The organism is Rhodococcus sp. NKCM2511 (assembly GCF_014905595.1).
Classification (GTDB): domain Bacteria; phylum Actinomycetota; class Actinomycetes; order Mycobacteriales; family Mycobacteriaceae; genus Rhodococcoides; species Rhodococcoides fascians.
Genome location: NZ_BNHJ02000005.1, coordinates 173015 through 216917, shown reverse-complemented (window position 1 = coordinate 216917; position 43903 = coordinate 173015). Strand labels below are relative to the sequence as shown.

The following is a 43903-nucleotide window of genomic DNA, read 5'->3' as shown; positions in this document are numbered from 1 at the left end:
AGCTAAGCCCTCCAGCGCCGATGGTACTGCACTCGACAGGGTGTGGGAGAGTAGGACACCGCCGAACACAACATCCCGAAATGCCCCTGACCACCCGTGGTCAGGGGCATTTTGCATTCGAAACCAACACTCACACAACTCAATCGAAAGAACGCGTGCGCATTGTGTACCGCGCTGGATTCGTGTGGCACAGTCGTGTTCGATGAAACTTCCCGTCGACGGACAGCGCGTCCACAAGGTTCTGCTCGATTTCGATCTGACCATCGAATTCGACAGCGGTGCCACAGTCGCGTTCAGTGAAGTCGTTGTCGATGATCTCGTCGTCGACGAAGACAATCAATTCGAGGGACTCAGGGCGTTCGCCGTGTTACTCGGTCTGGTCTGCGATGATGCCGACTTCGACGAATCCGGAGTTCTCCGTCTGACTTTCGACGGACGGACGCGAGTTGTGGCTCATCCACGACCCGAGGTCGAGTCGTGGGAATTCTGTGCGGCCGACGGGTCGACCGTGCTGTGTGGTGCCGGGGCCACCGTCGAATCGTGGCCGGCACCGCCGCACCGGAGCGACGAAGTATCCATTCGGGAGGGTCTGCCCTCGATCGGTGCGACCGTCGTTCGGATATCTACCGGCGACGATGCTTCCGTAGAATTCTCCGACGGAACTCGCCTGAATTTCGATCTACCGCTCGACGCGGGTTACTTGGTGCTTCGGGAGAGCGTTACTGCTAGTTCCGACGCGGGCGGGGACTGGGTCGTCGAGTTGTCGTCGGGGCACGTCATCTTCTACCGACCACGCACCACATAGGGCTTGCCGAACTGAGTTGCGACCCCGTCCGAGTACAGCACCGAGTCGGGTGTTCGAGTACAGACCCCCGGTAGACCCGCAGCCTCAACCAACTGATCCGAGCAGTGGGTCAGTTCCGCGTCCACCAGGGCCCAATGTCGATGCACGTTCGGCACGTACAGCAGGCGTCCGCCCAGCGCGGTGTGCAGTCCCCACCGTGCGGTGAGGAAGACCGCCAGCGGGTCGTCGGACATGTCGCGTGTGCCCCGGACGATGCCGAAGTCCGTCGTCGCACCGCGTTTCGGCGGTGCCAGCCGCCGGCTTCGGTAGGAAATTGCTCGCTTGTCGTCGTCGATATCGATCGATGCCCACCGGTAGGGGATACGTGCGGCATTGGTGCCCACGACGACTGCGAGTCGGGTCGCCTCGAGGGAGCGAAAGACGACACCGTGTCGGCCTTCTGCGTCGATCGAGTACAGCCGTACATTGATCTCGCCGAAGGTCCCGAAGTACGGCACCGGGTGCCGATATCCGAGACCAGCGCCGACCATGTGGAACCCGATGAGACCGACCCACGACGAACCGTCGAACTCGTCCGGTACGCACCCGTCCGGTAACAGCGGCGCTACGACCGAACTCGGTACTCGCCAATGCAGGAAGACGAGTCGTTCCCACCGCTGGTCCATCAGAATCGGACGAGGCAACAGCGGTGGCCGGGGCCAGAGGCGTCGGGCATCGTCGCGGTTCATGTACTCAAGGGTAGGCGCGCCACGTCAGGAGGCGGTGAATCTGGCGTGCACGCTGGCGGAGATCGTGATGTTCTCGGGCTTCAGGGCGAACGCGGCGGGCCCGGATTGTGCGGCAAGCATGCGGTGGGACGGCTCGGTGACGCCGCGTTCGGCAGACCCCGTCAGCAGTCCGGGATCGGCAACGGCCACGGCCGTCACATTCACCCTTCCCAGGCTCGACGCATAGGCCTCTGCCTTGGACACAGCATCCTGCACTGCACGTTCGCGGACCTCATGGGTGTGGGCTTTCCTGCTCGGTTCGGTGAGGTCCCAGTCGAAGTGGTCGATCGAGACCCCGTCGAGTGCGGATGCCGCGTACACGAAGGCATCCACCAGGTCGAGTTGGCTGAACTTCACTTCGACGGACGCTTCGGCCTGATAGACGTACGGAAGTTGTTCGCCGTCCTGATTGAACGGGCGGTGACGGGAACGCCGAACCTGATCGATGGTCCATCGATCGATCGGCCCGTGTTCACTGTTGTAAAGGGGTTCGATGAGGCGAGTGAGCTCACGTACGAGTTGCCCCGCAGGCTCCGACGCGGACTCGGCGCTGCGGCCGTCGGTACGCACCGTCAGGGACAACGTGCAATGTTCGGGTGGGTAGGTCACCTCGCCGTGACCGACGACGGTGATGTCGAGTGCTTCCGGGCTCATGGCGTCCAGTCTGGCATCCGGGCACGGAGATTCATCGAATCTCAACACTGCTGGCCGACGCGTCAGGTGCGGAGGACAATCGGGTCATGCTCCCTGTTCTCGATCTCGAGTCGTCCGAAGACGACCCACAGACCTTCCGACAGGCTCTGCGAGAGGCCGCCCACGATTCGGGTTTCTTCTACCTCGTCGGACACGGCATCGGCACCGACCGGATGGCCGACGTGTTGCGTTCGGCGCGGGCATTCTTCGCGGTGCCCGACGCCGTCAAGGACGAGATCAGTCAACTGAAGAGCCCACACTTTCGCGGCTATTCGCGAGTGGGCGGCGAGCTGACCAACGGTCGGGTCGATTGGCGCGAGCAGATCGACATCGGTCCCGAGCGGCCGGCGATCGAGCATGCGCAGGGCTACTGGAATCTGCAAGGACCGAACCTGTGGCCGTCCGAACCCGAGGGCTTCCGCGAGACGTTCGAGCAGTGGGAGCGATCGGTGTCGCAGATCGGACTCGCGCTGCTCCGACATTGGGCGGCCTCTCTCGGCGCGGACGAGCACGTGTTCGACGACGCGTTCGGCACCGCGCCGGCAACGTTGATGAAAGTCGTGCGCTACCCGGGGACGCCGGATCACTCACAGGGTGTGGGTGCGCACAAGGATTCTGGGGTGTTGACGCTGCTCGTGGTCGAACCCGACTCGGCCGGGTTGCAGGTGGAGACGACCACGGATACCTGGGTCGATGTGCCGCCTCTGGAGGGCGCATTCATCGTCAACATCGGCGAGCTGTTGGAAGTGGCGACGGGCGGCTACCTCCGCGCGACGCGGCATCGGGTGATCGCCCCCGGGCCGGGTACCGACCGGGTATCGGTGCCGTACTTCCTCAGTCCCGCACTCGATGCCGTCGTACCGATCATCACGCTGCCACCGGAACTGGCACGGCACTCACGTGGCGTCGAGGACGATCCCGCCAACCCCATCTACGACACCTACGGGGCGAACGCCTGGAAATCCCGTACGCGCGCACATCCCGACGTGGCTCTGTTACACCACGGCATCGTTCCCGCCGGGCACAGCTCCGCTCAGTGACGCTGGCTGCGACCCTCATTCGAGGCGCGCCATTGTGCCCAGGCACCGGTGCACCACAGCGCCCACACGATCAGAAGGGGTTGGAACAGCAGTCGGATGCCGCGTGCGGCATCCGAGTCGAGACCGAACGCGTCGGTGTGCGTGACGAATTGAGAGATGTTTCCTGGGAAGACGGCGACGAAGAAGGCGGCCACCACCCATCCCACGAGTGCTGAGCGAGCAGTCCAGAACAGGAGAGCAAGACCGAGAACGATCTCGACGACGCCCGAAGCCAGGACGACGAAGTCGGTGTCGACGGGCATCCATGTCGGTACCTGGGCCGCGAAGGTGCTGCGTGCCCAGAACAGATGGCTCAGACCGGCGAAGACGAGAAATGCTCCCAGCACGATCCGGCCGATGGTCCGAGATATCGATTTCGTCATTGCGCCATGAGACACCACGGGCACACTGGTGACCATGACCGGGACCACCACGGCCGAGCATGCGTCGACCGATGCCACTCGGCGGCGCTGGGTACTGCACGTCGATCTCGACCAATTCATCGCAGCGGTCGAGGTGCTGAGGAACCCCGACCTCGTGGGCAAAGCCGTCGTGGTCGGCGGCAGGGGAGATCCGACCGAGCGTGGGGTGGTGTCGACGGCGTCCTACGAGGCGCGGGCGAAGGGCGTCGGATCCGGAATGCCGCTGCGGATCGCAGCGAAGAAGATTCCCGACGCCGTCTTTCTTCCCGTCGACAAGCCGGCATACGACGAGGCGTCGGCGACGGTGATGGACACGTTGCGTTCCCTCAGGGTGGTGGTGGAGGTGATCGGCTGGGACGAGGCCTTCCTGGGCGTCGAGACCGACGATCCGAGGACATTCGCCAGGACCGTGCACGACGCGGTGTTCGATGCGACCGGGCTGCATTGCTCGGTCGGGATCGGGGACAACAAGCTTCGAGCGAAGATCGCCACCGATTTCGACAAGCCTCAGGGTATCTACCAACTCACCCAGGACAATTGGTACGAGGTGATGGGAGAGCGCGGCACCGATGCGCTGTGGGGAATCGGCAAGAAGATCTCCACCCGGCTTGCTGCACTCGGTATCACCACCGTCCGTGAATTGGCCGATGCGGACGACGCAGACCTTGCCGCGGCGTTCGGGCCGAAGATCGGGCCGTGGCTCGGTACGAAAGGTAGGGGGATCGAGCTGTCCCCGGTGACATCCGAACCGTGGGTCGCGCGATCTCATAGTCGGGAAGTCACGTTCCAGACCAACGTCGCCGACTGGACCGTGATCAGGGACGAGGTCGCGAATTTGACGTCGAAGGTGCTCGCAGACATCGAAAGCGAGAACCGACCTGCGGTCCGCGCAGCATTGAAGATCCGGTATGCCCCGTTCGAGACGCATACCGTCAGCGCGCCGATCGCGGGCCCGCCAACCTTCGATGCAGCGACTCTCACGTCGGCCGCGGTGGCCCTGGTGGACCGGCTCGACCACAGTCGAGAGGTTCGCTTGATCGGTGTGCGACTGGAAATGGTTCCGCCGCAACCGAAACCAGCGTCCTAGGTCACTTTCGGCCGGCAGCCCACTCCATTCCCCAGCCGTACTTCTTGTCGAGATCGGCTTGGCTGCCCTGGATGTACTCCACCTCGCGCGTCACGGTGATCCCGGCGGACGTGTTCTGCAGCAACGCGATCGAGCAGATCCGTGCCGAGTTCTCGGCCGAGTCCAGGCGAACCTCCACCTGTGGACCGCTGGTGGGGTACAGGGTCACCACGCCGTCGACCGCAGCCCAGTTGGGCGCGCCGTCGTAAATCATCGCGAAGATCAGAATGCGCGTGAATTTGTCGGGGTCGGCGAGATTGATGTGCATGTTCTCTCCGCCGCTGACCGAGCCCGAGCGGTCGTCGCCGTCGAGCGCGATGAACGGCGGCTGCTGCAACGACCCGAAGCTGTTTCCCAGTGCCTGAACGACGCCCTTGGAACCGTCGCGCAGCTCGTAGAGGCAGCCGAGGTCGAGGTCGACCCCTCCGGTGCCGTACGACGCGGCGGCCAGCTTCGCCAGAAAGCCCTTCTTCTTCGGTTGCGCGGCAGGTGCCCCGCTCGACCAGTTGAGATTCACCCGCATCGACCCCTGCTTCTCACCGGACTTGGTCAAACTGATGGTGGGCGACGCCTTGGACAGCGTCACCTTGCTCAGGTTGACCGACGCGGCGGGCTGGGCTGGCTGGGAGGGCTTGCGGGTGTAGTCGATGGCCATCGTGGAGCCTTCCGAAACGGTCGAGTTCCGGATCGCGATGTCCGGTTTGGGCGGTCCGTCGAGAATAACCGCAACCGGAGTCGACGACGTGGGCCGGGCGTGCACTATGGAGTTCTCACGTTCGAAACCGAAAGGAACCGATGAACCCGGTCGTAGAGGTCGCGCAAGGGAAACTCAGTGGTCGCACAGTTGCGGGGGTGAGCGCCTTCAAGGGAATCCCGTACGCAGCACCGCCCTTCGGTGCACACCGCTTTCAGGCACCACAGCAACCCGAGTCGTGGGAGGGCGTCCGGCAGGCCACCGAATTCGGCCCGACGGCTCCCAAGCCCGGATTTCCCAGCCCGATCGACCAGATTCTGTCCGAGGTGGCGATCGACGGAGACGATTGCCTGAACTTGAATGTCTGGACGCCCGACGTCGAGGCTGCGGGCTTGCCGGTACTGGTATGGATTCACGGTGGTTCGTTCACCAACGGCAGCGGCGCGGTACCCACGTACGACGGCACCGCGTTCGCCCGCGACGGAATCGTGTGCGTCACCATCAACTACCGATTGGGCGTCGACGGATTCCTGGCGATCGACGGAGCGCCCGCCAACCGCGGTCTGCTGGATCAGGTTGCGGCGCTCGAATGGGTGGCCGCCAACATTACGGCGTTCGGCGGCGACCCCGCTCAGGTGACGATTGCGGGGGAGTCGGCGGGCGCGATGAGTGTGGGCACGCTGCTGTCGATGCCACGCGCGAAGGGGCTGTTCCGCCGCGCCATCCTGCAGAGCGGCGGCGGGCACCATGTGCTGACGGAGGAGACCGCGAAAAAGGTGACCGCGGCGTTGGCGTCGGACCTCGGTGTTGAACCCACCGTCGACGGTTTCGGTTCGGTGCCGGTGGCGGACTTGACGGCCGCACAGACCGAGCTGTCGAATCGTATTGCCAAGCAACCCGATCCGCGTCTGTGGGGCGAGCTGGTCCTCAACGTCATGGCGTACGAACCGCACATCGACGGGGACGTGGTGCCGGCCCGACCGATCGATGCGATCGCCGCCGGCTCCACCACAGACGTCGAGATCATGGTCGGATCCAACTCCGACGAACATGCGCTGTTCTTCGTACCCAGCGGGGTGTTCCGGCACATCGACGAGAATCTGCTGCGCATGGCCATGGCGGGCATGGGCGCCGACGCAGACCGAGTGCTAGAGCTCTACCGCGCCGACACACCCGACGCAACCGCAGGTGAGGTCATGATGGCCGCGATGACCGACTGGTTCTTCCGAATTCCTGTCATCCGTATTGCCGAGGCTCGTTCGGGTTCCGCGACGTATATGTACGAATTTGCCTGGCCGTCACCGTCGTACGAGGGCAAGCTGGGTGCCTGCCACGCAATCGAGATCCCGTTCGTCTTCGACAACCTCGCCGAGGGCACCGGAGGGTTGCTCCTCGGGCCGAACCCGCCGCAGAAACTCGCCGACCGGACTCACCGCGCCTGGGTGGACTTCGTCACGGCAGGCGACCCGGGCTGGGCCCCGTACGGGTCGGAGCGAACGGTCATGACGTTCGACGAGGAGTCGGCTTCGGTGCAGGATCCTCGTGCGGCGCAGAGAGAGCTGTGGGACAAGATCCGGTAGACGACAGCACCGGTGGTACAGGCCGTACCACCGGTGCCGTATCTGGATCAGGGGCGCGGAACGTTACGCAGGTTCGACTTCGCCATCCGAACTGCTTCTCCTACACCGCCGTTGAGAACCACCTTGCTCATCGCGAGCGCGAAGCCCTTGAGCTGCTCGCCGGTGAGGGTCGGCGGCACCGACAGTGCCAGCGGATCGGTGATCAGTTGCACCAGGGCAGGCCCGTCCGTGGCGAACGCGGTTTCGAGTGCGCCGCGAATATCACCCGGCTGGTCGACGCGCTGCGCGTGAATGCCCGCAGCCCTGGCGATTCCGGTGTAGTCGACCTGTGGCACGTCTACACCGAAGTCGGGGAGGCCGTCGACGAGCATCTCGGCCTTGACCATGCCCAGGGTCGAGTTGTCGAACATGACGATCTTCACCGGCAACTTGTACATCGCCACGGTGAGGAGTTCGGAGAGCATCATCGAGAATCCACCGTCACCCGAGATGGAGACGACCTGACGGCCCGGGTGCGCGAACTGCGCCCCGATGGCGTGCGGTAGCGCGTTGGCCATCGAGCCGTGCAGCATCGACGCGACGAAAGCTCTTCTGCCGGTGGGGTTGATGTATCGGGCGGTCCACACGTTGCACATACCGGTGTCGGTGGTGAACACGGCATCGTCGTCGGCCAGATCGTCGAGCACGGACGCGGCGAACTCGGGATGGATCGGCACGAGCTTCTCGGCATTGCGGGTGTACGCGCCGACTGTCTTGCCCATCAGGTCGTTGTGCTTGTCCAACCACTTCTCTGCGTAGCGGCGATCGGTCTTGCGAGTGACCAACGGAGCCAACGCGTTCAGAGTTGCACTCACGTCTCCGTGGATGGGGTACTTCACCGAGGTACGGCGGCCCAACTTGGTCGGATCGATGTCGATCTGCGCGGTCGCGACATCCTCGGGAAGAAACTGTTGGTACGGAAAGTCGGTGCCGAGCAGGATCAACAGATCCGCGTCGTGGATACCGGCGTGCGCAGCTCCGTAGCCGAGCAGGCCGGTCATGCCGACGTCGTACGGGTTGTCGTACTGGATGAACTCCTTGCCGCGCAACGAATGTCCGACGGGAGCGCCGATGGTGTCGGCGAATGCGACGACCTCGTCATGGGCACCCTTGACGCCGTAGCCGGCGAAGATCGCGACCTTCTCGGCATTGTTGATGGCGTCGGCCAGCTGTTGGATGTCGGCGGCGGGCGGAGTGACGACGGGAGTCGACGGAATGGCGATGGGATCCATTGCGCCGGCGGCGGACAGCTCGGCGATGTCACCGGGGAGCGTCACCACCGATACTCCGCCGCCGGTGATCGCTGCGTTGATCGCAGCGCGGAAGACGCGCGGTGCTTGCTCGGCGGTGGAGACGAACTCGTTGTACAGCGAGCATTCGACGAACAGGCGATCGGGGTGCGTCTCCTGGAAGTACCCCGACCCGATCTCGCTGCTGGGAATGTGGGATGCAATCGCGAGAACCGGTGCGCCGGAACGGTGTGCGTCGAACAGCCCGTTGATCAGGTGCAGGTTGCCCGGTCCGCAGGAGCCGGCGCACACGGCGAGGGTGCCGGTGGTCTGCGCGTCCGCCGATGCCGCGAACGCCGCGGCTTCCTCGTGGCGAACATGGATCCAGTCGATGCCGCCCTTGGCCGATCCGCCGGTACGACGCACCGCGTCGACCACCGGGTTGAGACTGTCGCCGACGATTCCGTAGATGCGCCGGACTCCGGCGTCGACGAGTCCGCGAACGAGTTGATCGGCCACTGTGGTGGACATAGTTTTTCTCCTCGGATGTAGTAGCGCGCCTCGGGGTCGATGTGCCCTGTGCGCATTCTCGACGCCTTCCCGGCGCCGAGGGTGTACGAAACATCCTGGGTAGGTACGCGTGAACCGTCAAGAGTGAAGGCCCTGGTCACAGCGGACGCGATCTTCGTCACGTGGGCTTTTTCCCGTCAGCACCCAACCGAATGTGGGGGTGGCCTTACGCCGACATCCGCAGTATCCGCACAGAAGCCACGGTTCCGAGCACCAGCACGCCGGTCGCGATGGCGAAGGCAGTCGAGTAGGAGTTCCCGATTGCCGGCGCGACGACCAATGGACCCACCACCTGCCCGACGCCGTAGACCGCCGTCAGCGTCGCCGCGGTACGGCCGACGGGAAGCGTCTGTGCGGTAGTCATCGTCAGCATCGTGATGCCCATGAACGTGCCACCGAACAGCAGCGCCGAAAATGCGGCGGCGACGGGGTTCGCCGTCAGGGCGGGAAGTACTGCGGCCACGGTCTGCAATGCGAACGCTGCTACCAGAGCTTTGCGCAGGCTGGTTCGGCGTGCAACCCCTTGCCACAGCACCGTCGCCGGCACCGCAGCCAATCCCACGACGATCCACACCGCTGGACCCACCGACGTGCTGCCGTGGCCACTGACCGCCGCAACGAGGAATGTGCCGACGACGATGTACCCGAGGCCCTCGAGGAAGTACGCGACGAGCAATGTCCGCCACACCGTGCGGGTTCCGGCGTTCACCTCGCCCGCCTCGGACCGCCCTGCAGGCTCGGGGTGTACCCGAAGCGTCCACGCCGGGGCGACGAGCACCGCGGTCAGTATCGCCGAGCACAACCACAGCGCCTCCCACGACAGATGTGGTCCGGCGAGCAACGTCAGAATGCCCGACGCTGCAATACCTGCACCGACGCCGCCGAACGCGATTCCTGGTGACGCACCGTCGGCTCTGTGCTTGGTGACGGTGCTCGCGCAGGCGATGAACACCGCGGCACTCGCCAGGCCGGCCAGGAACCGCAGCGCCGAAAACGTTGCGGTGGAATGCACTGCAGCCATCGCCAATTCGCTTGCGATGAGCACGAGCGTCCACAGCCTGAACGACGTCGTCGTATTGATCGACGGGCGCACCGACAACACGATCGCGCCGACGAGGTAGCCGGCATAGTTCGCGGTTGCGATGACGGCACCGCTGCTCGGGGTCACCTCCGCCGCGTCGACCATGATCGGTAGCAGCGGCGTGAACACGAACCGCCCGACGCCCATCGCGGCCGCGAGTCCGGCCGCGGCAGCGAACGATAATCGACGGCCGTTCATTGCGATCGCCCTCCTAAGTCGTTAGCCGCGCCAACGGTACGCGTTGGATCCCCGTCTCATCGAACCGAGCAGCAGGGAACCGATCGCACCACCGGTGCGTCCAATACCTGATACCGACTGTGGGGGATGCATGAGTGAGACGAAGTACACCGACGCAGAACGACCTATCTGGGTCCCGTACTGGCCGAACACGTTGGGCCGCCTGTGGCAGGCCGTCATCGCGATTGTCGCAGTGGTAGCCATTGCGATCTATCGCGGACGGCTCGAGGTGCAAGGAGGCGACAATGGGCACACGATCGGATCGATCGCTCTACTTGCCCTCATGGCCTGCGTTTGGATCGGCGTCAACGACAACGTGATTCGATGGGGAATCCCCGTCCGATTCGTTCGGCGCGTCGAGGACCACGCGCTCGGTAGCGGCGTCTCCATTCCGCCTCGGACCGCCAAGCTCTGGTTGATCACGGTCGCGTCCATCTCGGTGTCAGGAATGGGGGTCGCCCTGTCGAAGAGTGACGTGTTCGGCGCGGCCGGTATGCCGATTGCTGGAATTGCCATCGTTGTACTGGTGGCGACGCTCGGCTTCCGCAGCAGCGTCGAACTGCGTTTGTTCGCGGACGGATTTGTCAGACGCAGACGGTCGTGCATGTTCTTCTTTCCGCGCACCCACGACATCCTCGTGCGCTGGGACGATGTGGAGCAGTACGAGGCCTCGACGTACCGAACGTCAGAGAAGCGGGGGAGTGGGTTCACCGAGCCTGTACTGTACGTCCGAGCGACTGGGCTCGATATCGAGCGTCCCCGCGACCGGCTGGATCAACCGGACCGGATGGCGATTCGCATCCATTTGCTCGCAGCCGAGCCGAATGCCGTTCTGGCATTGATGAAGTGGTGCACCGACGGCCCGGTCAACCGGATTCGCATGACCGGCTACGACTCACCCGACCTGCTGGTGCCACCACCGCTTCGTGAGCGACTGGAACTGTCGCGGTCCTAGCTTCGGCACGGAACCGATAACGGGCTCGCTGCGTCAAACCCGATGACGCCGATTCACCGGGCGTCGATACGGTGCGACTCGGGGGAGCGTCATGACAGTGAATGTGGATCCAGTGATCCTGCGGCAGTTCTCGAATGTGCTGTCGGGAACGGGGGAGGTGATCGCCGAGTTGGACACCCTCGCCCCGTTCCGAGCATCCGAGAATGCGCTGCAGGGTACCGACTTTCGCGCAGCGTGTGCGGCAGCGTCCGCAGCGGCTGCGGGAGCTGTTGCCGCTCTGGCAGGCCGAGCCGAATGCGTTGCGGACATCGCCCGTGGTGTCGCGCAGAACTACGAGATCACCGACGACGACCTTGCCCGCCGCCTCGCTGCGATGGACCAGCCGAAATGACCCCGACCGTGCCGCACGTCGCCGGCTGGGAGCCGCAGTCGATGCGCAAGACGATGATCGAACTGGCCGAGATAGTCGAACGCGTCAACGGCCAACGAACCGGGGTCTTGGAAGAGCAGGACACACTGGCCGAGACGTGGACCGGCGAGGCGGCACGCGCCGCAGCCGATCGCGTGGTGGCCGAATGCTCCCGGATGAGCTCCGTCTGCAGTGAAATCGACTCGCTCGGAGCCGCATTCGAAGGTGCGGCCGACATCGTCGAGGCCGCCCAAGCGCACGTGCGGGCTCAGGTGTCCGCGGCTACGACGAGCGGGTTCGCGGTACGGGCCGACGGTGTGGTGAATCCCGAAGGGATGATCGCGCTGATCCCAGACAGCCTGGGTGAAGAGAAGACACGTCGAGCCGACGAACTCCGTTCTGCAGCATATCAATTGACCCAGGACATCCAGAGTGCTCTGCGCCAGGCCGAGAGTGTCGCTCTCGACGCTGCGCAGCAGCTGGCCGAGCCCACCGAGCGGTTGACCGCGCTCGCCCTCGACAATCCCACCGGAAAGTTCGTCGAGAACCCGGACGGGTCGTTCTCCTGGATGCCGGACTGGCCGTCGACCATTGCGGCGTCGGTCGTCGGAGGCATGGCCGCCGTGACGAGGCGGGCGCTGGAGGTACCCGGTGTCGAATCCGTCGACGACGTTGCCAAGAACATCGGACGCGGGCTCGGGGTCTTCGGAGTCGTTGCCGGTGCGATTCCCGGAATTGCGGGAAAAATCGACGAGGGAGTGAACCCGGCCGAGGCCGTGTTCGTCGAGGCGACGCCGATAGTCGCGGGAGCAATTACGACCTGGGCGTTCGGAGCCGTGGGTGGCATGGCGGGTTCCATTATTCCGGGGCCCGGCACGGTGGCCGGCGCCGCTGCCGGGATCGCTCTGGGCCAAGTCGTCAGCTACGGCGTGGAGAAGTTGTTCGAGGCGGCAGGAAAATGAGCGAGATCAGAGACGATCGCACGCCCCAGACCGAGGACGTGCTGCGTAAGAGCCTGGTAGCACAGAAGTATCCATTGTGGGTGCGGACGTGGCGCAGTGTTCACCTGGGTTGGCTGGTAGCTCTCGGGGTTTCGTCTGCAGTCCTTGCCGCGACGATTGTGGCTCCGGTTCTCCTGTTCGGGACGCTCTCTGGGGAGACCGTTCTCCTCGTGTCGCCCCTGGTGCTCGCGGTGCTGATACCGCTCACAGCGGCCGTGGCGTTGTCCGGCATCGGGTCTGCGCGGCTGTCGCTGTTCGTGCGACCGGTGACTGTCGCCGGAGTCGGCCGAGGCGTGGCAGTGCCGGGGCGGGGGACCGTGTTGTATCGCAGCGGAATACTCGCATTCGCGTTGGTGTCCGGCCTGTCCTACATCCACTGGGGAGGAGACGCACGGGTAAGTACAACGCGTCACGACCTGGGCGTCGTAGTCATGTCGCACTTCGGCGCTCCGATATGTCTGCTGTTTTTCGCACTGAGTGTGCTCGTCGTCAATCGGACCCGCATTTCGCTGCATCCCGATGGCCTCGTGGAGGAGATCTACCGGCGCCGCGGATGGAAGGCCACGACTGCAATCACGGTTGTCCCGTGGGACGGGATCGTCGAGCTGCAGCCGCGGACGCATCCGAATCCTGCGGTATCGCATTCACATTGGTACCCCACCATCCGAGTCGTGTATCGCGACCCTGCCGGTGGAACGGATCAGGTGCTGGTCCTGATGGCGTGCGAGAAGAAGGTCGAGCCCAACGCGCTGCTGTCCGTACTGCAGTGGTGTCGGGACAATCCCTGGGGCCGTGCGCAGCTTGCCCATGACGACGCGCGAGAGCTACTGCGCCCGCCTCGATTCCTCGATCGCATCGAAGCAGACCGAGCGGCGTCGATGTCGGGTCGACGGGACGTCCAGTGACAACTCGGGAACAATCGATGCAGGGCGTTCTGCAACAGCGTGGTGGCGAGCTCGCGCCCGTACATCTCGACGAATGCGCAAGGTTCGGTCTGGAGCTCCCTGCGCTGCCGGGGTGGGATCTCGTTCCTGCGCAGCTGTTTCCGCACGCCACCGCGGTGCTGTGTTCTCCGGCAGATGCGGTCGACGGGTTCGTTCCCAACGCGGCAGTCTTGACCGGAAAATTGACGCGGTCACTCGATCCGCAGACCCTGCTGGCTTGTGGGTTCGGCGACTCCCGGGCACTTCCGGAATGGATCGACGTCAGCTACGACCGTGACCCGTTCTGCGGTCTACCGTCCGTTTCGATTGCGGGTCGATACGACTGGGACGGTCGGACGCTGTTCGCTCGGACTAGGTATGTCGTGGTCCACCACATCGTCGATCAGTACCTCGTCCAATTGACGGTTACCCTGCCCGACCAGATGAGGTCTCGCTTGCTTTGGGCGACAGATGTATTCGTGGACGAGGTTCGTATCGGGCATCGATAGCTCACGCAGGGATCTGTTGTACCACCGCAGCGACGGCCTCTGCCTGGTCTGCGATACGCGGGCCCCATCGACTCGACAGGTCCTCGTCCATCGGGAAGATCCGGCCGTCGCGGACGGCGGTCATCGACCCCCAACCCGGTCGAGACGAGACGGAAGCGGCTGTGACGCCACAGCATTGGGCGTCGGCAAGAAACACCACATCCGGGTTCGACGTAATCACGGCCTCGGCGGCGAGCTGCGGGTAGTCGCCGGCGTCGGAACCATCGGCGATGCTGGTGAGTCCGAACAGACCGTAGATCTGCCCGACGAAGCTCGCACTCGTCACCGTGTACAACGTGTCGTCGAGTTCGTGGAAGTACGTCAGCGGCGCCTCGCGGGTCGGGACGCTCGCGACGGCTGCATCGATCCGGTCACGAGTCCGGGAGACGACGGCATCGCCGTCGGCGTCGTGGCCGGTGGCGTCCGCGACGTGCTCGATCTGCGAGTAAGCGTCGTCGATGCTCGTCGCGGCAGGCAGCACCAGCGTCGGAACGCCTGCCTCGGCCAGTGTCGACGTCACGAGGCCCAGGTCGGTGGAGGCGATCACCAGATCGGGGTCGTACGCCACGATCGCTTCGAGGCTCGGGGTGAACGCCGACAACCCTGTCTTCGGAGCATCGGCGGGGAAGTCCGATTGATCGTCCACGGCCACCACCTGGTCGCCCGCCCCGACGGCGTACAGCGTCTCCGTCGCGGTCGGGCTCAGCGACACGATCTTCTGCGGAGCAGCGTCGATGGTGACCGAGCCGCCGTCCGAGCCGGACGTGATCGTCCTCGGAAACTCGCCACTCGCCGCGGGTGCCGGATCGGCGGCGGGTGGCGCGTCCGTTTCCGTGGTGCTGCATCCCGCCGCTACGAGCGCGACGACCGCGAACCCGGCTGAGATCATTCGTGCCGATCGACGCTGCACTGCCACTCCTGTGTTGTCCGGTGTCTCTTCGAACGCCAACACTATCGGGGAGCGGTCAACGCCCCAGGCTCCGTGCCAAGTACCTACCGGTGTGAGTGGCCGAGGCCACCAACTCGTCGACCGTCCCGGTGAACGTGATCAACCCGCCGTTGTGGCCGCCGTCCGGGCCGAGGTCGATGATGTGATCCGCCGCCGCGACGACGTCGAGGTTGTGTTCGATGACGATCACCGACCTGCCCTCGTCGACCATCCCGGACAGCAACGCGATCAAGTTCGACACATCCGACGGGTGCAGTCCCGTCGTCGGTTCGTCGAGCACCAGGACCGAAGACGACCCGATCAGCTCGGTGGCGAGTTTGAGCCGCTGGCGTTCGCCGCCGGACAGTGACGACAGGTTCTGTCCGAGCGAGAGGTAGCCGAGTCCGACGTCCCGGCAGCGGCGAAGAATGTCTCGAATCTTCTTGACCTCGAAGAAGTCCTGCGCATCCTCGACGGGCATCTCGAAGATGTCGGCGATGCTGACGCCGTCGACGGTGTGCCGGATGGCCCCGGAGCGAAAGCGCCTGCCCTGGCAGGTCTCACAGGTACTCGTCACGGGATCGGTGAACCCGAGTTCGGTGAAGATGACGCCGCTGCCTTGGCAATCGGGGCACGCGCCGTCCGAGTTGGGGGAGAACAGCGACGGCGGCTGGCCCGTCTTCTTGGCAAAGTACGCGCGGATCGGATCGAGCAGACCGGTGTAGGTCGCAGGGGACGAACGGCGTGAGCCCCGGATCGGTGCCTGGTCGATGACAACGGCGTCGGGCGCGGCCTCGCGCAGGTGTCCGTGGATGAGGCTCGACTTTCCGGAACCGGCGACACCGGTGACGGCGGTCAGTACCCCGAGCGGGATGTCGACGCTGATATCGCGCAGGTTGTGGGTGGTGGCACCGGAGATGCTCAGCCAGCCCGAAGGCGTACGGGGAGTCCGTATCTCGGCGTCATCACGCCGGAGTGCGGAGCCGGTCCTGGTGTCGGCTCGGCGGAGTTCGTCGAACGTTCCCTCGAACACCACTGTGCCACCTGACTTTCCGGCACCCGGTCCGATCTCGACGATACGGTCGGCGATGGCCATCACCTCGGGGTCGTGTTCGACGACGAGGACGGTGTTGCCCTTGTCGCGCAGCGCGAGCAGCATGTCGTTCAGACGGTGGACGTCGCGAGAATGCAAACCGGTCGTCGGTTCGTCGAAGACGTAGAGCATGTCGTTCAGCGTGGCTCCGAGGTGACGAACCATCTTGATGCGCTGGGATTCACCACCCGAGAGCGAGGACGTCGCACGGTCCAGGCTCAGGTAGCCCAGGCCGAGATCGACGAGCCTGGTCAACTGCGTGACGATTTCGGTGGTGACGGAGTGCAGGCCCTTGATGTCCCATTGTTCGATACGGTCGGCTAGTTCGGAAACCTGCATGGCGAACGCGTCGGGCAGGGAAAGTCCTTCGAGAGTGGCACCGCGGATGGTGTCGTTGTAGCGGGAACCGCCGCAGGCCTCGCAGACGCCGCGCGTGACGATGCGCTCGAACGCGGCTTTCGCCTTGCCCTTGAGCGCATCTGCGTCCTTGGCGAGGTAGCTTCGGCGGAACCTCGACACGATGCCCTCGTAGCTCTTCATGACGGCGTCGGGATTGGTCACCTCGACCTCGCCGGGCTTGGCGTCGAAGAAGAGGTGACGCTCGCGCGCCGAGTACTGCTCGATCGGGACGTCGAGATCGAACAGGCCCGAGTCGGCGAACACCCGGTACGGCCATTTGCCGACCTCGAAGTCGGGATGCTTGAACGGGCCCTCGCGCAACGACTTCGACTCGTCCACCAGTTCGCCGAGGTCGACGACCTTCGCCTCGCCGAGCCCCTCGCATTCGAGACACATCCCGGCGGGGTCGTTGAACGAGAAGGCGTTGGCGTAGCCGATGCTCGGCGTGACGGCGCGGGACCACAGCATGCGCAGCCAGTCTCCGATGTCGGTGATGGTGCCGACCGTCGACCTCGGGCCACCGAACAGTCGCTTCTGATCGACGATGACGACGGCCGACAGGTTCGCGATCAGATCTGCATCCGGTCGGCCGTAGGACGGTAGGAACGTCTGCGCGAACGCGGTGAACGTGGAGTTGATCTGCCGCTGTGCTTCGGCGGCGATGGTGTCGAACACCAGTGACGATTTGCCCGACCCGGAGACGCCGGCGAACACGACCAGCGAGCGTTTCGGCAGATCGAGGTCGACGTCGCGCAGGTTGTTCTCTCGGGCTCCACGCACGACGATCGTGGACAGTGCATCGGTAGGTGGCTGGTTTTGTACTACTAGCTGGGGCTCGGTCATCGCGTTGTCGATTGCCTTTCGCCGCGCCCCGAAGGGCGTACACCCACGTTGGTTCGCGCAGTGCCGCCGCAGCCTACCGTACGGTGTACGGAAACGCCACAGGTAACGGATCGACGCAAGGAGCGATCCATCAAAGACGGCTGCTGTGGTGGGGGTTTGTCGTAACGAAAGGTCTCGATGTCGACGAGAAGGCATGTGTTCGCAGCCTGCATTGTCGTGTTGCCGATGCTGGCGGGGTGCAGCACGCCGAGCGCAGACGTCGGCACGGAGGTCGAGGCGGTGCCAGGGGGAGGCCTCACGCGCTCTACCGTTGTGCCGAGGATCGTCATCCCCGATACCCCGACGGTCGAGAGGCCCGCACCCGCAGCCCCCGCCTACATGCCTCCGGTTGTGTGTATGAATCTGCAGTCTGCGCAGAAAGCGATCCAGGCGGCCGGTGTCTTCTACTCCCGCAGCGCGGACGCGTCGGGGGAGGGCCGTATGCAGGTCAACGACTCGAACTGGACTGTCGTCGAACAGGATCCGGCTCCCGGCGTCCTCATCGGCGCGGGCGAAGCCGTGCTGTCGGTGGTCAAGATCGGAGAACCGAACAACTGTTGACGGGTTTTCAGCTCGGCAGGCGGTGTCGAGCTTCGGACTCGGCCTCGCTGCCGGGGGTGCTGTAGGCGAGGTGCCCGCCGATCAGTCCGCCAAGCCCTGCGGCTGCGAGGCCGGCCGCCGCCAGAGCTTTGGCGACTCCGTCGGTCTGCTTCCGGCGACGGAGGTAGGAGCCCAGAAAGAGGAACACGCCGGTCGCGTTCGAGGCCGCGTGGATGATGCCGACCCGCCGCTGGACTGTGTTCATCGTCGACCAGTCGGCCCATCCGGTCGCTATCGCCGGAGGCGCGGACGCGAGACCGAGCGCGACGACAATCTTGGCCGCCCTGGACTGGTTCTTGACTAGATCGAGCGCGACGGCGCTGGTCCAGCTGCCGATGGTCACCGTCACCAGCGCGGGGTGGATGGGGTGCCCGATCCACCGCCCGTGCAGCGCTGATCCGACGGCACTGTCCGCTACCGCAGGTGCAAGTACGCCATGGATCGCGTCGCTGGGTCCGTCGAGAAACGAGGCAGTCTCGAGGCTGTCGAGTGCTTGTTTGATTGTCATGGAACACCGAATGCCCCGTGATCGGCGAGCGAACCATCGACGCCGAAGTCGAGGCGAGAAGCTTGGACGTCCTATAACGTCGTTGTCATGACGAACGGCACCCGAGTCAGCACCGTCGACGGCGTTCTGCGCAGGTCGGCGGCGAAATTTCCCGACCGTCCGGCCGTGACATTCGAAGGCCGCAGCCATAGCTACCGCGAGCTCGACACTGCCGTGACGCGGGTCGCCCGTCGGCTGGTTGCTATGGGCTTGGACAAGGGTGACCGGGTGGCGGCGTACGGCGTCAACTCCGACGCGTACGTGGTGGCATTTCTTGCCTGTGCGCGAGCAGGATTGGTGCACGTGCCCATCAACTACGCACTCGTGGGCGACGAGCTGCTGTATCTGCTCGATCAGTCGGGCGCACGGGCTGTGCTCGTCGACCCGGAGTTGTCGAACACGCTCGATTCCGTTCGGAGTGGCACCGCCGTCGAGTTCGTGGTGTCGCTTCCGGATCTGCTCGACCCTGCCGGGGATGATTCGGTCCTCGAGCCGGCCGCGGACTCCACGGACCTGGCGCAGTTGCTCTACACCTCCGGCACGACGTCGAAACCGAAGGGCGCGATGATGTCTCACGGCGCGCTCGTTGCCGAGTACGTCTCGTGTGTGATCGCTCTGGGGTTCGCTGAAGACGACGACCCGCTGCTGGTGATGCCGATGTACCACTCGGCCGGGATGCACGTGTTCATGCTGCCGTATCTGTCGGTCGGGGCGACCGTGCGACTGATGCGCAAGCCCGACGTGGCGGAAATTCTGCGGCGGATCGAGGACGAGAAGATCAAGTCGTTGTTCCTGGCACCGACGGTGTGGGTTCCGCTCGCCAACCATCCCGACCTCGATTCTCGTGATCTGTCGTCGTTGAAGAAGGCGCAGTACGGGTCGTCGATCATGCCCGTCACCGTGTTGACCCGGCTGCGTGAGCGATACCCGGACATCGAGTTCTACAACTGCTTCGGACAATCCGAAATCGGTCCGCTGGCAACGGTTCTTCAGCCGTCCGAGCACGAGGCCAGACCGGCGTCGTGTGGTCGTGCGGTGTTCTTCGTCGAGACACGCGTCGTCGACGCGGACGGTAACGATGTGCCGGACGGTGAGCCCGGTGAGATTCTCTACCGCTCGCCTCAATTGTGCGACGGTTACTGGGACAAGCCGGAGGCGACGGCGGATGCGTTCTCGGGTGGGTGGTTCCATTCGGGTGATCTGGTGACTCGGGACGCCGAGGGGTTCATCACGGTCGTCGACCGGATCAAGGACGTCATCAACACGGGCGGAATTCTGGTTGCTTCTCGTGAGGTCGAGGACGCGATCTACACGCACCCCGCCGTTGCCGAGGTGGCGGTTATCGGGACTCCGGACGACAAGTGGATCGAGGCGGTGACTGCTGTCGTCGTGCTCAAGGACGGAAGTGAGGTATCGGCGCAGGAGTTGATCGACCACGTGAAGGGCAGGATCGCGCCGTTCAAGGTGCCGAAGACCGTCACTTTCCTGGACGAGTTGCCCCGCAACCAGAGCGGAAAGTTGCTCAAGCGCGCGTTGCGCGCCTGAGTTGTTCAGGCTGCTCGCTGTTTTCGTCGGTGGTAGCTGGGGAGGGGCTGCTGTCCGGGGTCGACGGATTCGGGTGGGATGGCGTAGGGGTGTCCGTCGTCGCCCATGATGAGCTGCCAGTCGCCGTGGTGGACGAGGCGGTGGCATTCTCCGCAGACCAGCGCGAGGTTGTCGAGGTCGGTGGGGCCGCCGTGTTCCCAGAATTTGATGTGGTGGGCTTGGCACCACTGGGCGGGGCGGCCGCACATCACGCAGCAGGTGTCGCGGATGGTCAGGGCGATGCGTTGGTCGTCGCTGGCGAGTCTGGTGGTTCGTCCGAGCGCGAGTGGTACGCCGTGGTGGTCGACGATGACGGGGGTCAGGTCGGCGTCGCAAGTGACCAGCTCGGCGAGGAAGCGACTGATGGGGCCGGTCCAGTCGAGGTGGAACGGCCAGTCCGCATCGCCCGGCTCGGGGACAGATTTCTGCCCGCCGTTACTGTCACCGCCACGACCGGCCGCGGCATCGCCGCGAGGCCCAGCGTCGCCCGGCTCGGACACAGATTCTTGCCCGGCACCACCACATCCGGATGTCGCATCGCCGCGAGCAGCGATATCCCCTCGAGCCACTCCATCCGGATGCGAGGCGTTGCTGTCGCCGCCACTTGAGGAACCATTCGAGACCGAATCAATGTCGACCGAATCCGTTGCAGTGCTACCCGTTTGCTTGTTGCCACCGTGGGCGAGCAAGTCCCACAAGGGGACGATCAGGTGCACCGACGCCCGCGACCCGCCCGCCGACCCACGAGTGCTGCCGCGGAGGTGTCGGTCGAGGATCTGATCGAGTGCATCGGCCCGGCGCTTCGACGGGCTACGTGGATCGCGCTCGCCACCGGGGCCGGGCCGCGGTGCCGTCAACGGCGACAGAGCGGTGAGAAGCTTCTCGGCGAGCAACCGGTCGATGTCGCCACCGAACTGGAAGCGGCCGTTGGCCAGAGCATGCAGGTCGAATCGGTTCAGTGCCGGGTTTTCCGACACCGGTCGCGGTGCAGGTGTCGGCGGAACAGGCTCGGGCGCAGGCGGTTCCGGGTCGGGAAGCCGGCCGGTAGAGGTAGCCGCATCATCTCTGCGCCGCTCCTGATCGTGGCGTTCCTGTTCCTGCTGTTCTTGCTCTCGGCGTTGTTTCTCGGCTTTCGCGTGTCGTGCTCGGGCGTCGTCCGCGGCCGCATGCGCCAAAGCCTGCGCGCGGGAGGTCACCTGCCCCGCGGTGTTGCGCATCGCGGTGTCGAGCAATTCGGCGACAATTCCGTCGCGCCGGTCCTGATCCAACGTCGGGTCGGCCACCAGCACGACGTCGTATCCCTCGGCGATGGCGGCGGCATGTGCGGCATGGATGCGGCGGTCGGCGAGGGCGTCGAGCACGGTGGGGTGATCGAACAGCCAGTACCCCAGTGCGTTCTGGCGGGCGGCGGATCCGTCGGTGATCCGTATCGATCGGGCGTACCAGCGGGTGACGGACGAGTGCCCGAGTTTCATCGCCAAGCCGCGTCGGTCGATCTCGGCGAGCAACGTCAATCTCTGTGCTGCGAGAGCGTTTTCGAGGGAGGTCACGTCAGCAAGCTCGGAGACCAACTCCTGGTCCCCGAGCCCGAACACATCCCCCCATGTCTTCACACCACGAAAGCTATACCCACCCACCGACAGGTTTCCGTCAACGCTTCCAACGGATCCGGATCGGCCCCTTTGCGGTCGAGGGATCTATGACCGACCCCTTCTGGGTGATCTCGACTTCGCCGGCGTCGACCATACGTCGGGCCGCGCGGCGAACGGGCTCCATCAAGTCGCGCCAGTCGTCGTCGGACAGGGCTCGTGCGACGTCCGATGGGCAGATCGTGGCGTCGCGTGATCGGGCGTCGAGCAAGGATCGGATTTTGTCTTCGAGTTCCTTGTCTGTTGCACTCACCTTGCGCCGCCGGCAGGTGTCGCTGCAGTATTTGACGTCATCCCAGTTCTTCTCCCATTTCTTGCGCCACTCGATCCGCCGACCGCACGACGCGCAGACCTTGTCTGCGGGGTGCGCGGTGGAGGTACGACGGGAGTGGGCCACAGATCGACAGTAACCTCGTCGCCCAGGGCTTCGCCGCTCTCGGAGCGAAACTATCCTCATCTCATGGCGATTCGACCGATCCTGGTTGCCGGTGATCCCCGGCTGACAACTCCGGCAACTCGCGTGACGGTGTTCGACGACGAGCTCGCAGCGCTGGTCGAGGACATGTTCGAGACCAATACGGCTGCACCCGGTGCGGGCCTGGCGGCCAACCAGATAGGCGACCCACGTTCGGTCTTCGTCTACGACCTGCGGGACGGCGGGGTCCGTCGTCGCGGACACGTGATCAACCCGGTGCTCGAGGCCTCGGCGGTTCCCGAGACGATGCCCGACCCGGACGACACCGAGGGATGCCTGTCCGTGCCGGGGGAGCTGTTCCCGACCGGGCGTGCTCAGTGGGCCCGTGTCACAGGTGTCGATGTGGAGAACAACCCGGTGACGGTGGAAGGCACGGGCTATCTTGCGCGGTGTCTGCAGCACGAGTCCGACCATCTGGCCGGGCTCCTCTACCTCGACCGCCTCCTCGGCCGCCACCGACGTGCGGCCAAGAAGATGATCAAGGAGAGAGGGTGGGTCGGGCCGGGCAACAGTTGGTTGCCTGGGGCCGACGCGCATCCGCTCGGATTGTGATTGCGGCTGTGCCTTATCCGACTGTTAGAACGGGTTGTACACGTAGAGCATCCGGTAATCCCATTCCGACGATCCGGCCGGAATGCGGATGTCGGTGAGCGCGTGGCCGTTCTGAGTGCACCAGGTGCGGGCATGGAACGAGGAACAGTCGATTTGCCGGCTGGTGCCGAATGGGCTGACGATCAATGACTTCTCGCTCGCGCTGCTGTAGGCCGCGGGGTCGAATGCGTTGACGAAGCTCGAAGTGGAGTCTTTGGGGCCGAACGGGTTGTCGTCGGGCGCGGCGGATGCCGTCGGCGCGGCGAGCACTGCTACGCCGATCGTCAGTGCAGCGCCTGCGAGGATCTTCTTCAGCATGGTGACTCCGTTCGTTTCGAGCACGAATACCCGGTGCTCGGTGATCGGCAGCAACGGACCGCGCGTTACGGGTCGCCCTCGGCGTCGAGCCCGGCACACTGGAGCGATGACTCGTATGGAAGCTCCCGCCGTCGCCCAACTACTCGGTCGGCGTCTCGCCGTGTGGGGCGGTGTGAGTGTGCTTGCCGGAACGGTGTTGGCGGTGCGCGGCTCGTCGCCTGCCCGTCGTGCATTCGGCCAGCAGACCGCGGGTTGGGGTGCGATCGATGTGGCGATCGCAGGGGCGGGAGCGCTCAATTCCTCGGTCCCGACGTCGAAGAGTCTGAGCAAGTTGCTGTGGATCAATGCGGGGCTCGATGTTCTCTATGTCGCGGCCGGTGCGCACATCGCCGTCCGGAAGCCCAGCTTCGGCCGTCGAATCACCGCTGACCAGGCAATCGGTCACGGAACGGCGGTCGTCGTGCAGGGCGCTGCCCTGTTCGCACTGGATACGACTCACGCGCGCATGATTGCCGGCTAATCACACGAGTGTCATTCTCGCCGTAGGCATTTTGTCAAGTACCGACACGCCCAATTTGTTGCGCGATCAGTAGATTTGCGTAACACTCGTCCCATCAGTCACATCAGTATCGTGGGTCACACGGGAAACGGTGGGTTCGTCCATGCGCTTACGTAGTCGGCAGATCGCTGTTGGGGCTGTCCTGGCACTGGCAGTGAGCGGGCTGAGCGCATTGACTGCGCCGACCGTCTCTGCAGAACCGTGCGGCGGCCTCGGTGGGCCGGGCTCCTCACCGCTGTTCGGTTCGTCGGGCAGCGCGGGAATGTCGGGCAAGAACCCGCAGGGACCGCAGGGTCCTCTGCCGCGCATCACCGGGAACACCCAGAGCATCGCCTGGGTCACCGGTCCGCAGAGCGTGAACGACACCTACGACAACCTGGCGATGTCCGGAACCGACCTCGGTATCACCTGGGACAACGGTGCGGGCCAGATCTTGATGGCGTTCGGTGACACGTTCGGTGATTGCTCCTCCGGCAATGCCCAGTGGCGCAGCAATGCACTCTTCCGCTCGGACAAGGCGTCGACGAACCTGTCGCAGGGCATCACGATCGGTCCGGCCGACCCCGCGAACACCACCTCGGGTGCGGTTGTCAGAGCGAACAATCCGCGTTACGCCGCCGAGATCATCTCGAGCGCAAAGCTACCGAGCGTCGAGGACACGACCATCCCCACGGCCGCTATCGCGATCGGCAGCACCCAGTACATCAACTACATGTCGGTGCAGAGCTGGGGCACACCCGGTCGCTGGATCACGAACTACTCGGCGACGGCCAAATCGACCGACAACGGCCAGAATTGGACGACGGATCCCAAGACGATCCGCGTCAACAAGGGTGTCACGATCCCGGGCTTCACCAACGTCCACGAAAGCCAGGGCAAGTTTCAGCAGAGCGCCTACGTTCTGGGACAAGACGGTCGGTACCTGTACCAGTTCGGTACTCCCAACGGACGATTCGGCGACGCGTTCGTCTCCCGAGTCGCGCCCGATCAGATCGAGAATCTCGACGCGTACGAGTATTCGACGCAAGATCCCGATCCGGCCAAGCAATGGTCCAAGAACGTCGGCGATACCGTGGCCGTAGTGAAGGGCCCGGTCAGCGAGATGTCGGTGGCGTGGAACGACTACCTCGGCCGGTACGTCATGATGTACGGCAACGAGAACAACCGGACGCTGGTGGCGCGCACGGCGGAAAACCCGGAGGGGCCGTGGAGCGAACCGAGGACGATTCTCGACGCCAACCAGACGGCAGGCGGCATCTACGCGCCGTTCATTCACCCGATGTCGAGCGGAAAAGACCTGTACTTCACGGCTTCTCGGTGGTCCGATTACAACGTCATGCTTCTGAAGACGAACCTCGACGCGTTGAAGTGACGCGTCCGGCGGCAGCGTCGAGGTAGGCGTCGGCGTCCATGTCGACTCCTGCGGACAGCAGTCCACGCCGGATCGTCGAGAGATACTTGCTCGACGGTTCGCCGTGCTCTCGCACGATCGAACTCGTCAGTGTGAACGCGGGCAGTCCGTCGATTTCCGGAAGCCGTAGCAGCGCATCGTATTTCCCTCGGTAGGCTTCACCTCGGCGGTCGATGTCGAGTGTGGCCCACTCGCCGATGCTCAGTGATTCCACAGCCGAGATATCGACGGAATCGACCACGTTCTCCACCGAGGCGACGTGCGCCAACTGCACACTGTCGATCAGGTATCCGTGTACCAGCGACGGATACGCGGGATCGGTGTTCAGCGACACGAAGGCCGACGCCCCGGTCCACCGTCGGGACACGCCTGCGAAGTAGAGGGCGTGATCGATCCACAACCAGCGTTCCGCCTCGACCGCTGCCGTCGAGGGTGCCGGTGGATGTGCCCCGAACTCCGAGCCGTCCTCGGAGCCCGTCAGGTAGACGGAGAACCTCTCTCGCAACAGGTTCGAGCCGTATGCGACGTACCAGAGGCGGTCGGTCACTCGGCCTCGAACAGCTGCCGGTATGCCTCGGCGAGTAGGTCGGCCGCGAGATCGTTGTTGTGTGCCGCTGCGCCCGTTGAGTTTCCGGACCGCATGAGCCGCGCGTTGAGGCCGTAGGCGAGATCGTCGAACGTGTCGTCGTCGATACCGAGATCGACATCCACGTCTTCTTCCAGCAACGCGCCGAGGTCGATCGACCACGACCACACCCGTTCGTCTCGGTACGGTCCCCGTCCGGCGCTGACGGTTTCGTTGGAGACCTCGAGTTGCTCGTCTGTCCGGTCGCGCGGAACGTTGGTGTTGATGCGCAGGTCGAGCTCGATCGTGTCGTCGTCGTGCACGATTTCGTCGACTCGCAGGGTCTCGAAGCCGCCGCACGTCAGCGTCAGCAATCGTCGCGGACCGGTGTCGTCCTGTACGTCGGACAGAGCGGCTGTCTGCCACAGGTATTTCGCGGTGTTGGCTGGGTCGGGGATCGACGAGTTGATGTAGTCGGCCACGATGCTGCGGATGGCGGGGTACGCGATGTGGTCGGACAGTTCCCAGAACTGGCGACGACTGCGTCCCACGGCCGCGTCGAGGAGCGTCGTGCGCTTGGCTCGTTCTTTGGGCAGTGCCGTCTTCACTCCCGGAGCTTCGCCGATCGCGGTGGGCTCCGACGGGCGTTGTCGCAGTGGGTGGAGCTGGGACACGAGATCGGTGAGCTGCTCCAGACGATCTGCGGCACCGGGTGCAACCTCGAGGGCCTCGATGTCGGGCCATATCTCGCGGTCGGCATTCACTCGGGCCGCGAGTGATTCGGAGTAGCCCACGAAGGCCGCGTTGTCTGCGAAATGCAGAACGTAGAGTCCGTTTCGGTAGTCCTTGGCGGCGAAGATCGTGGCAATGGCCCCGGAATCGGTCATGTCGAAGCGTTCGAGAGCGAATCCGTCGGGTGTGGAGTCTGTCGGCATGGCACTGAATCTACCGACGCGTGCGAGCACCGCCTATTCGTCTCCTGTCCGCATTGTCGCGAATGCGTTCTGTGAGCCGATGAATTAGGCGACCCTACGACAGCCAGGTCGTCAGACTCGTTCTGCGACCGATGATTCCGCATTGCCCGAAGTGTCGGTAAGAGTTTCGCAACCGTCATCGAAATACGAATTCCTGGTGCTATCTTGAGGATTGTCCGTTTCCACCGCTAACGAAACACGCAGGAAACAAGCGGTGTGAACAATGCCGAGAGCAGTGCCGTCGGGCACGGCCGTGGTGCTCGATGGAAGGTGGTTGCGCGTGGGCGGTTATCTTGCACGCAGGTTGCTGAATTACGTCGTCCTGCTGATCATCGCGACGTTTCTCACGTACTTGCTGGCCTCGCTCACGTTCGATCCACTGTCGAATCTGCTCAGCCGCAACCCGCCGCCGTCGGATGCTGTACTCGACGCCAAGCGCGCGGCACTGCACCTCGACGACAATCCGGTGTTGCGGTATCTGAAATGGCTATGGGCGGTACTGCACGGAGACTTCGGGCAGACCATCGCTGCAGGCTCGGTCAACGACGAACTGTGGCGCCGCATCCTGGTCTCGCTGCGGTTGGTCGTACTCGGCACCGTCCTCGGCGCGGTACTGGGAACCCTCGTCGGTGCGTACGGCGCCGTCCGGCAGTACAAGATCTTCGACCACGTCGCAACGGTGGTGACGTTCATTCTCATCAGCACCCCGATCCTGGTCTTGGCCCCGGTGCTCAAGTACCTTGCTGTGCAGGTCAATCAGAGCACCGGCAGTCAGTTCTTCCAGTACACCGGTGAAACGTCGACGACGCTCGCCCCCGGTCTAATGAACGAAATTGTCGACCGCGCACAGCATCTGCTGCTGCCGACCGTCGTCTTGATGCTGTTCACCATCGGTGGGTACAGCCGGTACATGCGCAGTTCTATGCTCGACGAGCTGAACATGGACTACATCCGTACTGCCCGCGGCAAAGGACTCACGCGCGGGCGCGCAATCTTCAAGCACGGCTTCCGTACTGCGTTGATCCCGATGGCCACACTGTTCGCATTCGGTATGGGTGCGGTGATCACCGGCGCGACGTTCACCGAGCGCGTGTTCGGCTGGTACGGCATGGGTGACTGGCTGATCTACGGCATCACCAGTCAGGACATCAACATCACGCTCGCGGTCTCGCTCTTCACTGCGCTGTCGGTGCTGGTTTCCGGAATGTTGACCGATATCTTCACTGCTGCTTTGGATCCGCGCGTTCGCTACGCGGACTGACCCACCACTTCGAGTAGAGGAAAGGACCGGCGATGGCGACACCTGTGGTTCCCGAGATCGCTGCGGTCGAGGGCCCGATCGACTCGTCTGCCCCGATCACCCGTCGGCGGTTGGTGCTGCGCCGGTTCCTGCGTAACCGGCCGGCGCTGGTGGGCATCGTGGTCCTTCTCGCGATGTTCGTCGGCGCGTTCGTGCTCCCGCATTTCATCCCGTTCACCTACGAGGAACTCGACGCGTACGCGCTCAACTCGCCGCCGACCACACGACACTGGTTCGGCACCAATCAGATCGGCCAGGATGTTCTGGCTCAGACGCTGCGCGGTCTGCAGAAGTCGCTGATCATCGGCATGCTCGTCGCGCTCATTTCCACGGTGCTTGCCGGCGTCGTCGGCGCGGTGGCGGGGTACTTCGGCGGTTGGACCGACCGCGCGCTGATGTGGGTCGCCGATGTATTGCTCGTCGTACCCAGCTTCCTGGTGATCGCTATCTGCTCTCCGTTGTTCCGCGACAAGAGCTTCTTCATCCTGGTGCTGCTGCTCGCAGCCTTCGCGTGGATGATCACCTCACGCATCATTCGCGCGATGACGCGGTCCCTACGTGAACGCGAATTCATCCGCGCCGCAAAGTACATGGGCGCAACACCGAGCAGCGTGATCGGCAAGCACGTGCTGCCGTCGATGGCCTCCATCCTCATCGTCGACGTCACGCTCAATGTGGGTATCGCCATCATCGGGGAGGCATCGCTGAGCTACTTCGGCTTCGGTGTCCAGCGACCCGACGTCTCGCTCGGCACGCTGATTGCAGACGGTACGTCGTCCGCGTTGACGTATCCGTGGCTGTTCGCATTCTGCTGTGGCGCACTGGTATTGATCGTGCTGGCGACGAATTTCGTCGGCGACGGTCTGCGCGACGCATTCGATCCGAACTCGACGAGGGGACAGGCACGTGGCTGAGACAGTGCCGGTGTTGAAGGTCAGCGGACTCGAGGTCAGCTTTCCCAGCGAGGAGGGGCGCGTCACCGCAGTGCGAGGCTTGGACTACCAGGTCGACAAGGGCGAGGTCATGGCCATCGTCGGCGAGTCCGGCTCGGGCAAGTCGGTGTCGTCCCTCGCGGTCATGGGTTTGCTCCCGGAGTCCGCGCGGGTCACCGGATCCATCGAACTGAACGGCCGTCAACTGCTCGGCCTGTCCGACCGCGAAATGTCGCGTGAGCGTGGACGTTCGGTAGCGATGATCTCGCAGGACCCGCTGACCGCGTTGACGCCCATCTACCGCATCGGCGACCAGATCGCCGAGGCGATCTCGGTACACAATCCGTCACTGTCCAAGGCGAAGGTTCACGAGCGCACCCTCGAATTGCTCGATCTGGTCGGTATTACCGATCCGGCGGCCCGGGCGCGGTCGTATCCGCACGAGTTCTCCGGTGGCATGCGTCAACGCGTCGTCATCGCGATGGCCATCGCAAACGATCCCGATCTCATCATCGCCGACGAGCCCACTACTGCTCTCGACGTGACGATTCAGGCCCAGATCCTCGATCTGCTGCGTACCGCCCGCGACGTCACCGGCGCAGGCGTCGTGTTCATCACCCACGACCTGGGAGTCGTTGCCGGCGTGGCCGATCGGGCTATGGTGATGTACGCCGGGCGTGCGGTCGAGACCGCGCCGGTCGACGAGTTGTACGCACACCCGTCGATGCCCTACACCGTCGGCTTGCTCGGCTCCGTGCCTCGCCCGGATCGTCCCGCGCAGGAGCGACTGGTGCCCATCGAGGGCACGCCGCCCGCTCTGGTGAATCTCCCGACGGGCTGCCCGTTCGGACCTCGATGCCCGTTGCACACGGAGGCCTGTGACAAGGGCGAACCGCCGTTGATTCAGGTGGCACCGAATCACAGGGCGGCGTGTATCCGCGTCGACGCGGCGACGGCCGAGTCGGTGGAGGCCGAGTTCGAGGGTGCCCCACGGTCGGGGGCCCCGGCGGAGCTCGTGGTGACGGTGTCGAAGGACGCTCCGGTGCTGTCGGTGACCGACCTGCACAAGAGCTACCCGCTGTTCAAAGGTTCCGTGCTGCGGCGTCGGGCTGGGGAAGTGCCTGCCGTGCAGGGCATCAGCTTCGATGTGCATGCGGGGTCCACGTTGGCGATCGTCGGTGAGTCCGGGTGCGGAAAGTCCACGACTCTCCTCGAGATCATGGAATTCGTGAAGCCGCAGCAGGGTTCGATCAAGATCAACGGCGTAGAGCCCTACAGCCTGAGCCGCGCCGAGCAACGAAAGTTGCGCGCCCACATCCAAATCGTGTTCCAGGATCCGATGGGCTCGCTAGACCCGCGCATGCCGGTGGGGGAGATCATCGCCGAGCCGCTGAAGATCAACGGCGTCCCGGTCGACGAGCGAACCCGCCGAGTTCGAGAACTGATGGACACCGTCGGAATGCGTCCCGAGCTCGCGGATCGGTATCCCACCCAGTTCTCCGGCGGGCAGCGCCAACGAGTCGGCATTGCACGGGCTTTGGCGCTGAAGCCGTCGATCCTGGTGCTCGACGAGCCCGTGTCTGCTCTCGACGTGTCGATCCAGGCGGGCGTGCTGAACCTCCTGCAGGATCTGCAGGAGGAGCTCGGTCTGGCGTATCTGTTCGTCTCGCACGATCTTTCGGTGGTGCGTCACCTCGCCGACGAAGTAGCGGTGATGCGTAACGGTGTGTTCGTGGAGAAGGGCCCGACGGAGCAGATGTTCGACGCACCGAAGGACCCGTACACGAGGGCGCTGCTCAAAGCCATCCCCATCCCCGATCCCGTGCTCCAACGAGCCCGAATCGCCGAGGCCGCAGCACTGGCCGACGCCATCTGACCCTGCAGGTTACGTGCACACTGAGAAAGGTGAATTGATGAGAGCCAAGCTATTTCGGGCACTGGTCCCGATCGCGGTGGCCGTGACCACTGTGGGACTGGTGGCGGGGTGCAGCTCGGGTGACACCGGGCCGAACGCCGATGCGCCCGCGTCCTTCGAGAGCGGAGCGCAGATCAACCCGCATCCCATCAGCGATCTCCAGCAGGGCGGAAATATGAACTTTCCGCTCTCGCAGGTGCCGACCAACTACAACTACTACCAAATCGATGGCACCACGGTCGATGCGGCACGGTACTACCTGGCATTGATGCCGAGAGCATTCAATGCTGCAGCCGATGCAAGCCTGACGGTCGCGACGGATTTCTTCACCGACATCACCGAGTCCGAGGTCGACGGCAAGCAGGTCATCACGTACAACATCAACCCGAAGGCCAAGTGGAGCACCGGGCGTCCGTTGGACTACACAGACCTCGTGGCAACGTGGACTGCCAACAACGGTAAGGATCCGGCCTACGAGGCGTCCAGCACCGCTGGCTGGGACAAGGTCGAGTCCGTCGTCCGCGGCGAGAACGACCAGCAGGTCATCCTGACCTTTGCCGAGAAGTTCGGTGACTGGCGGTCGTTGTACGAGCCTCTGATGCCGGCTGAGTCCATGGCCAGTGTCGACGCATTCAACACCGGATCTGTGAGCACGATGCCGGCCACCGCAGGGCCGTTCCGTATCCGGACCATCGAGCCCGGTGGCAAGCGCATTGTCGCCGAACGCAACCCGGACTGGTGGGGCGAAAATCCCGCAGTGCTCGACACCATCACGTACCTGCCACTCGATTCGACAGCGTCCGTCGGCGCGTTGCAGAGCGGCGAGATCGACTACTACGAACTGGGCAGCAGCGCAGATGCGTTCAAGGTTGCCCGCGGTATCCCGAACGTCGACCTGCGGCAGAGCCTCGGGTCTCAGTACCGCCACTTCGACTTCAACGGTGCTCCCGGACGCATCACGTCGGACAAGGCGGTCCGGCTGGCTCTGATGAAGGCGATCGACCGCGATTACCTGGCTACCTCGCAGCTGGGCCAGATCACCTCGAACCCTACGGTGCTGAACAGTCATATCTACGTCGACGGACAGAAGGGCTACCAGGCCAACAACGGCGACATCACGTTCGATCCGGAGAAGGCGAAGTCCGAACTCGACGCGGCCGGCTGGACGATGAACGGTGAGTTCCGCTCGAAGGACGGTCAGCAGCTCGATCTGCACGACATCATTCCGGCCGATACCCCGAATGCGACGCAGGAAGCGCAGATCATCCAGCAGAACCTCAAGGCTGTCGGTGCCAATCTCATCATCGATGCGGTGCCGTCGGACGACTTCTTCGAGAAGTACATCCTGGTGGGTGCCTTCGACGTCACCCACTTCACCTGGGAGGGAACGCCGTACACGTCCAGCAGTGACGGCATCTTCCGTTTGACGCCCGGCAGCACGCTGCAGAATTACGGCCAGGTCGGGTCCGAGGAGATCAACGGACTACTCGACAAGGCTGCGGGCGAGCTTGACGACGAAGCACGTATCGCCGACTACAACGAGGCGGACGAGGCGATCTGGGCCGAAGGCCACAGCCTGACGCTGTTCCAGCGTCCGTTCACCTACGCGACGAAGTCCAATCTCGCCAACTTCGGCGCTCCAGGATTCGGCGACATCGACATGTCGAAGGTCGGGTTCCTGAAATAGACAACGGGCTCGAATATCCGGTCGGTGTCGCGGCAATCACGCTGGTTGTCGCGGCATCGACCGCTGTCTACACCCCGCTCGGCCTGTTGGTTGCGCTCGTCGTTCTGATCTGGACGGGTTGGTCTGTGGCCTCGGCCTTGTTGGCCGGACGATCCGCAGCGCGGTCTCGGGATCGAATCTCCGTGCGTCGTGTTCGGTTTCAACACCGCATGCGTTCGCGCGGGTATGTGGAGGTTCAGGAGGGCGCCGGGCGGGCCTGGTACCCCGTCTACTTCCACACCGGTCTTCTCGGATTGGTCCCCGACGCCGAAGCGAAGGTCGGTAGGTCGTTTCTCGGACGCCGCGCCTTCGTCGTCGAACCGGGGATCGTTGCGTTGCCGTCCGGTCGGCGTCGATCGACCTTACCGCCGGGAACACCTCTCGATGCCCCGCGCCTCAACGACTCCGATCTGCGCACGCGCAGCGCCAGATTCGGTTCGCTGCGTCGTCGGATCATGCTCGACGCCCCCGCAGCAGTGGCCGGCCCGTTCATCGGGCTGCTGTGGTTGATCGTCGACGGTGGGGGCTTTGCACAATTTCTGGCGGTGAGTCTGTTGGCAGCTGTCACCGCGATCTGGTGGTCGGCGATCGACGGCAGCGACCCCAGTTGAGTCGCTGAGCAATTCGCGTGACGCGCGTTCGTAACTGCTGAGAAACACCCCTGATCTACGTTCGAGATTCGGACAATTCAGGAGGCAGTATGGCGCAGTCGATGGCAGAGCACGCAGCGGAAACTATCAGCAAAGGAATCGGCCGACGCGGCTTCATTCGGGCGGTGGCAGCGATGAGCGCAGGGGCTGGTTTGGCAACTACAGCTGCGTGTTCGACGACCTCGACCACTACGGCGGCAACAAGTTCGTCGGCTCCGGTAGCGCCCGCGGGTGCCATTCTCAACCCAGGATCGGGCGACATCTCGGGGGACCACTACCTGAGCTCCGAGGTCGACAAGGTTCTGTGGGGCTACGTCCCGACCGTCGAGTCGGAGTCGGTATTGCAGATGAAGTCCGGCGAGACGGTGACCATCGACGCGCTCAGCCATGAGGGAATCCTCGAAGACCAGGGCCGCGATCCCGTCGAATTCTTCGGCGGCAAAGGTGTTTCCCAGTCCGATGTTCTTCAGGACGCGATCGACATCGCAGGCGGGTACGACCGAACGGTTCGCAACTTCGACGTCGACGGACCGCACGTGGTGACGGGCCCGGTGTTTGTCGAAGGTGCGCAGCGCGGCGATGTGCTCAAGATCGAAACTCTGGAGGCCGTTCCGCGGGTGCCGTACGGCGTGGTGTCGAGCAGGCACGGCAAGGGCGCGCTGGCAGTTACGGCGTCCGGCGAGGCACCGGCGGGCATCAGCCTCGACGAGGTCATGCCGCCGATCGGAAGCGACGGCAGGAAATCGGGTGACCCGACGCAGTACGGCAATGTATCCACGTTCACGGCCGTCGAGGACGGACAGGGCGTGATGCGGTACGGCGATGCGGCCGTGCGCTTTCCGCTGCGCCCGTTCATGGGCATGATGGGCGTGGCGTTCGCCAGCGACCCGGGTCTGACATCCCCGAATGCCAACTCGATTCCCCCGACGCTCGGCGGCGGCAACATCGACGTCGGTCTGCTCGGCGTCGGCTCGACGTTCTACCTTCCTGTGTTCGCGGAGGGCGCGTTGTTCTACGTCGGCGATCCGCACATGGCGATGGGTGACGGTGAGGTGGCGCTGACTGCGATGGAGGGGTCTCTGCGCGGCACCTTTCGCCTTACGGTCTGCAAGGCGGGCAGCGGTGACGCGCCGTCGGTCGCGTACTCGTATCCCTTTGCCGAGAACGAGGACTCGTGGATTCCGATCGGCCTGTCAGATCCGGACGGGGCCGTCGGCGGCCAGAGTTCGGACCTGAACGCGGCGATGCGTCGCGCGGTCGTCAACGCTCTGGACTTCTTGGAGACGGACCTCGGCATGGACCGAGCGACGGCGTATGCGTACCTGTCCGCGGCCGCGAACTTCACCGTCTCGCAGGTGGTCGACAAGACCGTCGGCGTGCACGGGCAGATCTCGAAGGCGCACTTCGACCGGTAGGAGTGCGCCTGCGGCGCAGTGGTGCGGGTAAGTGCCTCTGCGGGCACATAATCACGCCACTGCGCGTAGCGCACCTCAGCGGTGCGCGGTTGCGATGAAGTGACGTGTTGCGGCGTCGACGATGTCTGCAGGTGCGATGTCGATTTCGTCGTTCAGCCAGGCGATCACGAGTTCGGCAAGTCCACCGATGAAGAGCAGACCGTTGATCTCCGACTGTGGTTGCGGCCAGGCCTTCTCGCCGTAGAGTTCGCGCGACTGTTCGGCCACCAGATGAGCGAAGCCGCGCAGGGACTTTCGTCGGTATTCGCGGAGGGAGTCGACGGCGAGCGATTCGATCATCGCAACCCGGCCCTTGCGACGGTCCTCGGTCAGGACGCCGACGAACGCGGTCACTGCGTTGTGTACCTTCTCGTCGACGGTCCGGGCGGGGGAGTGCAGTGCATCCAGCGCTGCGGTCCGTATCTCGGCAGAGACCGATTCCACGACCTGCTCGAGCAAGTCGTCTCTGCTGGTGAAGTTTTGGTAGAAGTAGCGCTCGGTGAGCTTGGCGTGTGCGCAGATCGCGGTCATGGTCGCACCCTTCGCTCCGGCTGCCGCGAATACCTCGAGGCCGGCGTCGAGCAATCTCGCTCGGCGGTCGGCCGCGCGGTCGTCGGCGCTCATGCCGTTGTAGCGACGCGTCGTAGGGGGCATGGGTAGATCTTGACAGAGACCGTGGCTGTGACGCAGACTACATCTCATCTGACATGACGTCATGTCAGATTGACGGAGGTCGACAATGGCACGTGCTCTGGCTGCTCCACCCGCAGATTCAGCTCTCCAACCGGTGTTCGGCGACGGCGGTCTTCCCGTCGTCGGACACACGCTCGAGTACATTCGAGACCCTCTGAAGCTGCTCGGTAGTCGGTGGGACAAGTACGGCGAGGTCTCGTGGATGACGATGGCCGGGCAGAAGTGGATCACCGTTCTCGGTCCCGATGCGTGTCAGCAAGTGCTGCAGAACGCGGACAAGGCGTTCGCCAACGGTGACGGCTGGTCGCTGTTGATCGGGCCGTTCTTCCACGGCGGGCTGATGCTGCTCGACTCCGAGGAGCACCTACGTCATCGACGAATCATGCAGCAGGCCTTCACTCGGGACCGGCTGACCAAGTCCGTCGCAGCGTTGAATCCAGTTACAGCAACGGGTTTGGACGCGTGGCAGCCGGGCCGCGACTTTCAGGTCTATCCGGCGCTCAAAGCGCTGACGCTGGACGTCGCGACGAGCATCTTCATGGGAGGTGCGGAGGGAACGACGGACGCCGACATCGCTGAGCTCAACGCGAGTTTCATTGCCTGCGTGCAGGCTGCCACCTCGATCGTGCGCTACCGGGTTCCTGGCACGCGGTGGAAGCGGGGTTTGGACGGCCGGGCGGTGCTGGACCAGTTCTTCCGCCGCTACCTCCCTGCCCGTCGAGCCACCGAGACCGACGACCTCTTCTCGGTGTTGTGCCACATCGAGGGTGACGACGGAGAGCACTTCTCCGACGACGAAGTGATCGACCACATGATCTTTCTGCTCATGGCTGCGCACGACACGTCGACGATCACGCTGTCGACGATGATGCAGTACCTCGGCCAGCATCCGGAGTGGCAGGACAAGTGCCGGGCCGAATGCGAGGCGCTGGGTACCGATTCCCCGTCGTTCGCGCAACTCGACGAGCTGACCAATGTCGATCTGGTGATGAAGGAGTGCTTGCGCCTGGTCTCGCCCACGCCGGTAGTGGCCCGCCGTGCCGTGAAAGACACGGAGGTGCAAGGCAAGTTCGTCCCCGCGGGAACGTATGCCTCTGTCGCGCCGCACTTCACGCATCACATGGAGCAGTACTGGCCCAACCCCGAGCAATTCGATCCCGGGCGGTTCGCCGCCGATCGCCGCGAGGACAAGGTGCACCGCTATGCGTGGGAGCCGTTCGGTGGTGGCGTCCACAAATGCATCGGCATGTTCTTCGCCGGGGCAGAGATCAAGACGATCATGCATCACTTGCTGCTGCGGTTCGACTGGACGGTCGACCCCGACTACGTTGCACCGCTGAACTTCACGTCGCTGCCCTTCCCGGAGGACGGGCAGCCCGTGCAGCTGAGACGGCGTTAGACCGATCCGGCGCGGTCGGTGAGCCAGCCGATGATGTCGGCGGTGACCTCGTCACGGTTGGTCTCGTTGAGGATTTCGTGGCGGGCACCGGGGTACAGGGTGACGGTCACATCGCTCATGCCGGCCTCGCGGTAGCGGGACGCCAGTGTCTCGATCAACTGACCGCCGCCGGCGAGTGGGTCGTCCGTTCCCGACGTGATGAGCAGGGGGAGGTCCGAGCGGATCTGCTCCAGGTTGTGGGGATCGGCGAGCTTCTCGGCCTCACCGAACAGCGCGGGCACCGTCGACTCCGGAAGATCGAAGCCGCACAGTGGATCTGCCACGTAGGCGTCCACCTCGGCCTCGTCACGCGAGAGCCACTCGTAACCGGTGCGGTGCTCGAAGGCGGCGTTGAACACGCTCAGGTCCCCGGCGGGGGCGTCGGCCATTCCGGCGGCGAGGACGTCGAGTGTCGTCGAGCCGGACAGCACCACACCCTCGTACAGATCTGATCGCTCGATCAGAACATGCTGGGTGGCAAAGGATCCCATGGAATGAGCGAACAAGAACAGAGGCAGGTCGGGGTACTCGGTGAGCAGTGATTCGCCCAGTTGCTCGATGTCTGCCCACAGGCCTGCAAATGCGGCGGCCCCGAAATCGCCGGGGGTGTCCACGATCGACTGGCCATGGCCGCGGTGATCCGACGCGACGACGTGGAAGCCAGCGTCGTTCAGCGCGGCAGCGAAGCGTGCGTAACGACTGCCGTGCTCGGCGAGCCCGTGTGCGATCTGTACGACACCGCGAGCAGGATCGGCGGACGTCGCCCAGGTGTAGGTGCTGATCTCGAGGTCGTCCTGCTTGGATACGAACGACGAAGCGTTGGCCACGAAAATCTCCTTGGTGCGGCGAGAGGGTCGAGACACGAACCTAACTCTTACGCCTCGTACATCGGAGCAAAATGCTCGACGACGGGGAACGGATCGTAGAAGTGATGCAGTAGCGCCTTCCACTGCTGATACTCGTCGGAACCACGAAAGCCGTCGGTGTGGTCTTCGAGTCGTTCCCACTCCACCAACAGCAGGTAGGTGTTCGGTTGCTCGATGCCCTGCGAGAGGGTCAGATTCACGAACCCCGGCATCGACGCGATGATCGATTTCGCGTCGGCGAACGCGGTTTCGAACTCGTCGGTTCGGTGGGGGATGACATGCAGCAGGGCGTGTTCGACGATCATCGAGACAGTATGACCGCAGCAGCGCGATGCTCCCCGGGCAACTGCCTGGGGAGCATCGGCGAGTACGGCTACTTTGCGGAGACTCGGACGAGCTTCTTGTTCACGAATTCGTCCATGCCCCACGGCCCCAGCTCGCGGCCGACGCCGGAGCGCTTCACGCCGCCGAACGGCAGGCCGGGCAGTGTGGTGCCGTGTTCGTTGACGAAGGCCATGCCCACCTCGAGGCGTTCTGCTACGTCCCGGGCCTTGTCGAGGTCTGCGCTCCACACCGACCCGCTCAGTCCGTAGGGGGAGGAGTTCGCCAATTCGATTGCCTCGTCTGCATTCTGGACCTTGTAGATGACGCCTGCGGGGCCGAACAGTTCCTCGGTGTAGGCCCGCATGTCCGGCGTGACGTCGGTCAGCAGGGTCGGCTGCACGTACGCACCCGGTCCGTCGATCCTCTTGCCACCGGTGAGCAGTGTCGCGCCCTTGGACACCGCGTCGTCGATCTGCTCGATCAACGTGTCGGCAGCGGTCTGCGACGACAGGGGACCGAGGGTGGTGTTGGCATCCAGCGGATCGCCGGTCTGCACAGCCTCGAAGGAGGTGACGAGCTTGGCGACGAACTCGTCGTAGACGTCTTCGGCGACGAGTATGCGCTTGGCGGCATTACAGGCCTGGCCTGCGTTGGACAGGCGCGCACGGGTTGCGGATTCGACGGTGGCGTCCATGTCTGCTGAGTCGAGCAGGATGAACACGTCCGAACCGCCGAGCTCGAGCACGACCTTCTTGAGGTTGCGCCCCGCCGTCTCGGCGACGGACGTTCCGGCCCGCTCACTTCCGGTGAGGGAGACGCCCTGGACGCGAGCGTCGGCGATCATGTCGGCGATCTGCTCGTTGGTCGCGAAGATGTTGATGTACGCGTCTTCGGGCAACCCGGCCTGCCGGAAGATCTCTTCCATCAGCAATGCCGATTGCGGGCAGTTCGGTGCATGCTTGAGCAGAATCGTGTTGCCCACCATCAGGTTCGGGCCGGCAAATCGGGCTACCTGGTAGTACGGGAAGTTCCACGGCATGACGCCGACGAGTGCGCCCACCGGTTTGCGTTGCAGCACACTGATTTCCGCGCCGGGCACGTCGAGTGTCTCGTCCTCGAGCAAGCGGGGGCCGTTGTCGGCGTAGTACCGGTAGATGTTCGAGGACAGTTCGACCTCGCCCTGAGACTCGGTCAGCGGCTTGCCCATCTCGAGCGAGATGGTGCGGGCCAGTTCGTCGGCGCGCTCGACATAGAGGTCGGCGACCTTGTGCAGGATCTCTGCGCGATGCTCGGGTGAGGTCTTGCGCCACGTCTGGAAACCAGCGTGCGCGTCCGCGAGGGCGCGCTCGATGCCGGCCGTGTCGAGAGTTTCGAATTCCTTGACGGTTGTGCCGTCGGCTGGATTGACAGTCTTGTAGGTCGTCATGCTCGGTTCAACGGACGGCGGGGCCGATGTTGTTCCTAATCGGGCAAATCGGATGGCCCGACGGTGGTCAGAGGCGGGACGGGACACGGTCTCGAAATCCATTGAGCGCCCTACTGGTCGGTAACTTGGATGCGCAGATGGAGTGATACCCCACTGCCCCCCACAGCGGCGAGAACGAAGATTAAAGTTGAGGACGAACGCATCCAAAAGACGACGTCGAAACTGAGGCAAAGGCGAAACATGACAGCGAAGAAGCCGACCATCATCTATACCCTGACCGATGAGGCGCCGATGCTGGCGACTCACGCGTTTCTGCCGGTCATACGTTCTTTCGCCAGCGCGGCCGGCATCGACGTCGAGTCCAGTGACATCTCGGTTGCGAACCGCATCCTCGCCGAGTTCCCCGATTACCTCAACGAAGACCAGCGAGTGACCGACAACCTCGCCGAGCTGGGCAAGCTGACGCAGCTGCCCGACACCAACATCATCAAGCTTCCCAACATCAGTGCCTCCGTTCCGCAGTTGCTGACCGCGATCAAGGAACTGCAGGACAAGGGCTACGCGATCCCCGACTTCCCCGGGAACCCGAAGACCGACGAAGAGCGCGAAATCCGCGACCGCTACACCAAGTGCCTCGGCAGCGCGGTCAACCCCGTTCTGCGCGAGGGTAATTCGGATCGCCGCGCACCCAAGGCCGTCAAGGAATTCGCGCGCAAGCACCCGCACAGCATGGGTGAATGGTCGCCGGCGTCGCGCACCCACGTCGCGCACATGCGCCACGGCGACTTCTACCACGGCGAGAAGTCGATGACCGTCGAAGGCGACCGCGAGGTCAAGATGGAGCTGCTGACCGAGGGCGGCGAGACCATCGTCCTCAAGGAGAAGGTGTCGCTCACCGACGGCGACGTCATCGACAGCATGTTCATGAGCAAGAAGGCGCTCATCGAGTTCTACGAGGAGCAGATGGAGGACGCCTACAAGACGGGCATCATGTTCTCCCTGCACGTCAAGGCCACGATGATGCGGGTCTCGCACCCCATCGTCTTCGGTCACGCCGTCAAGGTCTTCTACAAGGACGCGTTCGCCAAGCACGGCGACCTGTTCGAGGAGCTCGGCGTCAACGTCAACAACGGCCTCTCGGACCTCTACAGCAAGATCGAGGCACTCCCCAGCGCGCAGCGCGAGGAGATCATCGACGACCTGCACAAGTGCCACGAGACTCGTCCGGAGCTGGCGATGGTCGACTCCGCACGCGGAATCTCGAACTTCCATTCGCCCAGCGACGTCATCGTCGACGCGTCGATGCCTGCGATGATCCGCAGCGGCGGCAAGATGTGGGGCGCGGACGGTCGGCCGAAGGACACCAAGGCAGTCAGCCCGGAGTCGACCTTCTTCCGCATCTACCAGGAAATGATCAACTTCTGTAAGACCAACGGTCAGTTCGATCCGACGACGATGGGCACCGTTCCCAACGTCGGCCTGATGGCGCAGAAGGCCGAGGAGTACGGCTCGCACGACAAGACGTTCGAGGTCCCTGCCGGTGGCGTCGCGAACATCACCGACCTGGCGACGGGCGAGGTTCTGCTGACGCAGGACGTCGAAGAGGGTGACATCTGGCGTCTGTGCATCGTCAAGGATGCGCCGATTCGCGACTGGGTTGCGTTGGCAGTGCGCCGCACCCGTGAGTCCGGAATGCCGGTCGTCTTCTGGCTCGACCCGTACCGCCCGCATGAGAACGAGCTGATCGGCAAGGTGCGCATGTACCTGAAGGATCACGAGACAGAGGGCCTCGACATTCAGATCATGTCGCAGGTACGTGCGATCCGCTACACGATGGAACGTCTCATCCGCGGGCTCGACACCATCTCCGCGACCGGCAACATCCTGCGTGACTACCTCACCGACCTGTTCCCGATCCTCGAACTCGGCACCAGCGCCAAGATGCTCTCCATCGTTCCGCTGATGGCCGGCGGTGGACTGTACGAGACGGGCGCGGGCGGCTCGGCCCCCAAGCACGTCAAGCAGCTCATCGAGGAGAACCACCTTCGCTGGGATTCGCTGGGTGAATTCCTGGCTCTCGCAGTCAGCCTCGAGGACCTGGGAACCAAGACCGGTGACGTCAAGGCGACCATCCTCGCCAACGCACTCGACTCGGCCACCGGCAAGCTGCTCGAGAACAGCAAAGGCCCGTCGCGCTCGACCGGTGAACTCGACAACCGTGGCAGCCAGTTCTACCTCGCCCTCTACTGGGCACAGGAACTCGCTGAGCAGACCGAGGACACCGAGCTGGCCAAGCACTTCGCAGCTCTGGCAAAGACCCTCGCGGAGAACGAAGAGAAGATCGTCGGCGAGCTCAACGCGGTACAGGGCAACCCGGTCGACATCGGTGGTTACTACTACCCGGACCCCGAAGCCACCGCCGCAGTGATGCGTCCGTCCTCGACGTTCAACGAGGCACTGGAGTCGGCGAAGCAGTAGTACTTCTGCCTGCTTCACCACCCCCCCCTTTTCGGGATGAATGGCCCATTCACGCGCTCAGGCGTTGTGAATGGGCCATTCATTCGTTCGGGGGCAACAACTTTCGGACTTAGCAGCAGCCGCCAGCCGTCCGCGGTCCACAGTTCGCCCCCCGGTTGGGATCAATGCGACATTCACGCGTTCAGACGTTGTGAATGGGACATTCATGCGCTCGCGTGGCCGGTCTCCGCACTCGGAAGTGCCGGCAGCGCCACCGGATACAACTGAAAGCTTCCGCTCATTCCCTTGAGTTCGACGTCGCGGGGCGTCCCCAGAGTCAGGCCGTCCGCCCTGGCGATGGCGTCACGCACCGGCTCGCTGACAAGAATTTCTCCGCCCTCGGCTTGGTTCGCCACTCTTGCCGCCATGGCCACGTTGAGTCCGAACAGGTCGTCGCCTCGACGCACCGAGCTGCCGACGTGCACGCCCATGCGCACGCGGATGCGGTCCCACCGATCTGGGTTCTTCAGCAGGGCTTCTTGGACTTCCACTCCGCAGCGCACGGCCTCGGCCGGGTCGGAGAAGGCGATCATGTAACCGTCGCCCTGGCTCTTGACCACATGTCCGCCGTGGTCGTCGACGTGTTTGCGGATCAGCTTGTTGTGCTTCTCGAGCAGTTTCACCCAACCGCGGTCGCCCAGTTCTTCGTTGCGGGCGGTGGACCCTTCGATGTCGGAGAACATGACCACGATGTCGCCGTCGGCGGTCATGCGTGCCAGGTCGGGGCGTTCGACCTTGGCCCAGCCCGCGAGGTCTTCGACGGAGTTGCGGACGGTCGCGCCGAATCCCTTGTTGATGAGTAGGTCCGTGGTGTGGAAGGCGGTTCTGATCGCGAAGGGCACCAGGCCGCGTCGCTTACGGCGTTGCTGCGATTCGAGAGCGCGGTCGAGTGCCCGACGCGTGTGCTTCAACTTTCGTCGAGACACGATGAGAACCACACCGAGCGCGATGATGGCGGCGAGCTCGACTCCGGCAACTATCCACAGGATCACGTTGCTCATCCTCGCCTGTCGGCGGTGTCCGTGGTTGCACAACCGACCGCGAACTGCTTCCGGTAGGCCGTCGGCGTGACGGCGAACGCCGAGTGGAAGTTCTGACGCAGGGTGACGGCGCTGCCGAATCCGCACGAGGCAGCGATGGTCTCGATACTGTGGCCGGTCGTTTCGAGTTGGCTGCGGGCGGCGTCGAGCCGCTGGTCGAGTATCCAGCGCGCGGGCGTGGTTCCCGTCGCATACTGAAATTGCCGGATGAAGCTGCGCCGGCTCATGCGTGCCCGCTCGGCAAGGCGCTCGATCGGCAGGGGCTCGGCCAGTCGCTCCAGCGCCCAGCTCTGGACGTCGGCGATCGCGGAGTCCTCGGATGCCTCGATCACCGGCCGTTCGATGTATTGCGCCTGACCGCCGTCGCGATGGGGTGCGACCACCAGACTGCGCGCGACCCGCGTTGCCGCTGCCGCGCCGAGGTGCTTGCGGACGATGTGCAGGCAGGAATCGATCGACGACGCCGTGCCCGCGGAGGTCATGACGTCGCCGTGGTCGATGTAGAGCACGGACTCGTCGAGGCCCAGTTGCGAATTGCGGTCGCGCAGTTCGGTCATCTTGGACCAATGGGTGACGGCAGGGCGTCCCGCGAGCAGTCCGGTGTCGGCGACGGCAAACGACCCCAGACACAGTCCCGCGATCTGGGCTCCCCGTCTGTGAGCGCCTCGAAGAGCGGTGGACAGGTGAGCGCCGATGTGTGGCAACGACTCCGGCCACGACGTCACGATGACGATGTCGGCACAATCGGCGATGTCGGGGCCTTCGATCTCGCCGACGGGGAAGCCCTCCTCGGTGCGGATCGATCCTGGCTCGTCGGACCACACCCGCGTCTCCCAGTCGGGGGCCAGCCCGAGGCGCGTCACCTCGCCGAACACCATCAACGGCGCGG

General features: G+C 64.1%; 42 protein-coding genes and 1 pseudogene (1 of these 43 only partly in view). 22 read left to right on the top strand and 21 right to left on the bottom strand.

Going from position 1 to position 43903, the window contains the following annotated elements; genetic code table 11:
• Positions 1–202: 202 nt before the first annotated feature.
• Positions 203–805: a DUF6188 family protein gene (locus JLZ96_RS24455; RefSeq protein WP_201011518.1), complete on the top strand. Its 603-nt coding sequence runs from the start codon at positions 203–205 to the stop codon at positions 803–805.
• On the opposite strand, the gene JLZ96_RS24450 is transcribed toward JLZ96_RS24455, so the two are convergent.
• Entirely contained in the window at positions 784–1533 is a 750-nt protein-coding gene (locus JLZ96_RS24450) for a YqjF family protein (RefSeq protein ID WP_236254236.1), read from the bottom strand. The two genes, JLZ96_RS24455 and JLZ96_RS24450, sit on opposite strands and share 22 nt — an antisense overlap.
• A 24-nt stretch (positions 1534–1557) precedes the next feature.
• The gene (locus tag JLZ96_RS24445; protein ID WP_201011517.1) at positions 1558–2226 is read right to left on the bottom strand and encodes an SIMPL domain-containing protein; all 669 of its coding nucleotides are present in this window, start codon (positions 2224–2226) and stop codon (positions 1558–1560) included.
• Between the two features lie 86 nt (positions 2227–2312).
• Between JLZ96_RS24445 and JLZ96_RS24440 the strand changes: the two genes are divergently transcribed.
• Positions 2313–3305, top strand: a complete 993-nt coding sequence (locus tag JLZ96_RS24440; RefSeq protein ID WP_201011516.1) for an isopenicillin N synthase family oxygenase — start codon at positions 2313–2315, stop codon at positions 3303–3305.
• Here JLZ96_RS24440 and JLZ96_RS24435 read toward each other — a convergent pair.
• Positions 3299–3727 carry a DoxX family membrane protein gene (locus JLZ96_RS24435; protein WP_228139261.1) on the bottom strand — a complete coding sequence of 143 codons (429 nt, stop codon included), beginning with the start codon at positions 3725–3727 and terminating at the stop codon, positions 3299–3301. The genes JLZ96_RS24440 and JLZ96_RS24435 overlap by 7 nt on opposite strands.
• Positions 3728–3761: 34 nt before the next feature.
• On the opposite strand from JLZ96_RS24435, the gene JLZ96_RS24430 reads away from it, so the two are divergent.
• Positions 3762–4853, top strand: coding sequence for a DNA polymerase IV (locus tag JLZ96_RS24430; protein ID WP_201011515.1), 1092 nt, complete (start codon positions 3762–3764; stop codon positions 4851–4853).
• A gap of 1 nt (position 4854) precedes the next feature.
• Here the strand turns inward: JLZ96_RS24430 and JLZ96_RS24425 are convergent, their stop codons facing one another.
• Complete coding sequence (locus tag JLZ96_RS24425) at positions 4855–5547, bottom strand: tellurium resistance protein (RefSeq protein ID WP_201011514.1); 693 nt, start codon at positions 5545–5547, stop codon at positions 4855–4857.
• 140 nt (positions 5548–5687) lie between these two features.
• On the opposite strand from JLZ96_RS24425, the gene JLZ96_RS24420 reads away from it, so the two are divergent.
• The gene (locus tag JLZ96_RS24420; RefSeq protein WP_201011513.1) at positions 5688–7166 is read left to right on the top strand and encodes a carboxylesterase/lipase family protein; all 1479 of its coding nucleotides are present in this window, start codon (positions 5688–5690) and stop codon (positions 7164–7166) included.
• A 47-nt stretch (positions 7167–7213) separates the two neighbouring features.
• Here the strand turns inward: JLZ96_RS24420 and JLZ96_RS24415 are convergent, their stop codons facing one another.
• Entirely contained in the window at positions 7214–8965 is a 1752-nt protein-coding gene (locus tag JLZ96_RS24415; protein ID WP_201011512.1) for a pyruvate dehydrogenase, read from the bottom strand.
• A 205-nt stretch (positions 8966–9170) separates the two neighbouring features.
• Entirely contained in the window at positions 9171–10283 is a 1113-nt protein-coding gene (locus JLZ96_RS24410) for a YbfB/YjiJ family MFS transporter (RefSeq protein WP_201011511.1), read from the bottom strand.
• A 130-nt stretch (positions 10284–10413) separates the two neighbouring features.
• Here JLZ96_RS24410 and JLZ96_RS24405 point away from each other — a divergent pair, with 130 nt between their 5' ends.
• From JLZ96_RS24405 to JLZ96_RS24385, 5 genes are all read left to right on the top strand, one after another.
• Positions 10414–11277, top strand: coding sequence for a hypothetical protein (locus tag JLZ96_RS24405; RefSeq protein ID WP_201011510.1), 864 nt, complete (start codon positions 10414–10416; stop codon positions 11275–11277).
• A 91-nt stretch (positions 11278–11368) separates the two neighbouring features.
• Positions 11369–11668: a type VII secretion target gene (locus JLZ96_RS24400; protein WP_032388477.1), complete on the top strand. Its 300-nt coding sequence runs from the start codon at positions 11369–11371 to the stop codon at positions 11666–11668.
• Positions 11665–12648, top strand: coding sequence for a hypothetical protein (locus JLZ96_RS24395; protein ID WP_201011509.1), 984 nt, complete (start codon positions 11665–11667; stop codon positions 12646–12648). The genes JLZ96_RS24400 and JLZ96_RS24395 overlap by 4 nt, the downstream gene beginning before the upstream one ends.
• Positions 12645–13592 (top strand): hypothetical protein, encoded by a 948-nt coding sequence (locus JLZ96_RS24390; RefSeq protein WP_201011508.1) that lies wholly within the window; start codon positions 12645–12647, stop codon positions 13590–13592. The genes JLZ96_RS24395 and JLZ96_RS24390 overlap by 4 nt, the downstream gene beginning before the upstream one ends.
• Positions 13593–13609: 17 nt before the next feature.
• Entirely contained in the window at positions 13610–14119 is a 510-nt protein-coding gene (locus JLZ96_RS24385; protein WP_201011507.1) for an LpqN/LpqT family lipoprotein, read from the top strand.
• A 1-nt stretch (position 14120) separates the two neighbouring features.
• Here the strand turns inward: JLZ96_RS24385 and JLZ96_RS24380 are convergent, their stop codons facing one another.
• Together JLZ96_RS24380 and JLZ96_RS24375 are read right to left on the bottom strand one after the other, a co-directional pair.
• The gene (locus JLZ96_RS24380; RefSeq protein ID WP_201011528.1) at positions 14121–15047 is read right to left on the bottom strand and encodes an ABC transporter substrate-binding protein; all 927 of its coding nucleotides are present in this window, start codon (positions 15045–15047) and stop codon (positions 14121–14123) included.
• A 76-nt stretch (positions 15048–15123) separates the two neighbouring features.
• Complete coding sequence (locus JLZ96_RS24375; RefSeq protein WP_201011506.1) at positions 15124–17421, bottom strand: excinuclease ABC subunit UvrA; 2298 nt, start codon at positions 17419–17421, stop codon at positions 15124–15126.
• A 396-nt stretch (positions 17422–17817) separates the two neighbouring features.
• On the opposite strand from JLZ96_RS24375, the gene JLZ96_RS24370 reads away from it, so the two are divergent.
• A complete protein-coding gene (locus tag JLZ96_RS24370) occupies positions 17818–18021 on the top strand; it encodes a hypothetical protein (RefSeq protein ID WP_057474902.1) in 204 nt (67 codons plus the stop codon).
• A gap of 7 nt (positions 18022–18028) precedes the next feature.
• Here the strand turns inward: JLZ96_RS24370 and JLZ96_RS24365 are convergent, their stop codons facing one another.
• Positions 18029–18568, bottom strand: a complete 540-nt coding sequence (locus tag JLZ96_RS24365; protein ID WP_032388485.1) for a DUF2231 domain-containing protein — start codon at positions 18566–18568, stop codon at positions 18029–18031.
• An 87-nt stretch (positions 18569–18655) separates the two neighbouring features.
• Between JLZ96_RS24365 and JLZ96_RS24360 the strand changes: the two genes are divergently transcribed.
• On the top strand, positions 18656–20152 hold the full coding sequence (locus tag JLZ96_RS24360; protein ID WP_201011505.1) for an acyl-CoA synthetase: 1497 nt from the start codon (positions 18656–18658) through the stop codon (positions 20150–20152).
• Positions 20153–20157: 5 nt separating this feature from the next.
• On the opposite strand, the gene JLZ96_RS25095 is transcribed toward JLZ96_RS24360, so the two are convergent.
• From JLZ96_RS25095 to JLZ96_RS25085, 3 genes and pseudogenes are all read right to left on the bottom strand, one after another.
• Positions 20158–21804, bottom strand: coding sequence for an HNH endonuclease signature motif containing protein (locus JLZ96_RS25095; protein WP_236254235.1), 1647 nt, complete (start codon positions 21802–21804; stop codon positions 20158–20160).
• Between the two features lie 37 nt (positions 21805–21841).
• Positions 21842–22093: a DUF3253 domain-containing protein gene (locus JLZ96_RS25090; RefSeq protein ID WP_230073891.1), complete on the bottom strand. Its 252-nt coding sequence runs from the start codon at positions 22091–22093 to the stop codon at positions 21842–21844.
• 15 nt (positions 22094–22108) lie between these two features.
• A pseudogene (locus JLZ96_RS25085) lies at positions 22109–22297 on the bottom strand (DUF2256 domain-containing protein); the annotation flags it as partial.
• A gap of 3 nt (positions 22298–22300) precedes the next feature.
• On the opposite strand from JLZ96_RS25085, the gene JLZ96_RS24340 reads away from it, so the two are divergent.
• A complete protein-coding gene (locus JLZ96_RS24340) occupies positions 22301–22867 on the top strand; it encodes a peptide deformylase (protein ID WP_201011504.1) in 567 nt (188 codons plus the stop codon).
• Positions 22868–22891: 24 nt separating this feature from the next.
• Here the strand turns inward: JLZ96_RS24340 and JLZ96_RS24335 are convergent, their stop codons facing one another.
• Positions 22892–23224, bottom strand: coding sequence for a hypothetical protein (locus JLZ96_RS24335; protein WP_201011503.1), 333 nt, complete (start codon positions 23222–23224; stop codon positions 22892–22894).
• A gap of 106 nt (positions 23225–23330) precedes the next feature.
• Here JLZ96_RS24335 and JLZ96_RS24330 point away from each other — a divergent pair, with 106 nt between their 5' ends.
• The gene (locus JLZ96_RS24330) at positions 23331–23744 is read left to right on the top strand and encodes a DUF6992 family protein (RefSeq protein ID WP_197077426.1); all 414 of its coding nucleotides are present in this window, start codon (positions 23331–23333) and stop codon (positions 23742–23744) included.
• Positions 23745–23886: 142 nt separating this feature from the next.
• The gene (locus JLZ96_RS24325; protein WP_201011502.1) at positions 23887–25155 is read left to right on the top strand and encodes a DUF4185 domain-containing protein; all 1269 of its coding nucleotides are present in this window, start codon (positions 23887–23889) and stop codon (positions 25153–25155) included.
• Here the strand turns inward: JLZ96_RS24325 and JLZ96_RS24320 are convergent.
• Both JLZ96_RS24320 and JLZ96_RS24315 read right to left on the bottom strand, forming a co-directional pair.
• Positions 25118–25741 (bottom strand): hypothetical protein, encoded by a 624-nt coding sequence (locus JLZ96_RS24320; RefSeq protein ID WP_032369036.1) that lies wholly within the window; start codon positions 25739–25741, stop codon positions 25118–25120. The genes JLZ96_RS24325 and JLZ96_RS24320 overlap by 38 nt on opposite strands.
• Complete coding sequence (locus tag JLZ96_RS24315) at positions 25738–26694, bottom strand: hypothetical protein (protein ID WP_236254234.1); 957 nt, start codon at positions 26692–26694, stop codon at positions 25738–25740. Before JLZ96_RS24315 ends, JLZ96_RS24320 begins: the two co-directional genes overlap by 4 nt.
• 319 nt (positions 26695–27013) lie before the next feature.
• Between JLZ96_RS24315 and JLZ96_RS24310 the strand changes: the two genes are divergently transcribed.
• From JLZ96_RS24310 to JLZ96_RS24285, 6 genes are all read left to right on the top strand, one after another.
• Positions 27014–27994, top strand: coding sequence for an ABC transporter permease (locus JLZ96_RS24310; RefSeq protein WP_032364425.1), 981 nt, complete (start codon positions 27014–27016; stop codon positions 27992–27994).
• Between the two features lie 32 nt (positions 27995–28026).
• Positions 28027–28947 (top strand): ABC transporter permease, encoded by a 921-nt coding sequence (locus JLZ96_RS24305; protein ID WP_027497844.1) that lies wholly within the window; start codon positions 28027–28029, stop codon positions 28945–28947.
• Positions 28940–30841: an ABC transporter ATP-binding protein gene (locus tag JLZ96_RS24300; protein ID WP_201011501.1), complete on the top strand. Its 1902-nt coding sequence runs from the start codon at positions 28940–28942 to the stop codon at positions 30839–30841. The genes JLZ96_RS24305 and JLZ96_RS24300 overlap by 8 nt, the downstream gene beginning before the upstream one ends.
• A gap of 37 nt (positions 30842–30878) precedes the next feature.
• Positions 30879–32567: an ABC transporter family substrate-binding protein gene (locus JLZ96_RS24295; protein WP_201011500.1), complete on the top strand. Its 1689-nt coding sequence runs from the start codon at positions 30879–30881 to the stop codon at positions 32565–32567.
• Between the two features lie 209 nt (positions 32568–32776).
• Positions 32777–33217, top strand: coding sequence for a hypothetical protein (locus tag JLZ96_RS24290; protein ID WP_143536317.1), 441 nt, complete (start codon positions 32777–32779; stop codon positions 33215–33217).
• Between the two features lie 89 nt (positions 33218–33306).
• Positions 33307–34671: an acetamidase/formamidase family protein gene (locus tag JLZ96_RS24285; RefSeq protein ID WP_094623256.1), complete on the top strand. Its 1365-nt coding sequence runs from the start codon at positions 33307–33309 to the stop codon at positions 34669–34671.
• A 75-nt stretch (positions 34672–34746) separates the two neighbouring features.
• On the opposite strand, the gene JLZ96_RS24280 is transcribed toward JLZ96_RS24285, so the two are convergent.
• Positions 34747–35364 carry a TetR/AcrR family transcriptional regulator gene (locus JLZ96_RS24280; protein WP_179274414.1) on the bottom strand — a complete coding sequence of 206 codons (618 nt, stop codon included), beginning with the start codon at positions 35362–35364 and terminating at the stop codon, positions 34747–34749.
• Positions 35365–35449: 85 nt separating this feature from the next.
• Between JLZ96_RS24280 and JLZ96_RS24275 the strand changes: the two genes are divergently transcribed.
• Positions 35450–36802, top strand: a complete 1353-nt coding sequence (locus JLZ96_RS24275) for a cytochrome P450 (protein ID WP_094623255.1) — start codon at positions 35450–35452, stop codon at positions 36800–36802.
• Here the strand turns inward: JLZ96_RS24275 and JLZ96_RS24270 are convergent.
• The 3 genes from JLZ96_RS24270 to JLZ96_RS24260 all read right to left on the bottom strand — a co-directional run bounded on the left by JLZ96_RS24270 (position 36799) and on the right by JLZ96_RS24260 (position 39457).
• Positions 36799–37668, bottom strand: a complete 870-nt coding sequence (locus JLZ96_RS24270) for an alpha/beta fold hydrolase (protein WP_094623254.1) — start codon at positions 37666–37668, stop codon at positions 36799–36801. The genes JLZ96_RS24275 and JLZ96_RS24270 overlap by 4 nt on opposite strands.
• Positions 37669–37715: 47 nt before the next feature.
• The gene (locus JLZ96_RS24265) at positions 37716–38012 is read right to left on the bottom strand and encodes an antibiotic biosynthesis monooxygenase (protein ID WP_027497837.1); all 297 of its coding nucleotides are present in this window, start codon (positions 38010–38012) and stop codon (positions 37716–37718) included.
• Between the two features lie 68 nt (positions 38013–38080).
• Positions 38081–39457 carry an NAD-dependent succinate-semialdehyde dehydrogenase gene (locus JLZ96_RS24260; RefSeq protein ID WP_201011498.1) on the bottom strand — a complete coding sequence of 459 codons (1377 nt, stop codon included), beginning with the start codon at positions 39455–39457 and terminating at the stop codon, positions 38081–38083.
• Between the two features lie 240 nt (positions 39458–39697).
• On the opposite strand from JLZ96_RS24260, the gene JLZ96_RS24255 reads away from it, so the two are divergent.
• Entirely contained in the window at positions 39698–41935 is a 2238-nt protein-coding gene (locus JLZ96_RS24255) for an NADP-dependent isocitrate dehydrogenase (RefSeq protein ID WP_201011497.1), read from the top strand.
• A gap of 203 nt (positions 41936–42138) precedes the next feature.
• Here the strand turns inward: JLZ96_RS24255 and JLZ96_RS24250 are convergent, their stop codons facing one another.
• Together JLZ96_RS24250 and JLZ96_RS24245 are read right to left on the bottom strand one after the other, a co-directional pair.
• Complete coding sequence (locus JLZ96_RS24250; RefSeq protein WP_052061211.1) at positions 42139–42975, bottom strand: adenylate/guanylate cyclase domain-containing protein; 837 nt, start codon at positions 42973–42975, stop codon at positions 42139–42141.
• Positions 42972–43903 carry the 3' portion of a GlxA family transcriptional regulator gene (locus JLZ96_RS24245; protein WP_201011527.1) on the bottom strand. 49 nt of this gene lie beyond the right edge of the window, so 932 of the gene's 981 nt are visible here — the last part of the coding sequence; the start codon falls outside the window, past its right edge; the stop codon is at positions 42972–42974. Before JLZ96_RS24245 ends, JLZ96_RS24250 begins: the two co-directional genes overlap by 4 nt.

What these genes read in the sequence shown, in the direction of transcription:
- JLZ96_RS24455 (WP_201011518.1), top strand. Translation starts at nt 203, where the DNA reads ATGAAACTTCCCGTCGACGGACAGCGCGTCCACAAGGTTCTGCTCGAT.
- JLZ96_RS24450 (WP_236254236.1), bottom strand. Translation starts at nt 1,533, where the DNA reads ATGAACCGCGACGATGCCCGACGCCTCTGGCCCCGGCCACCGCTGTTG.
- JLZ96_RS24445 (WP_201011517.1), bottom strand. Translation starts at nt 2,226, where the DNA reads ATGAGCCCGGAAGCACTCGACATCACCGTCGTCGGTCACGGCGAGGTG.
- JLZ96_RS24440 (WP_201011516.1), top strand. Translation starts at nt 2,313, where the DNA reads ATGCTCCCTGTTCTCGATCTCGAGTCGTCCGAAGACGACCCACAGACC.
- JLZ96_RS24435 (WP_228139261.1), bottom strand. Translation starts at nt 3,727, where the DNA reads ATGACGAAATCGATATCTCGGACCATCGGCCGGATCGTGCTGGGAGCA.
- JLZ96_RS24430 (WP_201011515.1), top strand. Translation starts at nt 3,762, where the DNA reads ATGACCGGGACCACCACGGCCGAGCATGCGTCGACCGATGCCACTCGG.
- JLZ96_RS24425 (WP_201011514.1), bottom strand. Translation starts at nt 5,547, where the DNA reads ATGGCCATCGACTACACCCGCAAGCCCTCCCAGCCAGCCCAGCCCGCC.
- JLZ96_RS24420 (WP_201011513.1), top strand. Translation starts at nt 5,688, where the DNA reads ATGAACCCGGTCGTAGAGGTCGCGCAAGGGAAACTCAGTGGTCGCACA.
- JLZ96_RS24415 (WP_201011512.1), bottom strand. Translation starts at nt 8,965, where the DNA reads ATGTCCACCACAGTGGCCGATCAACTCGTTCGCGGACTCGTCGACGCC.
- JLZ96_RS24410 (WP_201011511.1), bottom strand. Translation starts at nt 10,283, where the DNA reads ATGAACGGCCGTCGATTATCGTTCGCTGCCGCGGCCGGACTCGCGGCC.
- JLZ96_RS24405 (WP_201011510.1), top strand. Translation starts at nt 10,414, where the DNA reads ATGAGTGAGACGAAGTACACCGACGCAGAACGACCTATCTGGGTCCCG.
- JLZ96_RS24400 (WP_032388477.1), top strand. Translation starts at nt 11,369, where the DNA reads ATGACAGTGAATGTGGATCCAGTGATCCTGCGGCAGTTCTCGAATGTG.
- JLZ96_RS24395 (WP_201011509.1), top strand. Translation starts at nt 11,665, where the DNA reads ATGACCCCGACCGTGCCGCACGTCGCCGGCTGGGAGCCGCAGTCGATG.
- JLZ96_RS24390 (WP_201011508.1), top strand. Translation starts at nt 12,645, where the DNA reads ATGAGCGAGATCAGAGACGATCGCACGCCCCAGACCGAGGACGTGCTG.
- JLZ96_RS24385 (WP_201011507.1), top strand. Translation starts at nt 13,610, where the DNA reads ATGCAGGGCGTTCTGCAACAGCGTGGTGGCGAGCTCGCGCCCGTACAT.
- JLZ96_RS24380 (WP_201011528.1), bottom strand. Translation starts at nt 15,047, where the DNA reads ATGATCTCAGCCGGGTTCGCGGTCGTCGCGCTCGTAGCGGCGGGATGC.
- JLZ96_RS24375 (WP_201011506.1), bottom strand. Translation starts at nt 17,421, where the DNA reads ATGACCGAGCCCCAGCTAGTAGTACAAAACCAGCCACCTACCGATGCA.
- JLZ96_RS24370 (WP_057474902.1), top strand. Translation starts at nt 17,818, where the DNA reads ATGAATCTGCAGTCTGCGCAGAAAGCGATCCAGGCGGCCGGTGTCTTC.
- JLZ96_RS24365 (WP_032388485.1), bottom strand. Translation starts at nt 18,568, where the DNA reads ATGACAATCAAACAAGCACTCGACAGCCTCGAGACTGCCTCGTTTCTC.
- JLZ96_RS24360 (WP_201011505.1), top strand. Translation starts at nt 18,656, where the DNA reads ATGACGAACGGCACCCGAGTCAGCACCGTCGACGGCGTTCTGCGCAGG.
- JLZ96_RS24340 (WP_201011504.1), top strand. Translation starts at nt 22,301, where the DNA reads ATGGCGATTCGACCGATCCTGGTTGCCGGTGATCCCCGGCTGACAACT.
- JLZ96_RS24335 (WP_201011503.1), bottom strand. Translation starts at nt 23,224, where the DNA reads ATGCTGAAGAAGATCCTCGCAGGCGCTGCACTGACGATCGGCGTAGCA.
- JLZ96_RS24330 (WP_197077426.1), top strand. Translation starts at nt 23,331, where the DNA reads ATGACTCGTATGGAAGCTCCCGCCGTCGCCCAACTACTCGGTCGGCGT.
- JLZ96_RS24325 (WP_201011502.1), top strand. Translation starts at nt 23,887, where the DNA reads ATGCGCTTACGTAGTCGGCAGATCGCTGTTGGGGCTGTCCTGGCACTG.
- JLZ96_RS24315 (WP_236254234.1), bottom strand. Translation starts at nt 26,694, where the DNA reads ATGCCGACAGACTCCACACCCGACGGATTCGCTCTCGAACGCTTCGAC.
- JLZ96_RS24305 (WP_027497844.1), top strand. Translation starts at nt 28,027, where the DNA reads ATGGCGACACCTGTGGTTCCCGAGATCGCTGCGGTCGAGGGCCCGATC.
- JLZ96_RS24295 (WP_201011500.1), top strand. Translation starts at nt 30,879, where the DNA reads ATGAGAGCCAAGCTATTTCGGGCACTGGTCCCGATCGCGGTGGCCGTG.
- JLZ96_RS24290 (WP_143536317.1), top strand. Translation starts at nt 32,777, where the DNA reads ATGCGTTCGCGCGGGTATGTGGAGGTTCAGGAGGGCGCCGGGCGGGCC.
- JLZ96_RS24285 (WP_094623256.1), top strand. Translation starts at nt 33,307, where the DNA reads ATGGCGCAGTCGATGGCAGAGCACGCAGCGGAAACTATCAGCAAAGGA.
- JLZ96_RS24280 (WP_179274414.1), bottom strand. Translation starts at nt 35,364, where the DNA reads ATGCCCCCTACGACGCGTCGCTACAACGGCATGAGCGCCGACGACCGC.
- JLZ96_RS24275 (WP_094623255.1), top strand. Translation starts at nt 35,450, where the DNA reads ATGGCACGTGCTCTGGCTGCTCCACCCGCAGATTCAGCTCTCCAACCG.
- JLZ96_RS24265 (WP_027497837.1), bottom strand. Translation starts at nt 38,012, where the DNA reads ATGATCGTCGAACACGCCCTGCTGCATGTCATCCCCCACCGAACCGAC.
- JLZ96_RS24260 (WP_201011498.1), bottom strand. Translation starts at nt 39,457, where the DNA reads ATGACGACCTACAAGACTGTCAATCCAGCCGACGGCACAACCGTCAAG.
- JLZ96_RS24255 (WP_201011497.1), top strand. Translation starts at nt 39,698, where the DNA reads ATGACAGCGAAGAAGCCGACCATCATCTATACCCTGACCGATGAGGCG.
- JLZ96_RS24250 (WP_052061211.1), bottom strand. Translation starts at nt 42,975, where the DNA reads ATGAGCAACGTGATCCTGTGGATAGTTGCCGGAGTCGAGCTCGCCGCC.